General features: G+C 59.9%; 51 protein-coding genes and 2 tRNA genes (2 of these 53 cut by a window edge). 10 read left to right on the top strand and 43 right to left on the bottom strand.

The window, feature by feature from the left end; genetic code table 11:
* Together DWQ09_12525 and hemG are read left to right on the top strand one after the other, a co-directional pair.
* Positions 1–159: the 3' portion of a radical SAM protein gene (locus DWQ09_12525; GenBank protein KAA3627962.1), read on the top strand. The gene continues 1,110 nt to the left of window position 1, outside the view; 159 of the gene's 1,269 nt are visible here — the last part of the coding sequence; its start codon lies beyond the left edge, outside the window; it ends in the stop codon at positions 157–159.
* Positions 160–396: 237 nt separating this feature from the next.
* Complete coding sequence (gene hemG / locus DWQ09_12520) at positions 397–1,818, top strand: protoporphyrinogen oxidase (protein ID KAA3627961.1); 1,422 nt, start codon at positions 397–399, stop codon at positions 1,816–1,818.
* Positions 1,819–2,103: 285 nt separating this feature from the next.
* On the opposite strand, the gene DWQ09_12515 is transcribed toward hemG, so the two are convergent.
* The 6 genes from DWQ09_12515 to recA all read right to left on the bottom strand — a co-directional run bounded on the left by DWQ09_12515 (position 2,104) and on the right by recA (position 8,179).
* Positions 2,104–2,196, bottom strand: a tRNA-Ser gene (locus DWQ09_12515).
* Positions 2,197–2,308: 112 nt separating this feature from the next.
* The gene (gene csrA, locus DWQ09_12510) at positions 2,309–2,506 is read right to left on the bottom strand and encodes a carbon storage regulator (GenBank protein ID KAA3627960.1); all 198 of its coding nucleotides are present in this window, start codon (positions 2,504–2,506) and stop codon (positions 2,309–2,311) included.
* A 209-nt stretch (positions 2,507–2,715) separates the two neighbouring features.
* Entirely contained in the window at positions 2,716–3,945 is a 1,230-nt protein-coding gene (locus tag DWQ09_12505) for an aspartate kinase (protein ID KAA3627959.1), read from the bottom strand.
* A 68-nt stretch (positions 3,946–4,013) separates the two neighbouring features.
* The gene (locus tag DWQ09_12500; protein ID KAA3627958.1) at positions 4,014–6,638 is read right to left on the bottom strand and encodes an alanine--tRNA ligase; all 2,625 of its coding nucleotides are present in this window, start codon (positions 6,636–6,638) and stop codon (positions 4,014–4,016) included.
* Positions 6,639–6,687: 49 nt separating this feature from the next.
* Entirely contained in the window at positions 6,688–7,122 is a 435-nt protein-coding gene (locus DWQ09_12495; GenBank protein KAA3627957.1) for a regulatory protein RecX, read from the bottom strand.
* 28 nt (positions 7,123–7,150) lie between these two features.
* The gene (recA, locus tag DWQ09_12490) at positions 7,151–8,179 is read right to left on the bottom strand and encodes a recombinase RecA (GenBank protein KAA3627956.1); all 1,029 of its coding nucleotides are present in this window, start codon (positions 8,177–8,179) and stop codon (positions 7,151–7,153) included.
* 264 nt (positions 8,180–8,443) lie between these two features.
* Between recA and DWQ09_12485 the strand changes: the two genes are divergently transcribed.
* Positions 8,444–9,142: a glycine zipper 2TM domain-containing protein gene (locus DWQ09_12485; protein ID KAA3627955.1), complete on the top strand. Its 699-nt coding sequence runs from the start codon at positions 8,444–8,446 to the stop codon at positions 9,140–9,142.
* A gap of 65 nt (positions 9,143–9,207) precedes the next feature.
* On the opposite strand, the gene DWQ09_12480 is transcribed toward DWQ09_12485, so the two are convergent.
* From DWQ09_12480 to DWQ09_12430, 11 genes are all read right to left on the bottom strand, one after another.
* Positions 9,208–9,780, bottom strand: coding sequence for a hypothetical protein (locus DWQ09_12480; protein KAA3627954.1), 573 nt, complete (start codon positions 9,778–9,780; stop codon positions 9,208–9,210).
* 63 nt (positions 9,781–9,843) lie between these two features.
* Positions 9,844–11,655, bottom strand: a complete 1,812-nt coding sequence (locus DWQ09_12475; protein ID KAA3627953.1) for a long-chain fatty acid--CoA ligase — start codon at positions 11,653–11,655, stop codon at positions 9,844–9,846.
* A gap of 98 nt (positions 11,656–11,753) precedes the next feature.
* The gene (locus tag DWQ09_12470) at positions 11,754–13,796 is read right to left on the bottom strand and encodes a crotonase (protein KAA3627952.1); all 2,043 of its coding nucleotides are present in this window, start codon (positions 13,794–13,796) and stop codon (positions 11,754–11,756) included.
* Positions 13,789–15,087: an acetyl-CoA C-acetyltransferase gene (locus DWQ09_12465; GenBank protein KAA3628031.1), complete on the bottom strand. Its 1,299-nt coding sequence runs from the start codon at positions 15,085–15,087 to the stop codon at positions 13,789–13,791. Before DWQ09_12465 ends, DWQ09_12470 begins: the two co-directional genes overlap by 8 nt.
* Positions 15,084–17,555: an acyl-CoA dehydrogenase gene (locus tag DWQ09_12460; protein ID KAA3627951.1), complete on the bottom strand. Its 2,472-nt coding sequence runs from the start codon at positions 17,553–17,555 to the stop codon at positions 15,084–15,086. The genes DWQ09_12465 and DWQ09_12460 overlap by 4 nt, the downstream gene beginning before the upstream one ends.
* Before the next feature lie 230 nt (positions 17,556–17,785).
* Positions 17,786–18,454 (bottom strand): TetR/AcrR family transcriptional regulator, encoded by a 669-nt coding sequence (locus DWQ09_12455; protein ID KAA3627950.1) that lies wholly within the window; start codon positions 18,452–18,454, stop codon positions 17,786–17,788.
* 44 nt (positions 18,455–18,498) lie between these two features.
* Positions 18,499–19,041 (bottom strand): RNA 2',3'-cyclic phosphodiesterase, encoded by a 543-nt coding sequence (thpR, locus tag DWQ09_12450; protein ID KAA3627949.1) that lies wholly within the window; start codon positions 19,039–19,041, stop codon positions 18,499–18,501.
* Complete coding sequence (locus tag DWQ09_12445; GenBank protein ID KAA3627948.1) at positions 19,031–19,549, bottom strand: nicotinamide-nucleotide amidase; 519 nt, start codon at positions 19,547–19,549, stop codon at positions 19,031–19,033. The genes thpR and DWQ09_12445 overlap by 11 nt, the downstream gene beginning before the upstream one ends.
* A gap of 48 nt (positions 19,550–19,597) precedes the next feature.
* A complete protein-coding gene (locus DWQ09_12440) occupies positions 19,598–21,055 on the bottom strand; it encodes a stage V sporulation protein R (protein ID KAA3627947.1) in 1,458 nt (485 codons plus the stop codon).
* Positions 21,052–22,251 (bottom strand): DUF444 family protein, encoded by a 1,200-nt coding sequence (locus DWQ09_12435; GenBank protein ID KAA3627946.1) that lies wholly within the window; start codon positions 22,249–22,251, stop codon positions 21,052–21,054. The genes DWQ09_12440 and DWQ09_12435 overlap by 4 nt, the downstream gene beginning before the upstream one ends.
* A 64-nt stretch (positions 22,252–22,315) precedes the next feature.
* Entirely contained in the window at positions 22,316–24,247 is a 1,932-nt protein-coding gene (locus tag DWQ09_12430; GenBank protein KAA3627945.1) for a serine protein kinase, read from the bottom strand.
* Positions 24,248–24,738: 491 nt separating this feature from the next.
* Here DWQ09_12430 and mutS point away from each other — a divergent pair, with 491 nt between their 5' ends.
* From mutS to DWQ09_12415, 3 genes are all read left to right on the top strand, one after another.
* A complete protein-coding gene (mutS, locus tag DWQ09_12425; GenBank protein KAA3628030.1) occupies positions 24,739–27,276 on the top strand; it encodes a DNA mismatch repair protein MutS in 2,538 nt (845 codons plus the stop codon).
* 502 nt (positions 27,277–27,778) lie between these two features.
* The gene (trxA, locus tag DWQ09_12420) at positions 27,779–28,642 is read left to right on the top strand and encodes a thioredoxin (protein ID KAA3627944.1); all 864 of its coding nucleotides are present in this window, start codon (positions 27,779–27,781) and stop codon (positions 28,640–28,642) included.
* Between the two features lie 2 nt (positions 28,643–28,644).
* A complete protein-coding gene (locus tag DWQ09_12415; protein KAA3627943.1) occupies positions 28,645–29,325 on the top strand; it encodes a flagellar brake protein in 681 nt (226 codons plus the stop codon).
* Between the two features lie 15 nt (positions 29,326–29,340).
* Here DWQ09_12415 and xerD read toward each other — a convergent pair whose 3' ends face one another.
* From xerD to DWQ09_12370, 9 genes are all read right to left on the bottom strand, one after another.
* On the bottom strand, positions 29,341–30,264 hold the full coding sequence (gene xerD / locus DWQ09_12410) for a site-specific tyrosine recombinase XerD (GenBank protein ID KAA3627942.1): 924 nt from the start codon (positions 30,262–30,264) through the stop codon (positions 29,341–29,343).
* Positions 30,236–30,757: a methylated-DNA--[protein]-cysteine S-methyltransferase gene (locus DWQ09_12405; GenBank protein ID KAA3627941.1), complete on the bottom strand. Its 522-nt coding sequence runs from the start codon at positions 30,755–30,757 to the stop codon at positions 30,236–30,238. Before DWQ09_12405 ends, xerD begins: the two co-directional genes overlap by 29 nt.
* Complete coding sequence (locus tag DWQ09_12400) at positions 30,754–32,562, bottom strand: hypothetical protein (GenBank protein ID KAA3627940.1); 1,809 nt, start codon at positions 32,560–32,562, stop codon at positions 30,754–30,756. Before DWQ09_12400 ends, DWQ09_12405 begins: the two co-directional genes overlap by 4 nt.
* 105 nt (positions 32,563–32,667) lie before the next feature.
* Complete coding sequence (locus DWQ09_12395) at positions 32,668–33,012, bottom strand: 50S ribosomal protein L19 (GenBank protein ID KAA3627939.1); 345 nt, start codon at positions 33,010–33,012, stop codon at positions 32,668–32,670.
* A 25-nt stretch (positions 33,013–33,037) separates the two neighbouring features.
* The gene (gene trmD, locus DWQ09_12390) at positions 33,038–33,793 is read right to left on the bottom strand and encodes a tRNA (guanosine(37)-N1)-methyltransferase TrmD (protein ID KAA3627938.1); all 756 of its coding nucleotides are present in this window, start codon (positions 33,791–33,793) and stop codon (positions 33,038–33,040) included.
* 32 nt (positions 33,794–33,825) lie between these two features.
* On the bottom strand, positions 33,826–34,338 hold the full coding sequence (locus tag DWQ09_12385; GenBank protein ID KAA3627937.1) for a ribosome maturation factor RimM: 513 nt from the start codon (positions 34,336–34,338) through the stop codon (positions 33,826–33,828).
* Between the two features lie 58 nt (positions 34,339–34,396).
* Positions 34,397–34,639: a 30S ribosomal protein S16 gene (locus tag DWQ09_12380; protein KAA3627936.1), complete on the bottom strand. Its 243-nt coding sequence runs from the start codon at positions 34,637–34,639 to the stop codon at positions 34,397–34,399.
* Between the two features lie 171 nt (positions 34,640–34,810).
* Positions 34,811–36,169 carry a signal recognition particle protein gene (locus tag DWQ09_12375; GenBank protein ID KAA3627935.1) on the bottom strand — a complete coding sequence of 453 codons (1,359 nt, stop codon included), beginning with the start codon at positions 36,167–36,169 and terminating at the stop codon, positions 34,811–34,813.
* A gap of 69 nt (positions 36,170–36,238) precedes the next feature.
* Positions 36,239–37,003, bottom strand: coding sequence for a 3',5'-cyclic-nucleotide phosphodiesterase (locus DWQ09_12370; GenBank protein ID KAA3627934.1), 765 nt, complete (start codon positions 37,001–37,003; stop codon positions 36,239–36,241).
* A 204-nt stretch (positions 37,004–37,207) separates the two neighbouring features.
* Between DWQ09_12370 and DWQ09_12365 the strand changes: the two genes are divergently transcribed.
* The 3 genes from DWQ09_12365 (at position 37,208) to DWQ09_12355 (ending at position 39,843) form a co-directional block, all read left to right on the top strand.
* Positions 37,208–38,023 (top strand): cytochrome C biogenesis protein, encoded by an 816-nt coding sequence (locus DWQ09_12365; protein ID KAA3628029.1) that lies wholly within the window; start codon positions 37,208–37,210, stop codon positions 38,021–38,023.
* An 81-nt stretch (positions 38,024–38,104) separates the two neighbouring features.
* Positions 38,105–39,379, top strand: a complete 1,275-nt coding sequence (locus DWQ09_12360; protein ID KAA3627933.1) for an HlyC/CorC family transporter — start codon at positions 38,105–38,107, stop codon at positions 39,377–39,379.
* Positions 39,380–39,486: 107 nt separating this feature from the next.
* Positions 39,487–39,843, top strand: coding sequence for a PilZ domain-containing protein (locus tag DWQ09_12355; protein KAA3627932.1), 357 nt, complete (start codon positions 39,487–39,489; stop codon positions 39,841–39,843).
* A gap of 15 nt (positions 39,844–39,858) precedes the next feature.
* Here DWQ09_12355 and DWQ09_12350 read toward each other — a convergent pair whose 3' ends face one another.
* From DWQ09_12350 to rnr, 9 genes are all read right to left on the bottom strand, one after another.
* Positions 39,859–41,268 carry a DNA repair protein RadA gene (locus DWQ09_12350; GenBank protein ID KAA3627931.1) on the bottom strand — a complete coding sequence of 470 codons (1,410 nt, stop codon included), beginning with the start codon at positions 41,266–41,268 and terminating at the stop codon, positions 39,859–39,861.
* Between the two features lie 383 nt (positions 41,269–41,651).
* Positions 41,652–42,731: an alanine racemase gene (gene alr, locus DWQ09_12345; GenBank protein KAA3627930.1), complete on the bottom strand. Its 1,080-nt coding sequence runs from the start codon at positions 42,729–42,731 to the stop codon at positions 41,652–41,654.
* 49 nt (positions 42,732–42,780) lie between these two features.
* Positions 42,781–44,169, bottom strand: a complete 1,389-nt coding sequence (locus DWQ09_12340; GenBank protein ID KAA3627929.1) for a replicative DNA helicase — start codon at positions 44,167–44,169, stop codon at positions 42,781–42,783.
* Positions 44,170–44,399: 230 nt separating this feature from the next.
* Complete coding sequence (locus tag DWQ09_12335; protein KAA3627928.1) at positions 44,400–44,852, bottom strand: 50S ribosomal protein L9; 453 nt, start codon at positions 44,850–44,852, stop codon at positions 44,400–44,402.
* 32 nt (positions 44,853–44,884) lie between these two features.
* Entirely contained in the window at positions 44,885–45,778 is an 894-nt protein-coding gene (locus tag DWQ09_12330) for a hypothetical protein (protein ID KAA3627927.1), read from the bottom strand.
* Between the two features lie 86 nt (positions 45,779–45,864).
* Positions 45,865–46,089 carry a 30S ribosomal protein S18 gene (rpsR, locus tag DWQ09_12325; GenBank protein KAA3627926.1) on the bottom strand — a complete coding sequence of 75 codons (225 nt, stop codon included), beginning with the start codon at positions 46,087–46,089 and terminating at the stop codon, positions 45,865–45,867.
* A gap of 54 nt (positions 46,090–46,143) precedes the next feature.
* On the bottom strand, positions 46,144–46,557 hold the full coding sequence (locus DWQ09_12320; protein ID KAA3627925.1) for a 30S ribosomal protein S6: 414 nt from the start codon (positions 46,555–46,557) through the stop codon (positions 46,144–46,146).
* Between the two features lie 135 nt (positions 46,558–46,692).
* Complete coding sequence (locus DWQ09_12315) at positions 46,693–47,436, bottom strand: 23S rRNA (guanosine(2251)-2'-O)-methyltransferase RlmB (protein ID KAA3627924.1); 744 nt, start codon at positions 47,434–47,436, stop codon at positions 46,693–46,695.
* Positions 47,433–49,676 carry a ribonuclease R gene (gene rnr, locus DWQ09_12310; GenBank protein KAA3627923.1) on the bottom strand — a complete coding sequence of 748 codons (2,244 nt, stop codon included), beginning with the start codon at positions 49,674–49,676 and terminating at the stop codon, positions 47,433–47,435. Before rnr ends, DWQ09_12315 begins: the two co-directional genes overlap by 4 nt.
* Before the next feature lie 121 nt (positions 49,677–49,797).
* On the opposite strand from rnr, the gene DWQ09_12305 reads away from it, so the two are divergent.
* Positions 49,798–49,884 (top strand) — tRNA-Leu (locus DWQ09_12305).
* Positions 49,885–49,943: 59 nt separating this feature from the next.
* Here DWQ09_12305 and DWQ09_12300 read toward each other — a convergent pair.
* The 8 genes from DWQ09_12300 to DWQ09_12265 form a co-directional block, all read right to left on the bottom strand.
* Entirely contained in the window at positions 49,944–51,236 is a 1,293-nt protein-coding gene (locus tag DWQ09_12300) for an adenylosuccinate synthase (protein ID KAA3627922.1), read from the bottom strand.
* A 73-nt stretch (positions 51,237–51,309) separates the two neighbouring features.
* The gene (locus DWQ09_12295; protein ID KAA3627921.1) at positions 51,310–52,506 is read right to left on the bottom strand and encodes an ATP phosphoribosyltransferase regulatory subunit; all 1,197 of its coding nucleotides are present in this window, start codon (positions 52,504–52,506) and stop codon (positions 51,310–51,312) included.
* A 22-nt stretch (positions 52,507–52,528) separates the two neighbouring features.
* Complete coding sequence (locus DWQ09_12290) at positions 52,529–52,711, bottom strand: DUF2065 domain-containing protein (protein KAA3627920.1); 183 nt, start codon at positions 52,709–52,711, stop codon at positions 52,529–52,531.
* A 96-nt stretch (positions 52,712–52,807) separates the two neighbouring features.
* Complete coding sequence (hflC, locus tag DWQ09_12285; GenBank protein ID KAA3627919.1) at positions 52,808–53,692, bottom strand: protease modulator HflC; 885 nt, start codon at positions 53,690–53,692, stop codon at positions 52,808–52,810.
* Positions 53,692–54,930, bottom strand: a complete 1,239-nt coding sequence (gene hflK / locus DWQ09_12280; protein KAA3627918.1) for an FtsH protease activity modulator HflK — start codon at positions 54,928–54,930, stop codon at positions 53,692–53,694. The genes hflC and hflK overlap by 1 nt, the downstream gene beginning before the upstream one ends.
* Before the next feature lie 125 nt (positions 54,931–55,055).
* Positions 55,056–56,345 carry a GTPase HflX gene (locus DWQ09_12275; protein KAA3627917.1) on the bottom strand — a complete coding sequence of 430 codons (1,290 nt, stop codon included), beginning with the start codon at positions 56,343–56,345 and terminating at the stop codon, positions 55,056–55,058.
* A gap of 28 nt (positions 56,346–56,373) precedes the next feature.
* The gene (locus tag DWQ09_12270) at positions 56,374–56,619 is read right to left on the bottom strand and encodes an RNA chaperone Hfq (protein ID KAA3627916.1); all 246 of its coding nucleotides are present in this window, start codon (positions 56,617–56,619) and stop codon (positions 56,374–56,376) included.
* A gap of 234 nt (positions 56,620–56,853) precedes the next feature.
* On the bottom strand, positions 56,854–57,671 hold the 3' portion of the coding sequence (locus DWQ09_12265; protein ID KAA3627915.1) for a tRNA (adenosine(37)-N6)-dimethylallyltransferase MiaA. Its footprint extends 94 nt past the window's final position; only the last 818 of its 912 coding nucleotides appear in the window; its start codon lies beyond the right edge, outside the window — the gene reads right to left on this strand; it ends in the stop codon at positions 56,854–56,856.

The raw sequence follows: 57,671 nt of genomic DNA, 5'->3' as shown, positions 1-57,671 counted from the left end.
TTGTCGCGTATCCCAGGCTTCTTGCGCAAGATGGTGAAAAAGCGCGCGGAGGGTTACGTGCGCGAGCGTGGTGGACATGAGGTCACCGCGCAACATCTCACCACCTTGGCTGAGAAACGTTTTGGAAAAGACAGACCGCGAGGAAAGGTCGTTACCTGATTTACTGTTACCTTAATGACTTGTCGATTTCCGTGATCGGCCGGGACACACCGCAGAGAACCATCGGCCGCAGGGATGCGACCGTCGAGCGTACCAGGACGTATTTACAGCAGGTTTTTCCGGTAGATCTCCTCCGGTCGGTCAGGTCAACGAAGGCTGATTTTGGGACAGCACACTGAATGTGACTCATACCTACGATGCAACCCACAGATCGCTATTCTCGACCAATTATGAAACATGCGTGACACTGATGTATTGATTGCAGGTGGTGGTATCTCCGGGCTGTCCCTGGCCTGGTGGTTGGTACAACACGGCTATCGCGTTGCAGTCTGGGAGGCCGACCATCGTGTCGGCGGCAAGATTCAGAGCAATTGTCAGGATGGTTATCAGACCGAACGTTCCGCTGCGCTGCTCATGAACTTCCGTCCCGAGGTCAGCGAACTAATTCGGGGCGCAGCGCTGGAGTCGAAAAAGACCCGCCGCAACATAACTGTCGAGGCGCGCCGCTACTTGCTGGATCAAGGTGAATTAAAGGCCTTACCGATGCGCCTTGGGGGGCTGGTGTGTTCCCCGTTGTGGAGTCTGCGTGGCAAGCTACGTCTGTTGGCTGAACCCTTTATGCCAGCGGGCCACGATGTAGAGGAATCCGTCAGCCAGTTCATTACCCGGCGCCTGGGGTCAGAGGCTCTGGATAAGGCCTTTGAGCCCTTTGTCGCCGGCACCCTGGCAGCTGACGCCAACCACGCCAGTGCTACCGCAACTCTACCCCGGCTGACCGCATTAGAGTATCGCTATGGCAGTATCGCTGGCGGGATTCTAATGAACCGCCTGTTGCGACGAAAAACGGGCTGTGTCACGGACACCTTCTCATTTCAAGGTGGTATGAGCACCTTGGTGAATACCCTGGCTGAGACCCCAGGCATCTTTGTGCGCACCGGGCACCGTGTACGGGGTTTGATCAAGCGACATGACCACTGGCAGGTAACGGCTGCCACCGCCAGTGGTGAACAAACGGTAAACGCACGCCAGGTTGTGCTGGCAACACCAGCCCCCGTCGCAGCGCGCTTACTCGATCCCTTGGATAGCGAACTGGCGGCATTGCTGCAAGGCATTCGATACGCACCATTGGGTGTTGTCCATTTAGGCTTTGATCGTGCCGCAATTGATCATCCATTGGACGGAACTGGATTTCTCACACCTCGGCAGGCGGGGCTATCCATCAGCGGTAACCTATGGATGAGCAGTCTGTTTCCGGACCGGGCACCCCCCGGTAAGGCATTGCTAACGGCTTATGTGGGGGGCGCACGCCTGCCTCAGGCACTGGCGTGGGACAATGAACGCATGATTGACGAAACAATGGGCGCTTTGCAGCCGCTGCTGGGGCTCAAGGGTGATCCTGAAATGGTTCGTATTGAACGCCACCGGCAAGCCTTGCCGCTTTATCATGGTACCTATCGGGCACGGCTACAGGCGATAGCGAGACAGTTGCAACAACTGCCCGGGTTGCATTTAGAGGCAAACTACCAGGGTGGGGTCTCGGTCCGGGATCGCATTGCCCGAGGTTGTGCTCTGGCGGAACGGATCGCCGCAGCAATACCAGCACCAAACTGGAAGCCCGTTCCCGCCACGCTGCCGAGACCCCTCGCATCGTTATCATGAAATGTGAAATTGTCATCTCTGCTCTTTGATCCGCACCTTGAGGGTGTTCATTGTGCGGAAGATTTGCGGGGTCCAGTTATGCATCGTTGTGCATTGTCCTGCAAGAAAAGCAACGGGCGCCTCGTAATTCGAACCTATCTCAAAACCCCTCGCGAGCTGTGCGGCTCATGCTGTGGCGTCTACGCTCCTGATCGAACCCGGCTGATTGAGACGCTCCATCGAGGATTCGAATCCAGTACCGCCAGCTGAATAAAAAAAGGGACCGCTACGGGTCCCATTTTAATTTGGCGGAGAGAGAGGGATTCGAACCCTCGATGGAGCTATAAACCCCATACTCCCTTAGCAGGGGAGCGCCTTCAGCCGCTCGGCCATCTCTCCAAAAAGAAGCCGCCAGCATGGAAGCTGGCGTACAGGCTGCAAAGGATAGCGAGGCAGCTGCAGTTCGTAAAGCCTATTTGATCACTGCTTTCGTGACCTTTGCTACCGATGACTACGCGCCGTAATTGCCTTTTGCGTCGTCGTCCTGTTCCTTACGAATACGTTCGTAGATCTCTTCGCGATGTACCGCTACCTCTTTCGGAGCGTTAACTCCAATGCGTACCTGATTGCCTTTTACTCCAAGTACGGTGACCGTCACTTCATCCCCGATCATGAGGGTTTCACCTACTCTGCGAGTGAGTATCAGCATTGTTCACTCCTTGTCCGGGTCTCCACCCAGGTTTCCCGTTGTCAGCTATGTCAACTTAGCGCCTTGGCGCAACACGCGGGTATTAGTTGGTGTTGTTCCCGCAACCTATTACATCTATCAGTATATCCGCTAATAGCGCATGCGTGGCAAATAAACCCTGCCTGGCGGCTATTCGATAAAACCTACTTATCTTCCGGAAAAATAGGTACTTACGCTCCCACCGGACCCTTGTCCAGTTCAAACGCCTGATGCAGGGTTCGAACCGCCAACTCCAGATACTTCTCATCGACAACCACTGAGATCTTTATCTCCGAGGTGGAGATCATCTGGATATTGATGCCCTCCTTGGCCAGGGCTTGAAACATCTTGCTGGCGATTCCGGCGTGGGAGCGCATTCCCACACCCACCAGCGAGACCTTGACGATACCCGCGTCACCGACGACGTTTTTGGCACCCAGCTCCTTGGCGGTCGCGTTGAGAATCTCAGCGGCTCTCTCGAAATCGTTGCGGTTCACGGTGAAGGTGAAATCGGTGGTGTTCTCCTGCCCCACGTTCTGGACGATCATGTCCACTTCGATGTTGGCCGCGGAAATGGGGCCCAGGATACTGGCGGCGATACCGGGGCGATCCGGCACTCCGATGACGGTGAGCTTGGCTTCGTCTTTATTGTGCGCGATGCCGGAAACGAGTGCCTCTTCCATCTGTTCTTCCTCATAAGTGATCAGCGTCCCTTCCCCCTCATGGAAGGTGGAAAGCACGCGGAGCGGGACATTGTATTTGCCCGCGAATTCGACCGAGCGGATCTGGAGCACTTTCGATCCCAGGCTCGCCATCTCCAGCATCTCTTCAAAGGTGACACGTGCCAGACGCCGTGCCTTGGGTTCGATGCGCGGGTCGGTGGTGTAGACGCCATCCACATCGGTGAATATCTGGCATTCATCGGCTTTGAGGGCGGCGGCAAGCGCCACGGCCGTGGTATCGGAGCCACCGCGTCCCAACGTGGTGATGTTCCCCTCTTCGTCCACCCCCTGGAAACCGGCGACCACCACGACACGCCCTTCTTTCAGATCGCGCTGGATACGCTCGGCCTCGATCTTCTGGATGCGCGCTTTGTTGTGGGCGTTGTCGGTCTGGATATGGACCTGGTACCCGGTGTAGGAGCGGGCCGGGCAGCCGCGCTTCTCCAACGCCATGCTGAGCAGCGCGATAGTGACCTGCTCACCGGTGGAGAGCAGAACATCCAACTCACGCGGCGTGGGGCGTTGCTCGATCTGCCTGGCAAGTCCAATCAGCCTGTCGGTCTCCCCGCTCATGGCGGAGACGACCACGACCACGTCGTTGCCGCGATTGCGGTAGTCGATGACCTTCTCGGCCACGAGCTCGATACGCTCGGTGGTGCCTACCGAGGTACCGCCATATTTCTGTACGATGAGTGCCATGGAATGCGCCGCGCCAAAAAGGGGGGTATTAAACGATAAAACCCATCCGGAATAAAGGGATCACAGACTTAACTTAACTGCTCTCTGGCCCAATCCAGTGCCGCGGCCAACGCGCCATCGAGGGCGGAGGGATCACTGCCACCGCCCTGCGCCATATCGGGGCGTCCGCCGCCGCGACCGCCGATTTTCGTCGCCACCTGGTTGAGAAATTCTCCGGCCTTGATGCGGCCGGTACTGTCGTTGGTGACACCGGCGACCAGATTGACCTTGCCGTCCTCGACACCCGCCAGCAACACGGCCGCGCTGCCGAGTTGCGATTTGAGCTGGTCGACCGTGCTGCGCAAGGCGCGCGCATCGGCGCCATCCATGCGCGCCGCCAGGACCTTGACTCCCTGCATATCGATCGCCTGCGTGGCCAGATCTCCGCCCTGTGAGCTGGCGAGCTTGTCTTTCAGGCGCTCGATCTCTTTCTCCATGGTGCGATTTCGGTCCAGCAACTGGCGTACGCGCTCTTCGATATCCTCGCGCCCGCCCTTCACCAACTCGGCAACCTTCTGCAGCTTGGTGTCGGCCGCCTCGATCCAGCGCAGCGCCGCGGCGCCGGTCACCGCTTCAATACGCCGCACGCCGGCCGCAATACCGGCCTCCGAGACGATCTTGATGATGCCGATATCGCCCGCGCGTTTCACATGGGTGCCGCCACACAGCTCCGTGGAGAAATCACCGATGCGCAGCACACGAACCCGGTCACCATACTTTTCCCCAAACAGTGCCATCGCTCCGGCGCCAACGGCATCGTCGTAACTCATTACCTGGGTATCGACATCGGTGTTGACACGCACCTGATCGTTGACCAGCTGCTCGATCTCCTGCAACTGCTGCATGGTCACGGGTTCGAAATGGGAGAAGTCGAAGCGCAGGCGATCGGGCGATACCAGCGAACCCTTCTGCGTCACGTGGCTGCCCAGCACCTGGCGCAGCGCGGCGTGCAGCAGATGAGTGGCCGAGTGGTTGAGAGCCGTGGCCTGGCGGGCCTGCCCATCCACTGTCGCCGACAGCTGCTGGCCCCGCTTGACCGTTCCCTGTGTCAGGCGCCCGACGTGGACATGGGCGCCTCCCTGTTTGAGGGTATCCGCCACTTCAAATACGGCGCCGTTCGCGGTGAGTTCACCGCGATCCCCGACCTGCCCACCGGATTCCGCATAGAAGGGCGTGCTGTCGAGCACGATCATGCCCTCCTCGCCCGCGGTCAACTGCTCCACCGCCTCGTTGCCGCGAAACAGCGCAACAACCTTGCCTTCCGCGCTCAGGCGATCGTAGCCGTTGAATACCGATGCCACCGACATTTCCGGCATGGCGCCATAGTCGACGCCGAACTGGCTGGCGGCACGCGCACGTTCGCGCTGAGCGCTCATGTTGCGCTCGAAGCCTTCAATATCCAGCGTCAGTTTGCGCTCGCGCGCGATGTCGTTGGTGAGATCGACCGGAAACCCGTACGTGTCGTAGAGCAGGAACACCGTGTCTCCGGGAATCTCAGTGCCTTTCATCCCGGCAATGCTCTCCTCGAGGATACGCATCCCCTGGTCAAGGGTTTCGGCAAACCGTTCAGCCTCCAGGCGCAGCACCTTCTCGACCTGCTCGCGGGCCTTGATCAACTCGGGATAGGCCTGGCCCATTTCCTCGCAGAGGGGGCCCACCAGCTTGTGGAAAAAGGGCTCCTTTAGCCCCAGATTGTGACCATGACGGATGGCGCGCCGGATGATGCGCCGTAATACGTAGCCGCGCCCCTCGTTGGAAGGCAGTACGCCGTCGGTTATCAGAAACGCGCAGGCACGAATATGATCGGCGATCACGCGCAGCGAACTGTTGTTGCGATCCTTCACGCCCGCCAGATCGGCCGTTGCGGCGATCAGGTGCTGAAACAGATCGATCTCGTAATTGCTGTGCACTCCCTGCAGCACTGCCGCGAGACGCTCGAGACCCATCCCGGTATCCACCGATGGCTTGGGCAGCGGATGCATGGTGCCGTCCGCGGTGCGGTTGTACTGCATGAACACCAGATTCCAGATCTCGATGTAGCGGTCGCCATCCTCGTCGGGAGATCCGGGCGGACCGCCGGCGATCTCCGGGCCGTGATCGTAGAAGATCTCGGAGCAGGGACCGCAGGGACCGGTATCACCCATGGCCCAGAAGTTGTCGCTCTCGTGGGGTTTGCCCCCCGGTTTGTCACCGATGCGGGCAAAGCGACTCGGATCGACCCCGATCTCCTGGAGCCAGATGTCTGCCGCTTCATCGTCATCCTGATAGACCGTTACCCAGAGTTTCTCGGCAGGGAGTCCCGCCACCTGCGTGAGAAATTCCCACGAGTAACGAATCGCCTCGCGCTTGAAGTAGTCACCAAAGCTGAAGTTGCCCAGCATCTCGAAGAAGGTGTGGTGACGCGCGGTGTAGCCCACGTTCTCCAGATCGTTGTGCTTGCCGCCGGCACGCACGCAACGCTGCGAGGTGGTGGCGCGCACATAGGAACGCTTGTCCTGACCGAGAAATACATCCTTGAACTGGACCATCCCCGCGTTGGTAAACAGCAAAGTGGGATCGTTCCCAGGCACCAGCGGACTGCTGGAAACGATCTCATGGCCATTCTCTTTGAAGTAATTCAGAAATCCCTGGCGAATCTCAATGCTGCTTTTCATACCCTACCCGTCAGCCACATACGTAATTGCGAATCTGCAATCCTATAGGTCAATCGACATCACGCGTATCCAATGCGTAACGAATCTGTTCGGAAGAAAATCCGCGATGCGCGAGGTAGCGGCCCCGCCTGGCGCGCTCGTCCCAATTGGCGGGCGCCTTATCACCGAAGCGCCGCCGGCACAGCTCCCTGGCCCTGCCTCCCCACTCCGCGTCATCACCTTCGAGCGCCGCTTCGACGAGCGTTGCCTCCACGCCCCGCTCCCTCAGCTCGGCGCGGATGCGGAGCGGGCCATAGCCGCGCTCGCGACGGGACCAGACGAAGACCTCGGTAAAACGCGCATCGCTCAGCAGACGCTCGCCCTCCAATCGGTCAAGGACTGGAATCACCAGCTCGGCCGGCCAGTGCCGCGCCTCGAGCTTCCAGCCCAGCTCCTTGCGGGAATGTTCACGCCTGGCCAGTAAACGCAGTGCCGCCTCCCGCACCTCGTCGGAGGTCGGTGGCTCTTCCGCGCTAGGCTTCGACCTCTTCTTCACGGGTTCTGGGCGGCACCTTGACCAGCAATTTCTCACGGATTTTGCCTTCGATCTCCGCTGCCAGTTCGGGATGCTCCTTCAGATACTGACGGGCATTGTCTTTGCCCTGGCCGATCCGGTCGCTATTGCAGCTGTACCAGGCGCCCGCCTTGTCGACAAAACCGTGTTGCACGCCAAGATCGATGATCTCGCCTTCGCGCGAGATGCCTTCGCCGTAAAGTATCTCGAACTCCGCCTGACGGAACGGCGGGGCCACCTTGTTCTTGACCACCTTGACACGGGTTTCGTTACCGACCACCTCGTCGCCTTTTTTGATGGCGCCGGTGCGGCGGATATCCAACCGCACCGAGGAGTAGAACTTGAGCGCATTTCCGCCCGTCGTCGTCTCCGGATTACCGAACATGACGCCGATCTTCATGCGGATCTGGTTGATGAAGATCACCAGGGTATTGGAGCGCTTGATATTGGCGGTCAGCTTGCGCAGCGCCTGGGACATAAGACGCGCCTGCAGCCCCACGTGCGTATCACCCATCTCGCCTTCGATCTCGGCCTTGGGGGTCAGGGCGGCGACCGAGTCGACCACCACAATATCGACCGCGCCGGAACGTACCAGCATGTCGGCGATCTCCAGCGCCTGCTCGCCGGTATCGGGCTGCGAAACCAGGAGCTCGTCGACGTTGACCCCCAGCTTCTCGGCATATCCCGGATCGAGCGCGTGTTCAGCGTCGACAAAGGCCGCGGTGCCACCCAGTTTCTGGGCTTCGGCAATCACCTGCAGGGTCAAAGTCGTCTTGCCGGAGGACTCCGGTCCGTAGACCTCCACCACACGGCCCCGGGGCAGCCCACCGACACCCAGTGCGATATCCAGGGCCAGTGAACCCGTGGATATCACCTCCACATCCCTTATGGCGCCTACGTCGCCCATGCGCATCACCGACCCCTTGCCGAACTGCCGTTCAATCTGGGTCAGCGCCGCTGAGAGCGCCTTTTTCCGGTTCTCGTCCATTGTGTTGATCCGCTCCTATACTGTGAACTGTGTGCCGTATCGCGTTATCGGCGGCACGAAGGGGGCAATTATTCCATAGATGCCGAGAGGGGGCCTAGTCGCACGGCAAATCCTGGGGAAATATGTCGTATCGAGCACCTCACCGAATGCGTTATCTTTGACCCAAGAGACCATTCACCGACTGTTCAGGGTGTTTACCCCATGCTATTCGGACCATCGGGTATCCACCCGTTGGCACATCAATTCCTCTGGAGGAGTGAATCTATGAATCTATGGAAACAAGCCGCGGTATTCGGCATCGCGGTCAGTCTGGTGGCCTGTGCCGCGGACGATCCCAACAAACGCGCCAAAACCGGGGCAGCTGTAGGTGCATTGGTCGGAGCCGTGCTGGCTAATCAGTCCAGCCACGACAGGAAGAAGCGCCGCATCATAGGCACCGCTATCGGCGCCATGGCCGGCGCCGCCGTCGGCAGCTACATGGACAAGCAGCAGGCGGAGCTGGAGGCCAAACTCCAGGCCGAGCAGGAACGCGAGGAGCTTCGGATCACCCGCTTATCCGACAACAGTCTCAAGGTAGGGGTCGCCAGCGAGGCCACCTTTGACGTCGATCGCTCCGATCTCAAATCCAGCTCGCTCAATACCTTCAACAAGATCGCCGGAGTGCTGAAAAGTTACGACAAGACGGTGATCCACGTCGTCGGCCATACCGACAGTACCGGCTCGGACGCCTACAATCAGGGACTCTCCGAGCGGCGGTCGTCGAGCGTGGCCAGCCACCTCATACAGCAGGGCGTCCCGCGGGACCGTGTATTGATGGAAGGGCGCGGCGAGCGCGAACCGCGTGCCTCCAACAGCAATCCCGAAGGCCGGCGCCTGAATCGACGGGTTGATATCGTGATCAAGCCGATTATCGAAGGCCAGGAAGATCGGGCGTTTGATCCGCCGCCTCCGCTCAATTCGTGACGGTCAATTCGTAGGAGCGGCGGAAGCCGCGAATGCAGTGCCGGTACCCATCGCCGCTCCTACGGCTATTTCCCCAGCATCGCCTCTTTCAAACCTTCGGTGACCGGTTGGCTGCCCAACCACACGCTGATGAGTCCACGACTGAAATCCGCCCCCGGAATGGTGCCCTTCACTTCACTGTTGACCAGCACCCGTGTCCCGACGCCAGGGATATAGTCGAGATGAATCACGTCGCCTTTCACCGCATCGCCAAAATAGCCATTGAACTTCTCCAGCCGCGGTTTCACGCGCTCGAACTCCTCCGCCTTCATGTTGGCTTGAAAGCCCTCTAACCACGCTTCCTGCAATTTGGCGGCTTCCACCTTGTCGTAGAGAAAGTGCATGGCGATACGGCGCGGTTGATCGGCAGCGATAATGGCATCTGCGGATGTGCTTTTCTCCACCAAATACAGCGCACCAATATAGACGCTGACGAAAAACTTCTTGCGTATGCCCGCACCGTTCAGCGACAACACCTGATCCACGGTTTCGATCCTTGCGGTTTCGGGAACCGAAACCCCTTTTATCTCCACGGCGGCGGCCCAACCCGCGCTTTGCGCCAACAGCACCAGAGTGACCGCATGTAGCCAGCGTCTCATGACATCGATCTCCTTTACACCGGTTTGCTCTTTCCACTTCCCTACCGCGGCGGCACTGCTCGATCAGTGCCCCTGGTAGAGTTCTTTCACGGGTTCTGCAAGGCGTTCCATTACTTTATTCCGCTTTAACTTCAGCGTTGGCGTGAGCAACCCGTTGTCGACTGTCCAAGGTTCCAGGCTCAGATAGATACGCCGGATCTGCGCGTAACCCGGGAACATGCGCACCTGCCCTGCGATGCGCTCAAGCACCAGTTTTTCGGTCTTCTCATCCTGCAACACCGAGGGATTGTTAGCATCGAGACCGTTTTCAACGGCAAACTCCCGCCATCTTTCCGCGTCCAGTACACACAGGGCGCTCAGGTAGGGGCGTTGTTCGCCGAGGATCATCACCTGTTCGATCAATGGATCCATCGCAATCGCCATCTCCATATCGGCGGGCGATACCTTTTCACCGTTGCTCAATACCAGAATCTCCTTGATACGGCCGGTGATGTAAATATGGCCCGTTTCATCGATGCGCGCCTTGTCACCGGTTTTCAGCCACCCATCCTCGGTGAGCACCTGCCGGGTCGCCTCTTCATTACCCCAGTAGCCGAGCATGATGTTGGGACCACGCGCCAGCAGTTCATCGTTGTCTCCGATCTTTACCTCCACATCGATGATGACGGTTCCCACGCTTTCGGGCACATTGTCCTCGATACGGTTGCCGGAAATGACCGGTGAACTTTCGGTGAGGCCGTAGCCTTGAAGTATGGGGACGCCGAGGCCAATAAAGGTGCGGGCAATATCGGGCGTCAGCGGTGCTCCACCACTGATCGCCACCCTGAGGCGCCCGCCCAGTTTCTCGGTGATCTTGCCGGCAACCAGCGCCTTGAGTATCGGCCAGGCGAGCAGCGACGGCTTCCAGGGGCCTCTTCCCTGTTCGCGTAGGAACTTGGTCCAACCGACGTTGACGGCGGCAAAAAACAGCTTCTTTGCCAGCCCACCCTTCTCCTCCAGTCCCGCCATTATCTTGGCGTACACCCGCTCGTAGATACGCGGTACGCTGATGAGCACGGTGGGGCGTATCGTCAGCAGATCTTCACCCAGCAACAGGATTGAACGTGCGTAAGCCACCGTGGCACCGACCATCAGGGGGAAATAATAGCCACCCATGCGCTCAAGCGTATGCGAGAGCGGCAGGAACGAGAGCATCAGATCATTTTCATCGACATGGATCAGTTTGGAGGCGGCATACGCGTTGGTGACCATGTTGTTGTGGCTCAGCATCACCCCCTTGGGGAAACCCGTCGTGCCTGACGTATAGACGATGGAGGCCAGATCTCCCGGTTTCGCACTCGATGTGCGGACTTCAGTGGTTTCAGAGGGCAACCACTCGTCCCTGGTCGTCAGACGATCGTCCGGCAAGGGTATGCCCAAACTGCGAACGGCTACTATGCGCCGTACACCCAACATCTCCTGACGTACATCAGCGACACGTTCCCACTCTTCAGCACCCCCTATGACCAGAAGCTTGGCGCCCGAATTGTTGAGTATGTAGGCGACATTCCCGCCACGATCATCAGCGTAGACCGGCACGGTAATCAGCCCCAATGCCATCGCCGCCTGATCGAACATGACCCACTCGCGACAGTTGCGCATCATGATCGCCACGCGGTCACCCGCCACCAGACCCTCGCGCTCCATGGCGATCTGCCAGCGACCCACTTCGGCGGCCATCTGCGCCCAGGTGGTGTCTTTCCATTGGCCGCTGGCTTCGTCGAAGTGCCGATACGCGACCCAGTCGGGTGATCTCGCCACACGCGCACGGAACAGCCCGCCCAGGGTTCCAGCCTCAGCCACTGTTATGACATTCTGCTTGTCGTTATTGCCCATTTCGTTTTCTCCTTCAGCGATTCAACTCACCGCTGGAACCGTTTCGCCCCAAGTTTTTTCGTTCCACTATTGCTGCCCGCATTGAGCAGCGATGCCGCTCAGTCCTCTTTGGTTACCGCCGCGGTCAGCGACCGGTGCGGTGCAAACCGTGATCCTATTCGCCCTGCCAATTGCTCCATCGCCCTGACGATGTCGGTACGACCGCGCCGATTCATATAGTGCATCACGCCGCCGCGAAAAGGCGCGAATCCAGCGCCGAACACCATACCCGCATCGAGCAGATCACCATCATCAATCACCTGCTCCGCAAGACAGGCCTGAGCCTCATTGATGATGCGCAGCACCATGCGGTCCGCCATGGCCAGCAACTCCTGCTCGTCGATGCCTTCGTGTTTACGCTGGGTGCGCCGGCCCTTGGTGTAGGTATAGAAACCCTCACCGGATTTACGCCCCAACCGTCCCTGGGAGACCAGGCTCTCCAGCCGCTGGGGCACTTCACCACCGTAGTGCTGAGTCAACACTCGCGCCACGGAAAGGCAGACATCCAGACCGACGGTGTCGGCCAATTCCACGGGGCCGATAGGCATGCCGAAACGCCGTGCCGCCTCGTCGACCACCTCCGGTGCGACGCCCTGCTCAACCAATTCGACCGCCTCCATCAGATAGGGCATCAACAGGCGGTTGACCAGGAATCCCGGCGCGCTGCGTACCGGCAGGGCGAGACGATCGATGGCGCGGACGAACGCCGCAGCCTGCTCGATCAACTCCGGCGGCGTCTCTGGGGTGCTCACCACCTCGACGAGCTGCATCCTGGCAACGGGATTGAAAAAGTGCAGCCCAACCAAACGCTGCGGATCCTCCAGCGCCTGGGCGATCTCCTGCAACGGAATACTGGAGGTGTTGGTCGCCAGCAGCGCAGTACTCGGGGCACGCGCTTCCACACTGCGGAACAGGTCTCGCTTGGCCTGCAGATCCTCGACGATGGCTTCGATGACCAGATCGGCACGCGCAACGCCATCACCGTGAGGATCCGGCACCAGCCTGTCGAGTGCCGCCTGCACACGATGCGGCTGCTTGAGCCGCTTGCGAAACAGGGTCGCCGCCCGGGCAATGGCCGGGGCGATCTGTGCCGGACCGCGATCCTGCAGTGTTACGCTGAGTCCGCGCAGCGCGCACCATGCCGCGATATCACCGCCCATGGTTCCAGCGCCGACGACGTGCACATGGCGCACTTGCAGCGGACTCGCTTTGCCGAGCTCGCGCAGGCGCTCGCGCAGCAGGAACACGCGGATCAGGTTGCGCGCCGTCTCGCCCATCGCCAGGCGCGCGGCGGATTCCGCCTCGCGCTCCATCATCCTTGACCAATCGCCACCATGACCGCGCCACAGCTCGATGACGGCGTAAGGGGCCGGGTAGTGTTCTTCCCGGGCACGTTCTGCCACCTGGCGCTTGACCCAATATGCGAGCAACTCGCGCCCGGGCTTGAGCTCGAGGGCTTTCAACCACCACGGCAAGCGATGCGCGGGCAACTCCCGCAGCAGGCCAAGCGCTGCGCGCTGCAGATGGCGCCGCGGCACGGCGTAATCGATCATGCCCATCTTCTGCGCGCGGCGCGCGTCGACGGTGCGACCGCTCAGCATTAAATCGAGCGCCGCAGGGGCTCCGATCAACCGGGTGAGTCGCACGGTCCCGCCCCAGCCGGGATGAAAGCCCAGCATCACCTCGGGCAGTCCAAGACGGGTGGCAGGCGCATCGTCGGCAACGCGGTAACGGCAGGCGAGGGCCAATTCGAGACCACCGCCCAGGCAGAAGCCATTGATGGCGGCGACCGTGGGAAAAGGCAGCTGCTCGATACGATCGAACAGCGCCTGCACCCGCTTCACCATCAGCAGCGCGGCATCGAACTCGGTCACCGTCGCAATCTCGTGGACATCGGCCCCGGCGATGAATCCGTGTTCTTTGCCGGAGGCGATCACCAGACCCGCGGGCGGTTCGGCGAGCAAGCGATCCAGCATCGAGGCGAGCTGCTCCAGCACTTCGCTGGAAAGCACGTTGGTGGCACTGTTCGCCTGATCCAGGTAGAGCCAGGCGACGCCACCCGCGTCGCGTTCGAGACGCCAATGTTGTGGTGCTTTAGCCATGGGACGACCCCAGGGCCTCGATCAGCGTGGCGCCGCCCTGGCCGCCGCCGATACACAGCGAAGCCACCGCGTAACGCCCACCCTCGCGCTGCAACACCTTGAGCGCATGCAGCACGATGCGCGCGCCGCTGGCGCCGATCGGATGCCCGAGGGCGATGGCGCCACCGTCGGCGTTCAATCGATCCCGATCGATAGTGCCAAACGTGCCGGACAATCCGAGCACATCACGGCAGTAGGCTTTGTCTTCCCAGGCGGCGAGCACCGCCAGGACCTGCGCGGCGAAGGCTTCATTGATCTCCCAGTAATCGATACGTTCCTGACGGATGCGCTGGCGTTTGAGCAGCATCGGCACGGCATGCGCGGGCCCCAGACCCATCTCCGCAGGATCGAGGCCGGCCCAGGCGACATCGACGATGCGCCCGATGACCGGCAACTGGTGGCGCTTGACCGCCGCCTCGGAAGCGAGCAGCAGACAGGCCGCGCCATCGGTGATCTGTGCGCTGTTGCCGGCCGTGACATTGCCGAACTTGCGATCGAAGACCGGCTTCAATTTGGCGAGTTTGTCCAGCGATGAATCGGGCCGCACCCCGTCGTCGGTTTCGTACAGACCACCCTTCTCGTCGAATAGCGGCGTGATCTCGTCGAGGCTCCCGGTGGCCTGGGCTGCAGACAGGCGCTGATGGCTGGTCACGGCGAAGGCGTCCATCGCATCACGATCGATAGCGAAGCGCTGGGCGACAATCTCCGCCGTCTGGCCCATGGAAAGATTCACGGTGGGGTCGGTCAATCCGCGCAAGAGGCTGATCACCGGCACCAGATGACGCGGACGCAGGCGGCCGATCGCCTTGAGCCGCGTGGGCAGATCACGCGCGGTCTGCCAAGCGACCAGCCACTCGACCATCGCCCGCCCCCACAGCACCGGCGCATGACTCATGGAATCGGTGCCGCCGGCCAGCACCAGATCGGCACGGCCGGAGGCGATATTGTGCAGCGCGCTGTCGATGGCCTGCATGCCCGAAGCGCAGTTGCGCTGCACCGTCCATCCGGGCACCCGGTGACCGCAACCCATGCGTAGTGACACAACACGCCCGATGTTGGCCTCATCCGGACTGGGGATCATGCACCCCAGAATCACTTCATCGATTGCATCGGGCGCGAACGGTTGTCGCATCAGCAACGCACGCCCGGCGGCGACGGCCAGATCGCTGCCGCTGAACGCGCCCGGCCCATTGCGTGCCTTGAGGAACGGGGTACGCGTCCCATCGACCACGTAGACGGATTGCGGCCTCACGCCTGTTCGCGCTGCGCACATGGCGCCTCCTGGTTCTCGCGACCAAAATCGGGCGGGAAGTCATCGACCTGGATGATCTCCCAGACCAAGGCCCAATACTCCCGTAGCGACTTCGCCTGCGCTTCGCTCACCACACCCGCTGCAAGCGCCCGCACGAGGAGTTCCTCTTCATCCGCTCCCGCGATGATGCCATCACGCTGGGCGTGGCGCAGCTGACGTTCCGTCTCCTCGGTGCCATCGGCCAGATGCAGCGCCTGCTCCAAGCGCCGCAGCGGATGGTCGGCTTCCGCGGGGATATACAACCCGGCGGTAAGCCGATCACGACTGCCGGAATCCCGCAGCAACAGCTCCGCCACCTGCGTTTCGAGCCGATCGTCAGGCGGGAAGTAGGTACGCCCGGCGGGGAAGATCCAGCCACGCAGAATGCGCGCCAGTCCCCTCGAGGGTAGATTGATCAGCGCCTCGATCATCCGTTTCTCGGCCAGGTAGAGCGCTTGCTGACACCCCCAGTGCACAAAGGGCAGATCCTTGACCATGCGCCCTTCGTGATCGAAGCGCTTGAGAATGGCGGAACCCAGGTAGAGGCAGCTCAGCACATCGCCCAAGCGAGCGGACAGGCGTTCACGTCGCTTCAGTTCGCCGCCCAGGGTCATCATCGACATCTCCGTCAACAGCGAGAAAGCGCAGCTCACCCGGGTGAAATGCTTATAGTAGTGCCGCACGGGGCCGCCTTCGGGAACGCGCACCAAACGCCAGCCGCCCAATCCGTAGAACAGGGTTCGTGCCCCGCTTGCCACGGCGTGGCGAATGTGCCCGAAGAAGGCCTGATCGAAGTCGGTCAGCGCCTGCTTTCCGTCCGCGGCGTGGGCCGCGCGCATTTCGCGCAACAGGTAGGGATGGCAACGAATCGCGCCCTGCCCGAAGATGATCAGGCTGCGCGTCAGGATGTTGGCCCCCTCCACGGTGATGCTGATCGGCACCGCCTGATACGCCCGTCCCAGATAGTTGCGCGGTCCCAGGCAGATACCCGAGCCGCCCTGGATATCCATGGCATCGTTGACGATCTGGCGCATCATCTCGGTCAGGTGGTACTTGAGAATGGCCGAGATCACCGAGGGTTTTTCGCCCAGATCGAGCGCACCGCAGGTCATGACCCGCGCGGCATCCATCATGTAGGTCATACCGCCGATACGGGCGAGGGGTTCCTGAATCCCCTCGAAGCGGCCGATGGGGGTCTTGAACTGCTTGCGCACACGGCTGTAGGCGCCGGTGGCGCGGCTCGCCACTTTGGCGGCACCCACGCTGAGCGCGGGCAAGGAGATGGAACGCCCCGCGGCCAGCGATTCCATCAGCATGCGCCAGCCATTGCCCGCCTGTTCGAGCCCGCCGATGATCCACTCCAGGGGGATGAAGACATCGTGGCCCTGGGTGGGGCCGTTCTGAAACACGGCATTCAGCGGCAGGTGGCGCCGCCCGATGACCACACCGCGAGTGTCCGCCGGGATCAGCGCGCAGGTAATGCCCAGATCGTCCTCCTCGCCCAGCAGATGATCGGGATCGAGGAGTCGGAACGCCAACCCGATCACCGTGGCGACCGGTCCCAGGGTGATGTAGCGTTTGTTCCAGTTGAGGCGGATGCCGAGAACGTTGCTCTTGCCAGCGTATTCACCGTGACAAACCACGCCGGTATCTGGGATCGCTGCTGCGTCGCTGCCGGCGGTCGGCCCGGTCAGGGCAAAGCAGGGGATCTCTTCACCCCTGGCGAGACGCGGCAGATAGTGTGCCTTCTGTTGGTCGGTGCCGTAATGCAGCAGCAATTCGGCGGGGCCCAGCGAGTTGGGCACCATGACTGTCACCGCGGCTGTGAGGCTGCGGCTGGCAAGCTTGACGACCACGGCGGAATGCGCCAGCGCGGAGAACTCCAGGCCCCCGTAGCGCCTGGGAATTATCATCCCGAAGAATCCCTTGTCCTGCAGAAACTCCCAGACGTTGGGCGGAAGATCCTGCCACTCGTGGGTCACCTTCCAGTCATCGATCAACGCGCAAAGCTCTTCGACCGGACCGTCGAGGAAGGCCTGTTCTTCGGCCGTCAATGCCGGCAAACGCAGATCCAGCAGTTTGTTCCAGTCGGGATTGCCGCTGAACAGATCGCCGTCCCACCAGACGGTTCCCGCGTCGAGCGCCTCCTGCTCGGTACGGGAGACCTCCGGTAGCACTTTGCGAAAGGCGGCCAGAACATGACGGCTGATCAGAAGACGGCGCAACGGCGCGACCACGAGCGGCACAACCAACAGCAGGGAGACGGCCAGCAGGACAAGGGCAGTGGTATCGCCGATCCCGCCCACCAGGCGCGCGCAGGCGATCAGAACAGCGAAGGCAGCCCACCAGCCCCACCCCGGGGCGCGCAGCATCGCCAGCGTCCAAACCGACGCCAACGCCACCAGTAGCCAAATCAAACCGCTGGCCATTGCCTCCTCCTGCCTCCAAAGTACCCAAGGCGCCGCCGGAGTGACTCTTGCGTTCGCCCCGCGCCGCTCAACCCCTCGACCGGGGTGACCGGCTACCGCCACAGCATACCTTCATACGGTGGATTAATTCAAACGTTCGTTTCAATTCAGCATCCGGACCCAGACTGTCGCCGCGCTATTTCAATCGGCGGCTGCCCTTCCCGCGCTCGGCAACCTCCGAACCTCGCAAACTATGCGGGTTTCTCGGCTTTCATACCCGCCGAGAGAAATTCGACCAGCCGCTCGGTCATGCCATCCACATCGTCCGGATCACAGTAGGGGCAGGCCGCGAGCAGGTGTAGTGCATCGGTTCCCGCCATGGCGTAGGCAATGGTGCCGATCACGAAATGCATCCGCCAATAGAGATCTTCGGCACCCAGCTGCGGCAGTGCCGCGCCCAGCGCCTCACCGTACCGCAGCTTGATGTCCTGATAGAGACCCGGCATGAAACGTCGGAGATGCTCGTTGGGTTCCACGTAGGAGCGTCCCAGGAGACGCATGAACACCATACCGCCGCGCGCGGGATCCTGGCTCACCTGGAGAGCGGGTTCGATAAAGGTACGCAAAATGGCGGCGACAGACGCAGCCCCCGAACCCGCGGCTTCATCCAGCATGTCGAGCTGCCGCAGTCGCTCCGCATTCAGCGGTTCGACACGGCGCCGAAAGACCTCCTCCAGCAACCCTATTTTGGAGCCAAAATGGTAATTGACCGCCGCCAGGTTGACCGCAGCGGCGGCGGTGATCGTGCGCAGCGAAGTGGCGTCAAAACCCTTGTCCGCAAACAGCCTTTCGGCAGCGTCGAGAATACGCGCCTTGGTCGCAACGTTGTCCCCCAATTCGTTTCGAGCGCGCACGTTCATCACAATCGAGTATAGACGAGTTCAAACGTTCGTTTAAAGTTGCGTCAGTGTTCCGCCGGGCTCCGCAGCGGCCAACTGCGCAGGGTCTCGTACAACGCACCGCTCGGGAGGGTTTGCGAGCGCACGAGTGAAAAGGACGTCACCGGCCAGGGTGGAATCGCCGCAGAAGATCCTGTCTCTACACGATCGGCCTTGCGCAGCAACGTGAGGTGCGGTGTGAATACCCTGCTCTCGGCGCTCAGCCCGCACCCCGGCAGCAGGGCGCGCAGTTGATCGACCAGCCTGATGAGCGCGGGAGGGATCTGTTGGGTGCTGGCCCAAACGATCCTGTTGCGCGACCGGTAGTCCAGCCTCTCGAACGCCAGTGTGAAGGCCTCGGCAGCGATCTGATCGGCCGCCCTTTCCAGACAGATCCGCTGCGTGCCGCTCACCGCACCCAGGAAGGCCAGCGTGACATGGAGGTTTTGTTGCGGTATCCAGCGGCCGGTTGCGCGCGGCAACCGCTTTGTTGCCTGTGCCTGGCAGGCTTCCTGCCAAGCATCGCTTGGCCAGAGCGCGAAGAACAGCCTCTCGTGGTCAACCTTCATCCGTGAACAGTTGGATCACGCCCTGCAATGCATGGGCTGCCGCGTGTCGTCGAACGGCATCCCGGTTTCCCGTGAACTCCCTGCGCTCGGTCAGCACTTCGCCGGCCTCGGTTCCCCATCCAAACCACACCGTCCCCACCGGTTTTTCGGCCGTACCCCCCTCCGGCCCTGCGATACCACTCACTGCCACCGCCACCTGCGCGGTGCTGTTGCGTAGTGCGCCGGTCACCATGGCCGTGACCGCTGCTGCGCTCACCGCACCCTGCCTCGCGAGCACCTCTTCAGGCACATCGAGCATCGAACATTTGGCGTTGTTGGAATAGGTGACAAAACCCCGGTCGAACCACGCCGAACTCCCCGCCCGATCGGTGATCAGTTTGGCGATCCAGCCACCGGTGCAGGACTCGGCTGTCGCCAGTTGCCATCCACGATCCCGGAGCCTGTCGCCAACCTCGCAGGCCAGATCATGGAGCCTGCGCTCTGAGGGCGGCGCGGGGGTTTGCTTCATGGCTCGTTGAGAAGAGTGACGACGTCCTGTGCGATTGGCGCATCACGGTCAGTGGAACAGATCGTCGGGGTCACGCTTGTGTTCCTTGCTGTCGAAACCATCTTCATCGAAGCATAACAACACGCCACGGTCGTGAACAGTCGTTTCCAGAACGACACGCCGCCCCCACAGACGATAGAGATGCTCCAGAGTTTTCTCGGCAAAATCGAGTTTGAGTTCGCGCCCATCGTGATAGTGCTTGAGATAAAGCGAGCGGTCGCGATCGTAGTCGGCGTCCTCGACCTTGATCACCGGCACGGCGCCCATGCCTACATTGCTGATGAGCGTCTGTCGAATCGCATCGCAACCCTCGTCGTTAGCCACGTGGGTGACGACCTGCTCTTTGCCGCGCGCCTGGTGGCGGAAAAGATCCAACTCTTCGATCAGCTCATTGCTCAGAAACCGGCGTAAGAACGACGCATCTCGATCCACTTCCCGGACCTCGAACAGTTTCGCCAACGCCTGTCCGTCCGGCGGTACATCGGGCGACGGCAGTACGCCGCCGGTATCCCCGAATCGTCGCCATATGTCATCCCAGATCTTCAAACCCAGATGGTAGGGATTGAGATCGCCGGTGATGGGTCGCACTACCTGATTATGATGAACCAGGAACTCCAAGTGCATCGATTGGGGAAGCTCGAGGTTATTCATGATGGTGCGATGCCAAAAGCTGGCCCAGCCCTCATTCATGATCTTGGTTTCTATTTGCGGCAGGAAATACTCGGCTTCTTCGTGAACGATGGTCAGTAAATCGCGCTGCCATTCCGTCAATTGCCGGTTGTTGTCCCGAATGAAGAGCAGTAGATCCGCTTCCGGTTCCAGAGGAATCCTGTCCAGATCGACGGCGCTGGCCTCCTGTCCCTTGTGAATCGTTTGGTAGGCATCTCGCGCCGGATAGGAGCGCTCCGCAGCCGCGGCGATCTGCTCCTGCGGGGAACGTTTGCGCAGCGCGCGGTTGCGGTTGAGTTGCAACGAAAGCGCATGCGCGGCGTCCAGGGTCAGTTCAACCTCCTTGCGCCCGATCGAGGGATCCTCCACATAGCGGCGCACCCGTTCAGCGTGCAGCTTGAAGTTGCTCACCGTCAATTCGGCCCGGGTATGGGCGAAGGTGAAGTTGTTTTTGAAGAAATCGTTGTGGCCGTAGACATGTGCCATGGTGAGCACGGTCAGCGCGAGGGAGTTCTCCCGCATCAGGTAGGCAATGCACGGATTGGAGTTGATCACCATCTCATAGGGCAAACCCGACACACCATGGTCATAGGTCGTCTTCAATTTTTCATAGGATTTCCCGTAGGACCAATGCGGATAGTGCGCGGGCATACCCGAGTAGGCCATGTAGCTCAACATCTGAAGATGATCGCTGACCTCGTACTCTTGCGGATAACACTCGAGCCCGAAAGCATCCACTTTCTCTCTGATCCGCTCATCCCATCGTTTCAGTTCCTCAATATCCAATTCGCCGCTCATGCGGGCGTCTCCCCGTCTCCTGTCTCCGGGAGGCGCTCACGTTTCAACAACGCCTTGAAACTCGGCCAGACATCATCCTTACGTTTTATAAGAACGGCCTGATAGTTTTCGGCATCAATCTTCTCAAACGCCTCTATCAGAGAACTCTCATAATGGAGCGAATAGGGTTTTATCTCACCGTAGCCAAACAGATTGCATACCTCACACAGCTGTTTGGCCGCGCGCAACGTCTGCTCATTATCACTGGCAAAGTTGTCGCCGTCCGAACAATGAAATGCATAGATGTTCCAATGTTCAGGATGATAGCGATCGCGTATCACCTCCAGCGCCTTGTTATAACCCGATGAGATCATCGTGCCACCCGATTCGCCCTTGTGAAAGAACTCCTCCTCGGTAACTTCACGTGCCTGGGTATGGTGGGCGATGAAGACCAGTTCGACATGTTGATAGCGGGTGCAGACGAAACGATGCAACAAGAAGAAGAAGCTGCGTGCCAGATATTTCTTCATCATGTCCATCGAACCCGATGTATCCATGATGCAGATCACCACCGCATTGGAAGAAGGCTTCATATCCGGCACGCGATGGCGGAACTTCAAATCGTCCTGATGAAACGGGAAACGCCCATCGTCGCGCGCTCGTCCGGCTCGGGTTGTAGCCAGTTTGCGCCGCACGCGAGCGCGTGCCGAACGCTTTTTGTCCAGATGCACATGCACTCCGACCTGACGATAACCGCGCCTTTTGGAGGTGCGCTCCGACATCACCTGACGCAAACGTTTCTGTTCCATATCGGGAAGTGCCAGATCCTCAAACATGATAGAGATGAGTTCATCCAGCGTTACATCGGTTTCGTAATAGTCAAAGCCCGGCTGATTGCCGGCCGGCCCCGGGCCGGGTTCGCCGCCCTTTGCGCGACCCACGACCTGTCCTTCCTCGGTATCGCCATCACCGGTACCCACACCCGGCGTGTTTTCACCGTAGACAAAGCGATACTCGCGTATGGAACGAATGGGTATTTTTACGACGCGATCACTGGATTGACCAATAATCGCTTCCTCGGCAATAAGATCGGCGATGTTGTCACGGATCGATTCCAGCACTTTGCCACGGTGTCTCTGGCGATCACCGGCGCTGCGATCGGAGCGTAACGACTCAGAAGGAGAGTAGGGCCTGAAAATGGTTTCGCTGTTGCTCACCTTTCACTCCATTTGATGGGGTTTCACCGCGGAATCCCAAAATCGTCATAAAAGATCCGTATCGCTAGTCCTTCCACAAATTGTTGGCCGCGTACTTGAGAATTACATCAACGCAGTGTTCGCAGTAACCGTTGTCCATCAGATTCTGCACCATGCCGTCGTATTTTTGTTTCTGTTCTTCGTCGCGGGTGCGGGATTTGGTTATGATGCGGCTGATCTCACGAACCGAACTCATCAACTTCTTTTCGATCGCCGACTTCAAAGGCTCGTAGCTTTGGTAGTTGATCGTCTCGCCGCGGCGCTGACTGGCCCACAGGAAGGCGATCACTTCCTGGCGGAAACCCTCTGCGGCACTGCCGATAATGGCGATGTGTTCCTCAATGGACTTGAGAAACTCCTCGTCCGGTTCCAACTCTTCGTTGGTGTTGCGGTCTTTCACCTTGCTCTTGTTGACAAAAGCCTCGGCGTGGTCGAGATAGTTCTGGAACAACGATTCCGCCTGTTCCTGGTAGGAGTATACGAACGCCTTGGTAATCTCCTTCTCGAGCATCTCCAGGTACTCCTTGTGGATCATGTCCTGAAGAAACTCGAGATAGCGTTTGCGCACATCATCGGAGTAATCCGACGCTTTGACCATATTGACCAACGCCTCGCGCACATTGATCGGATTGATGCATTCGGGATTGTTGGACAACGCATTGTCGATCGCCTTCATGATGAACCGCGTCGAGATGCCGTTCATGCCCTCCGATTTTGCATCCTCGCGCAATTCGCGAACGCTAAGTCGCTTGGTCCTGCCCTTCTCTACCACCTCCTCACCGTCGTAGAGCCGCACTTTGGTCATCAAATCCACCTTCGGACTCTGCTCGAGGCGCGACAGAATGGCGAACAGCGAAGCGATTTCTATCGTGTAGGGCGCTATGTGGGCGTCGAAATCGGATTTGCCGAGTATTTTCTTGTAGATCTTGACCTCTTCGGTGACCCGCAGGTTGTACGGCACCTTGACGACAACGATACGATCGAGAATGGCTTCGTTGGTATTGTCGGCGCGGAACCGCTGCCATTCGGCTTCGTTGGAGTGTGCAACGATGACCGAATCGACATACACTGTGCCGTGGCGTCCCGGTGCGGGCACGAATTTCTCCTGCGTTGCGGTAATCATGGCATGCAGGTATTCCGTCTCATTCTTGAAAACCTCTATGAACTCGACCATGCCGCGGTTGCCGACGTTGAACGCCCCGTTGAGATCGAGCACGCGCGGATCGCCTTCTGAATAGATATCCAGCTTGGAGATATCCTCCGATCCGATCAGCACCGATGTATCCTGGTTGTTGGGATCGACCGGGGGTACGACGCCGATGCCGCGCCGGTCCCGTTTGGAGAACTCGATGGTCTCCACCATCATGGTTTCGTACTTGCCGTTGAATTCGTTCTTCAGGCGGTAGCGGCAAACCGGGCAGAGGTCACCCTCGATATGAACGCCCAGCATCTTCTCGAACTCGATACGCAGATGCCGCGGAATGAGGTGCAGGGGCTCCTCGTGGATCGGGCAACCGGCAATGGCGTAAATGGGATCGACCTGCTCCAAGCCGCCCTGCAACTTTTCCACCAGCGAGCTTTTGCCGGCGCCTACGGGCCCCATCAGGTAGAGCACCTGACGGCTCTCCTCGCCGTGCAGCGCAGCCGATTGGAAATAGCGCACGATCTGCGCCAATGTCGTCTCAACACCGAAAAACTCGTGTTCGAAGAACCCGTATACCTTCACCGGATCATCGGCAAAGAGGCGTTTGACTTTGGGATTCTCCGACTCTGCGATATCGCGTACGCCCGCGCCACGGATCAGCTCGTACATGCGTGCGTGCGCCAATTTGGTGATCGAAGGATCTTTTTTGACCACATCCAGGTAGTCGATCAATGTACCGCTCCACTTTTTAGTGGTGCGTTCCATCCGATCGCGTTCTATCAGTTCAGCAAACTCGCTCTTATCCTGCCCCATGGCTGTTACCTCCAGCTTGGATTTCGGAACTTATCCCCGGGCTGAACCATCATTGAACGTTCCCCATGAGAGAACCGCTGCCCGCAAGACTCTAGACAGCAAGCGCGGACACAGAGTTCAACCCGCTGCCAAGGTTTCCCTAAACCACTCATGCACTATCAATGCTGCCGCGCCTCTCCTGCAGACGATCGCTTTTCGTGTTGATTTTATTGGTGTTTTTTAGCAATCAGGTCCAAGCCGCGGGTAACTGCAAGCGGGCTGGCCGTTCGGGGGGCGGGCCTTGCTATAATCCTAGCCCACGTACTACAAAGCGTAACGGCGGCGTCGAAAAAGTTGTGCCGCTGCCGGTACCGAATCCACGTTTTCAAAGATTTACGCTGAAAACCGCAGCGGCGTCCCGTCGTCGAACGCCGCCGGTGGGCGTTGCAGCAGGATGCAGGAATCGATCGCGCATGGCCGTAGTCCAAGAAACCCTGGCTGCTCATACACCGATGATGCGGCAATACCTGCGCATCAAGAGCGAGCATCCCACGGTCCTGGTCTTCTATCGCATGGGCGATTTCTACGAGCTTTTCTATGACGACGCGATCAGAGGTTCGAAGCTGCTCGACATAACCTTGACCAGTCGCGGTCAATCGGCGGGCAAACCCATTCCCATGGCCGGTGTACCGGTTCATGCGGTGGATAACTACCTGGTGCGCCTGGTACGTCTTGGCGAATCCGTGGCCATCTGCGAGCAGACCGGCGATCCGGCCAAATCCAAAGGCCCCGTGGATCGTGAGGTTGTGCGGATAGTCACACCCGGCACGCTTACCGATGAGGCGCTGTTGGACGAACGGCGGGACACACTCCTGGTGGCGGTTCATTGTCGCCACGACCACTTTGGTATCGCGATACTGGATCTGGCCGGTGGCCGCTTCAGCCTCGAGCAGATCAGTGGCGAGGAATCCTTCCTGGCGGAGATGGAACGCCTCAAACCCGCTGAGCTTTTATGCGCAGAAGACGCCCTATTGCCGGCAGCCGCCGGTCGCCGTTCCGGCCTTACCACGCGCCCCCCGTGGCATTTCGCCCCGCAAACCGCCGAGCGCCGGCTCTGCGACCACCTGGGCACCCGTGATCTGAGTGGGTTCGGTTGCGAAGGTATGCCCCTGGCCATTGCGGCGGCCGGTGCACTGCTTCAGTACGTTGGAGATACACAGCGCAGTTCGCTGCCGCACATCCGCAGCCTGCGCATCGAGCATCCCGGCGACGCGATCCAGATAGACGCCAATAGCCGTCGCAATCTCGAAATCGATACCAATCTCGCGGGGGTCCAGCAGCATACGCTCCTGGGAATACTCGACCACACGGCCACCGCAATGGGCAGCCGCGCTCTGCGGCGCTGGGTGAACCGGCCGCTGCGCGACCAGGAACGGCTCCGCAAGCGGCTTCAAGCGGTTGAAACGCTGATTGACAATCGCGCCTATGAGGGCTTGCACACGCATCTGAAGGGGATTGGAGATATCGAACGCATCCTCACCCGAATCGGGCTGAGATCCGCGCGGCCCAGAGATCTCTCCGCGCTGCGCGACAGCTTGCAACTGCTTCCTGAATTGCGGTGTTCGCTCGCGACCCTCGATTCCCCCCAGTTGGCGGAATTCCACAACCGAATCGACGAATCCCCCGAGGCCCTGACACGGTTGCGTGCGGCTGTGATCGAGGTCCCTCCAGTCCTGATTCGAGATGGCGGCGTCATCGCTCCCGGTTACGACAGCGAACTCGACGAACTGCGCGCCTTGAGCGAGAACGCCGACCAATTCCTCCTCGATCTCGAATCACGAGAGCGCCAGCGCACCGGTATCGCGGCTCTGAAAGTGAGCTACAACCGGGTCCATGGTTACTACATCGAATTAGGTCGCAGTCATGCCGAGCGCATCCCGGACGATTACATCCGCCGCCAGACACTCAAATCGGCGGAACGCTACATCACACCGGAACTCAAGGGTTTTGAAGACCAGGTACTCAGCGCCCGCGAGCGCGCGCTGACCAGGGAGAAGGTGCTCTACGAAGAACTGTTGGACCTACTGGCCGAATGGATCCCTGCCTTGCAGGAGAGCGCCGATGCGCTCGCCGAGCTCGACGTTCTGGTGACCTTTGCCCACTGCGCCGCCACGCTTGAATGGAATTCACCCCGGTTTTCTCCCGAAACGGGGCTGCATATTGAAGCGGGCCGCCATCCGGTAGTGGAACAGGTTACCGATCAGGCCTTCATCCCCAATGATCTGCATCTGGGTCCGGACCGCCGCATGCTGATCATCACCGGACCCAATATGGGTGGTAAATCGACCTACATGCGCCAGGTTGCACTCATCGTGGTACTGGCTCATATCGGGAGCTACGTGCCCGCTCGAACCGCCGTCCTCGGACCGATAGATCGCATCTTTACCCGCATCGGGGCGGCCGACGATCTCGCCGGCGGCCGTTCGACCTTCATGGTGGAAATGACTGAGACCGCCAACATCCTGCACAACGCCAGCACGCAGAGTCTGGTGCTGATGGACGAGATCGGTCGTGGCACAAGCACCTTTGACGGCCTGGCCCTCGCCTGGGCCTGCGCTCGCCATCTGGCCGAACATATTGGTGCCTACACCCTGTTCGCCACCCACTATTTCGAGCTCACCCGACTACCCGAAGAGGTTGCGGTAGTCGCGAATGTCCACCTCAACGCAGTGGAGCATGACCAGCGCATCGTGTTTCTTCACAGTGTCGAGGAGGGTCCGGCCGATCGCAGTTACGGTCTGCACGTCGCCGCGCTGGCCGGCGTTCCCCCCGCCGTGATCGAACCGGCGCGTGCCTACCTTCTGGAGCTCGAACAGGGGAGGTCTGCAAACGCCGGCGCAACACCCGGTGCTACTCAACTGCCGCTGTTTTCCGCCAAAACCCCCAGCCAGGTGGAGACTGCGTTGGCCGATCTCGACATCGATGATCTCTCGCCGCGCCGGGCGCTGGAATGGATCTACCGATTGCGGGAGATGTTGGCGCAGGATTGAAAAGACGACAGGCGGCTCATCGCCGCCTGTCGCCTGGGCATCCCGCCCCGTTTCACTCTCCCTGTGACTGCGTCCTTGCTGCGGCGTCCTGCCGTCGATCACATCCTGTAGAGATCCCTGACTGGTTACCCCCATGCCTTGATGGCGTGTCATCCTGAACGATTGGGAGGCAGGTCGGCGTCCTTTCCAACCAGGGGTACAAGATGCCCGCACTGATTGTGAAACGGTAGTGCCCGACGACCGCCCTTCGCGGGCAACAGACCCTGCATGAACGCTGCTGCAATCGAGTATTCGGTTAATTTATCAACCACTTGAATCCTTCAGTCGCGTCATCTGTCGGTAGATCTCCTACACCGATTTCCGTGCCTTGCCACATCGACTTCGGTTGCTCCCTACACCGAGAGGCGTCACCGCCGGAATCCATCGGTCTGGTTGTGGCCCCCCGCGCTCTTCGGTAGAGTGACAAAGCTCAATTACATGGCTCTGGTCGCTGTCGAGAACAATGAAAAATAGCCCCCATATCGTCGAAGTCACCGATGACAACTTCGAGCACACCGTCATTGCCGCTTCTCATATCGCACCAGTGCTGGTCGATTTCTGGGCGGAGTGGTGCCAGCCCTGCAAACAGATGCTGCCCACCCTGCTCAAGCTGGTCGACGAGTTCGCCGGCGATTTTATTCTCGCCAAACTCAATATCGATGAGCAGAGCAATCTTGCCGCAGAGGCCGGAGTTCGCAGCGTTCCCACCGTCATGGTGTTCCGAAAAGGGATGGTGGTGGATCAGTTCCTCGGCGTACAGCCTGAGACCGTGATCCGCGAAATAATCGAACGCAATCGGTTCAGTGAAGCAGACCGATTGATGTCACAGGCCGCAGAGAAGGCCGCTCTGGGGCTCTGGCCGGCGGCGACCGCCCTGGCACACCAGGCTGCCGTCCTGGAACCCGGCAACGGAGTACTGCAATTCGAGGTGGCAGGCTTCCTGGTCAGTGCCGGCGATCTCGATGGGGCCGAGACAACATTGGCGGGCTTGCCCCGTGAAATCCGTGAAAGCCCGGAAGCGGACACCCTGCGCGCGCGTATTGATCTGTCACGCGCCCTTATTGCGGCACCCGACCGCAGCGCGCTGGAAGAGACCGTCGAGCAACAGCCGCTTGAACCCCTGCCGCGCTACCAGCTCGCTGCCCGTTATCTGGAAGACGGCGAAGCCGAATCGGCATTGCAACAACTGCTTGCCATCGTGCAGATGGACCGGGGTTTTCGCGAAGACGGTGCGCGCAAGGCGATGCTCGCGGTATTCGCCCAACTCGGCCCCGATGATCCGTTGATCGCGCGCTATCGCACGCAAATGCTTAACATCCTGCACTAACGATGCCGCTTGCCATGAATCAGCCTGTGCGCAAACCACATCTCAGGGAGTTTGAACAGGTGACACCCGCCATCGGGATTGGCACCGTCGTGCAACTCACGCTCACTACACGACATGAACGCCTCAGCAGCCATTTCATCGGGATGGAGACCGGCAACTACTGGATCGTGGCCGATCCCCTCAAGCACGCAGGCGTCCCCTACCCTATCTCGTCCGGCAATCCGATCAGTGTCCGCTACCGATTCCGGGGTGCGGTGTACGGTTTTGTTGCCGAACTGGTGGAACGCATCGAATCTCCCGCCAAACTGCTTTTTTTGCGCTGCCCCGAGCTGGTTGCAAGGCATGTACTGCGCAATACCCGGCGTATTGACTGCCAGCTCCCCTGTACGGTGGTGGCAGGCGACAGCGAGTTGCCGGGCAAGTTGCTCGACATCAGCTCCGAGGGGTGCAGGTGCGCGGTGCGCCTGTCCGCGAACCACCCGGAATTCCTGTTCAAGAGCGGTGACGAGGTGGTGCTCAATCTCAAGCTGCCCGGCATCGCCTATGAACAGATCGTGTGGGGTGAGGTGAAGAATCTCAAGGCAGATGCCGAACGCGCGCGCTTTGGCCTCCGTTTCGATCAGCTCGACATCGATGTACAAGGCCGCCTGGCCGAGTTTATGAAGGCCGTTGAGGATCTCTAAACAACATCGCACGTACTACCCTCGCGGGTGATGGTCGGTGTGGAGTTGCTTGAGCCGCTCGCGCGCTACATGCGTATAAATCTGGGTCGTTGACAGATCGCTGTGCCCGAGCAGCAGCTGCACCACCCGTAGATCCGCTCCGTGATTGAGCAAATGGGTGGCAAACGCATGGCGTAACGTGTGAGGAGATAGATGTTTGGTGATGTTCGCCTGGCGGCTGTAGCGCCTGATGATATGCCAGAAGGTTTGTCGCGTCATGGGCTTTGCCCGACGTGAAAGAAACAAGCCCGCGTTATCGTTGCCCCGCACAAGTTCCGGGCGCGCTTCATCCAGATAGCGGGCCAGCCATTCCAACGCATCCTCCCCCAGGGGTATCAGGCGTTCTTTGTTCCCTTTACCGGTCACTCGGACCACCCCGAGGCGTTGATTGCACTGATCGATGCGCAGCGTAACCAGTTCCGATACCCTGAGCCCCGTTGCGTAGAGCACCTCCAGCATGGTGCGGTCGCGCAGCCCCAGCGGGGTACTCTCATCGGGCGCGGCGAGAAGTCGACTCACCTCCTCCTCGGTGAGTGAATCGGGCAGCCTGCGTCCGATGCGCGGCGCATCGATTCGAGCACTTGGATCCTCCTGGAGTCTGCCCTCGCGTACCTGGTAGCGGTAGAAGCGTCGCAGCGTCGAGAGCAGACGCGCGCTGCTGCGCGGCTGAGCACCCCCACCAGCCCGTTCCGCCAGGTAGGCAAGCAGATCGGATCGTCCGGCCTGGAGCAGCAGGCGTCCCCCCTGTTGGCCGAGCCAGCCAGCGAATCCCAGCAGGTCCGCTCGATAGGCTGCAAGCGTATTCCTGCTCAGTCCTCGTTCCATCCAGAGTACATCAAGGAACTCTTCGATCTGCTCGCGCGAGGCCATGTCACGCGCCAAGCCCTGGCACCCCTTCATGATTGAGCAGCCAACGTTTAACCTCGAGCCAATGGCCGTCGGTTGCACCAGAAAATCCCCCCAGCCCGTGCGCCGACACGACCCGGTGGCACGGAATAACCACGACAACAGGATTGGCACCACAGGCACCGCCCACGGCCCGCGCAGAAGACCCCAGTTCACGCGCCAACTCGCCATAGGCGCGCGTCTGTCCCCGCGGTATCCGCACCATCGTCTGCCAGACCCGCCGCTGGAAAAGTGTTCCCTGAGGCGCTACGGGCAGGTTCAAAGGAACCCGGGCATCGCGCAGGTACGCGGCCAGCACGCCTGCCGCTCGCTCGGCAAATTCGGAGTTGGCGCAGAGCCGCGGTGATTCCCCGGGCAGGAAATCCACGCCCACAAGGGCACTCTCGGACACCGTCACACCCAGGGCTCCGAAGGGGGCGGGAACGATGGCATCGTAGGGTGGCGCCCTACCGGTTCGGCGTCGCGATTCTGCCCGACTGCGTTTCATGGCCTGGCGGCTGTTACAGCCCCAACACCTTTGGCCTCCAACGCCTGTTCCTTGAGCTGCAATTGCTGGATCTCACGCTGCAGGACTGCGCGCCGGCTGGGGTCGCGAGTGGCGTTGAGCAAGCCGTGAAACAGGCGCCTCGCATCGACGTAGAGATGTGCACTCGCCAACTCACGGGCCGCCTGATAGCGCGCGGTCTGCGCCCACCGATCCATACTGAAAAGATCTACGAGAGTGGCCGATTGCAGATAGTGATGCGCGGCGAGTTCGTGCTGTCCCCGCTCGCGATGCGAATCGGCCATCCAGAACAGCAGCTCCCGTCGGCGCTGGTCATCGAGGGATTTGCGCGCCAGATCGCTGAATAACTGCAAGGCGTCGGCGTGACGGCCAATCGTCTGCAGATCGAAAATGACCTGCAGCAAACGATCGAGCACCGCCGTCTCAAACTGCGGTGTCTCACGGAGCAGGGTTGCCAGCAACTCGACGCCCTCGTCAGGCTCACCGGCGAGGATCAGCACCCGCGCCCGACGCATCTGCCACTCGACACGCTCCAATCCCGCGGGGGGCGTTGCCAGTCCCCGCATTAACCGCGATGCCAGCCCCACCTCGGAGGATGCCAGCGCCAAATCCACCATTCGATGACGGATGGGTTCGGGTACGCCATCGAGGCGAGCGAAACGCTTCGATTCCAGATAGAGTCGGCGCAGCAGCAGATCCCCTCCCTCGATCGCGGTCAGCGACTGCGCCAATTGCAGATGGGCCAGCGCGCGGGTTTCGGCATCGAGGCCGTTGAGTGCAACCACGACATACATCGAACGGGCGCGCAATGGATAGCGCTTGGCAAATTCGCCCGCCTTGGCGAACCAGGCCTGATCCTGTCCCACCAGCAACTGTTCCTGATTGCCCGCAGCCTGACCATAGGCAAGATAGGCATCCCACAAGGCATCGGCATCGACGCGCAATACGCCCGCCAATTGGGCGACGGCCCCCGGTTGGAGCAGCGCGTGTTCCAGTGCCTGAGCACGTCCCACGGCGTCGCTGGCGGTCTCGGCGGCCTCTGCGGCCAGCGCCCAAACCTGGATGCGCTGGGAGGGGGTGAGTTTGGCGTCTTCGCTGAGTTTGCGGGCCTCGTGCGCAACCGCCGCCGGCCTTTGGTCTCCGCTGCGCAACTGCGCCAGCAGTACCAGGGTGCGCGCTTCGATACCACCCACCTTGTCCAGCAAGCCCGGCACTTCACTGGTCGCGCCTGCGCGCAACATGACCTGCGCCTGCAAAAGACGCCACTCATCACTGCCATCGCCATAGTCCTGGCGATAGCGCAGCATCGCTATCTGAGCATCTTCGATACTGCCGTCAACGAGATAACTGCGGATCACCAGGCGACGCCAATCGGTCAACTGATCCGGTGTGGGTGCAGGGTTGCCGTTACCCCAAATCAGCTCCCGCAGAAGTTCCCGAGCCTCCTCGCCCTTCTCCTGCTCAAGAAACGCTTCGACCTGCAGCCGCTTTGCCCACAATCGAAACGGAGCTGGAACATCGGCGGGGAGCCTGACAACCCGTTCCGTCAGCAACGCCCAGGCGCGCCGGGCACGATAGAGTTCGAGTCGGGCACGCTCCCAGCGCAACCACTCGACCGGGTTTTCCGCGAGCGACGGCTGTTCGCGCTCCACCAGGTGGCTTGCCAGCTCCACCGCCCCGGTTTGGGCCAGGACAGCCACCTCCTCCAGTGTTGCCGCGCCGGCAGTTTGAGGCATGAGCAGCGTGACGGCGAGCGTCGCAGCGGCAATCGAGCGTTGACCAGACATGGACGACAGGATAGGCGATCCACCCCGTCGACGCCAAAACGAAAAACGGGTGCCTTGCCGCTCGGCAAGCACCCGTTCCCGGTGCATCGCGGAGAACTCTGACGCTTAGAGCTTTTCCTTGATGCGCGCCGCCTTACCGCGCAGGTCGCGCAGGTAGTAAAGCTTGGCGCGGCGCACGTCACCACGGCGCTTGACCTTCACTTCCTGAACGTTCGGACTGTAGGTGGGGAAGACGCGTTCAACACCTTCACCATGGCTGATTTTGCGCACGGTGAACGAGGAGTTGAGGCCGCGATTGCGTTTGGCGATGACCACACCTTCAAAGTCCTGCAAACGTTCGTTGCTGCCCTCTTTCACCTTAACACGCACCACTACAGTGTCTCCCGGTCCGAACTCCGGGAATTCCTTGTTCATCTGTTCGGCATTGATCTGGTCGATGATGTTGCTCATGGCTCGTTCCCCAGGTAATTCAGTGTCAATCTGATATCCCACGATCTGCGTTCTCCTGCCGGAATTGTTCCAACAGAGCCCGCTGTTCTTCCGTTAGCTGCAACCGCTCGAGAAGATCCGGTCGTCGCAACTCCGTCCGCCCCAGCGCCTGCATCTTGCGCCAGCTGGAAATGGCGGCGTGATCGCCGGAAAGTAGCACCTCGGGCACATGTTGCCCGGCGATCTGTTCCGGACGGGTGTAATGCGGATAATCGAGCAACCCGTCCATGTACGAATCCTGCATGGCGGAATCGGCGTCGCCCAGCGCCCCCGGCTGCAGGCGGGTAACTGCATCGATCAGCGCCATCGCGGCGAGTTCGCCACCGCTCAAAACATAATCGCCGATCGACCACTCCGCATCGACATCGTTCTCGACGATGCGCTCATCGACCCCTTCGTAGCGTCCCGCCAGAAGAATCACCCCTGGCAAGCCTGCCAATTCCTGTACTCCGGCCTGATCGAGCCGGCGCCCCTGTGGTGTCAGGTAGATCACCGGACTGCCCGCTGGTGCCGCGGCGCGCGCGGCGCTGATCGCCTGCCGCAGCGGCTCGACCTTCATCACCATCCCCGGACCGCCGCCGTATGGCCGATCGTCCACGGTTCGGTGCCGATCCGTTGTGTAATCGCGCGGATTCCAGCACACCAAATCAACCAGGCCACGCTCGAGCGCCCGCGCTGTGATGCCACCCAGCCGCAGAGCTTCAATCATCTCCGGAAACAGCGTGATGACGCCAATCCGCATGCGCCGTTCCCCGGTCGGCTCGCCGTTAGGGATCAAAACTCCGGATCCCAATCGACCTCGATCCATCCCTCGTGGAGGTGAACCGCCTTTACCACCTGATCAAGTACAAACGGAATCAGATGCTCGTGATCCCCTTTCACCACCAAAACATCATTGGCGCCTGTGGCAAGCAGATGATCCACCGTGCCCAGCGCTACGCCTTCGCTGTTACGAACCTGCAAACCTTCCAGGTCAGCCCAGTAGTAATCGTCCGTATCCAGTTCCGGCAATTGATTGCGATCTATCGCAATCTCTTTGCCGAGCAATGCAGCCGCCGTATCCCGGTCGTCGCACCCGGCGATCCGCGCCACCACGCCTTTGCCCTGCCTGCGACCGTCTAGCGCGTGCTCGACGCTCCATTGATCCCCCCGACCTACAAACCAGCGATCGAACGATAGAATGTTCTCACGCGGTTCGGTATAGGAGCGGATCTTCACCCATCCCCGGACACCGTAGATGCCTGTGATGCGTCCGACGATGAGCCGTTTGATCTGTTCAACCACCATCCGGCTCCACACGAGTCCGGCTCTGCGGATCCCTGACCGCGGAACACCGCCGAATCGACTATGCCGCCTGCTCCTTGAGCAATTTAGCAACACGCTCGGAGGTCTGGGCACCTTGTCCCAACCAATACTGCACGCGGTCCGTATCGACGCTCAAACGCTGCTCCTGACCGCGGGCGACAGGATTGAAATAGCCGACACGCTCGATGTAGCGGCCATCGCGTCGATTGCGCGAATCGGTAACGACGATGCTATAGAAGGGTCGCTTCTTGGCGCCGCCGCGGGCGAGACGAATCGTAACCATTGGGTTCGTAATCCCTTGATAATAAACAGGTTCTATAATGCGATCGACCGGCGCAGCCGAGCCGGTCGAAGTAAACGGCGCATTTTACGCGAATGTCCCGAAAAATGAAACGCCAATTGGCGAGAAAGCGCCAGGTCGACGGGCTCCTGGCTTGCGTCGCAGCACGCTCGACTAAAAAGGCATGCCGGTAGGCATACGCCCCTTCAACCCTCGCATCATCTTGGCCATACCGCCCTTGGACATCTTCTTCATCATCTTCTGCATCTGCTTGAACTGTTTCAGCAGCCGGTTGATCTCCTGAACCTGGGTTCCCGACCCGCCCGCAATACGCCGCTTACGCGAGCCCTTGATGATATCGGGGAACTTCCTCTCGTGGGGTGTCATCGAGTTGATAATGGCGATGAGCCGCCCCGTCTCCTTGTCGTTGACCCGATTGCGCACTGCCTCGGGCAGATCGCCGACCCCGGGCAGCTTGTCGAGCATCGCCGCCATTCCCCCCATCTGGTTCATCTGCTGGAGTTGTGCGCGGAAATCCTCCAGATCGAAGCCCTTGCCCTTGGTCAGCTTCTTGGCGAGCTTTTCGGCCGTGTCGCGGTCGATCTTCTGGTGGGCTTCTTCCACCAGTGAAAGCACGTCGCCCATGCCCAGAATACGCGAGGCAACGCGATCGGGATGGAATGGTTCAAGCGCTGTGGTCTTCTCGCCGACACCCAGAAACTTGATCGGCTTGCCGGTGATGTGCCGAATCGAGAGTGCCGCGCCGCCGCGTGCGTCACCATCGGTCTTGGTTAACACAACACCGGAGAGCGGCAGCGCATCATGGAAAGCCTTGGCGGTGTTGGCCGCATCCTGCCCGGTCATGGCGTCGACGACAAAGAGCGTTTCGACCGGTGCCAAAACCGCATGCAGACGCTGAATCTCTTCCATCATCTCCGCATCGACATGGAGTCGACCGGCAGTATCGACGATCAGCACATCGACAAACTGCTTGCGCGCCTGTTCCAGCGCCGCCCGTGCTATGGCGACCGGTTCCTGGGACACATCGCTCGGGAAAAAAACTGCCCCAACCTCGCCTGCCAATGTCTTGAGTTGCTCGATGGCGGCGGGACGGTACACATCACAGCTCACCACCATGACTGATTTCTTATGGCGCTCTTTGAGGAAACCCGCCAGTTTTGCCGAACTCGTGGTCTTGCCCGAACCTTGCAGTCCAGCCATGAGCACCACCACGGGTGGACGTGCATTGAGATCCAACTCATCGCACGCCTCTCCCATCAACGCGACCAATTCATCGTTGACGATTTTGATCAGCGCCTGCCCGGGGGTCAGGCTTTGCAACACATCCTGACCGAGCGCACGCTCGCGCATCTGATCGATAAAGGCACGCACTACCGGCAAAGCCACATCCGCCTCCAGAAGCGCCATGCGTACTTCGCGTAGCGTCTCCTTGATGTTGTCCTCGCTGATGCGCCCTTGACCGCGCAGGTTTTTGACCACGCGACTCAGTCGCTGGCTCAGATTGTCAAACATTGGATTGGAACCTCACTGCGTAGAACCTGCTACCGATAGCGGGTACCGGCAGACGATCTGAATGGCGGATTATAGTTGGAAAATCTGCCCGTGACTCAGCAGTTCTATTGCTCGCGTTGTTATGGCGGCGCGGCATTCGGCAATAATCAGGGCCTCGGCACCCGGTTTGGCATGGGTGACGTAGATCTGCGGCTGATGATTCAGCTTTTCCAGATCGGCTCCCAACAGCGTAGGCGTGTAGTGGCGCGCCTGGACACTCAAAGCCTGATCGCGGTTTGGAAATGCCGCCTCGACGATAAGGAGATCCAGGGACTCATGGGCATTGAGCGCCGCCCATAGCGTATCGTTGGTCGTGGTATCGCCGCTGAAGGCAACGGTCCGCTCCCCGCACGCCACCCGGTAAGCCACCCCTGGTACGGTGTGATTGACCGGTATCATCTCAATTCGCCGCCCCCCCAACTCCAGCACCTCTCCAGGCCGCATCTCTACCATGCGCAGCACACCGTTCTGCTCCGATGGCAAAACGGTGAAATCGGGCCACAGGACCCAGTTGAATATATGGTCACGCAACGCCTGCAGGGTTTCAGGTTGCCCATGGAGCGTGATGGGGACCTTGATGCGATCAAAAATGCTGTCGAGCAGCAAAGGCAGGCCAGCGATGTGGTCGAGATGCGAATGGGTGATAAAGATGTGCCGCAGCGCAGCCATCTCTTCGAGGCGCAGGTCACCCACTCCGGTGCCCGCGTCAATCAATATGTCTTCATCCAGGAGCATCGATGTAGAGCGCAACCCAACGCCGATTCCACCGCTGCATCCCAGCACACGCAATCTCATGGGCACCAATATCCTTCGTGTTTCCCTGCGGGCACATTCTTGCACAGCGGCAAAAAACCATAAAGGGATTTGAGTCGCAGAATCAATAGCATCAATCAGATCCCCCGGTCAGTGCTCCCCCTTTGCCTCCCCGATGCACTCTTCAACGACACAGTCGAATATGCCATTATGCCGCAACCTGTTGCGATCAATCTGTTGAATTTTATGAGCACTTCGTTTTTAGCCATAGCTGCGGTCATCCTCTATCTAGCTTCGAGCCTGCTGCTCGGCTTGCGATTGGCGCGAGGTGGCAGCGCAGCGGAGCTGGCCAAGCGCGGGCCACTGAGCGTCGGTTTATGCGCTCTGATACTGCACGGATTGGTGATCTATCAGTTCGTTGTCTCCAACAACGGAGTCAATCTGGGTGTTTTCAATGCACTGACTCTGGTCGCCTGGTTGATCGCACTATTGCTGCTGATATCGGCTTTCTCTCAACCGATCGAAAACCTTGGCATCGTGATCCTGCCGGTCGCCGCAGCGACCATCTTCTTTGCCCTGGTCTTCCCGGCGGAACGACTGGTGACCGGAGAGGAGCCACTGGGAATCGAGGCGCATATACTCACCTCGATTCTTGCCTACAGCATCCTCAGCATTGCAGCGGTGCAGGCGATGTTGCTCGCCGTTCAGGATCACCATCTGCGCAACCGTCACCCCGGGGGTTTTATCCGCGCATTGCCACCGTTACAGGTAATGGAGGCACTGTTGTTTCAGATGATCTGGCTCGGTTTCATAGTGCTCAGCGTAGCGTTGCTCACGGGCCTGCTGTTTCTTGAAGACCTGTTTGCCCAACATCTGGCGCACAAGACGGTGCTGTCGCTGGCATCGTGGTGCGTATTTGGCGTGCTGCTCTGGGGGCGACATCGTTTCGGCTGGCGTGGGCGCATCGCCATTCGCTGGACACTCGCCGGGCTTATTGTTCTGGCGATCGCCTATTTCGGCAGCAAACTGGTGCTCGAAGTGATGCTCTCCGGCACGCGATAGCACCGTTTCCACCCGCTTGACACGCCCATACCAACTCCGTAGAACATAGAACACGCGCGCAACTCGAGGCCTTTCCCTACTTTGGACGACCTACCGATAGGGGTGCTATTCGGCGCTCTGGTTTTTCTCATCATCCTGTCAGCGTTTTTCTCGGGATCGGAAACCGGTTTGATGACGCTCAACCGCTACCGGTTGCGCCATCTCGCGCGCGCCGGTCATGGCGGTGCACGGCGCGCCAGCGAACTCCTCAAAAGACCGGATCGACTGATCGGTCTGATCCTCCTGGGTAACAACTTTGTCAACATCCTCGCCAGCGCTCTGGCCACGGTACTCAGCATTCAGCTGCTGGGTGAAGCCGGGCCCTGGGTCGCGACCGCGGTTCTCACCGTGGTAATTCTTTTGTTCGCCGAGGTGGCCCCCAAGACGCTTGCCGCCTTGAACCCGGAACGCATCGCTTTTCCCGCCGCGTTTGTCTACAAACCCCTGCTCAAAGTGCTCTACCCGCTGGTGTGGCTGGTCAATGCCATGGCGAACGGGCTCTTGCATCTCATTGGGGTGCGCACCGAGCAGAACGACAACGAGAACCTGAGCCGGGAAGAATTGCGCATTGTCGTCGCGGAAGCTGGCGCACTGATCCCGAAGCGACACCAAAAAATGCTGCTCGGCATCCTCGACCTGGAAAAGGCGAGGGTCGAGGACATCATGATTCCGCGCAACGAAATCGTCGGTATCGATCTGGAGGATGATACCGAGGTGATACTGGATCAGCTCACTACCAGCCAGTACACCCGGCTTCCGGTATATCGTGAGCATATCGACAACGTGGTGGGGTTTCTCCACCTGCGGGACGTGCTCAATCTGCTCGACCAGGACCGTTTCGATAAAGAGCAACTCGCCGCCGCGTGCACCGAGCCTCTGTTTATCCCGGAAAACACCCCGTTGAACAAACAATTACTGAATTTCCAGCGGAAAAAGGACCGTATCGGACTGGTCGTCGACGAATATGGCGACATCCAGGGATTGGTGGCATTGGACGACGTACTGGAAGAGATCGTCGGCGAATTCACCACCGATCCCTCGACGACGTTGCTGAATGTCTATCCTCAGGAAGACGGGAGCGTGATGGTCGACGGCAGCATGACAGTGCGTGAACTCAATCGCACCATGAACTGGAAGCTCCCGGTGGGCGGGCCCAAGACCCTCAACGGGTTGATCCTCGAATTCCTGGAGTCCATACCCGAATCGGGAACGAGTTTGCGCCTCGGCGGGTATCCGATGGAAATCGTGCAAGTCAAAGGCAACGCGGTGAAAAAGGCCAAGGTCTATCCGCACCTCTGGCGTGCTGAAGCACCCTAGAGGCGTGTCGCAACCCGTCGCAGCCGGCACAAAGCGGGTTGCGCCGAACTATAATTGCGGCGTAGCCTGGCCGCCACCAGCGAGCACAACCGGAAAGCCCATCAGTCATGACCGATAACCGACGCCGCTTTCACCGCATTCAATTCGATTGCACGGCCACAATCGAGTTTGACGGCAGAACCTGCGATACGCAGCTATTGGATATTTCCTTGAACGGGGTGCTGCTCACCCGGACACCGGAGTGGAACGCTCGGTGCGGAACCCGTTGCCGTGTCAGGATTCGCCTCGGTGACGATGCGACCCAGATCTGTATGGAAGGCTCGGTGGTGCACATTGAAGAGGAGCGGCTCGGAGTTCGCTGCGAACACATCGATGTTGAGAGTGCCGGACATCTGCGCCGCATTGTAGAGCTTAATCTGGGTGATGCGGAGCTGCTGAATCGCGAGCTTTCCGTACTCGTCTAACGACAAACCACCCTTTTACAGCGCTTCCAACGCATCGGCCAAACGACGTACGGGCACGATTTCCATCCCCTCGACTCCACCCTTGGGCTGGTTGGCTGCCGGAACAATTGCGCGTCGGAAGCCGTGTTTCACCGCGGCGATCAATCGCTCCGGGCCATTTTGAACCGGACGTATCTCACCGGCCAACCCCACCTCGCCAAAAACCACCAGCTCCTGAGGCAAAGGCCGGTTACGCAGACTGGAGAGTACGGCCATCAGTACCGGCAGATCCGCACCCGTTTCCGAGACGCGTATACCACCCACAACGTTGACGTAGACATCCTGATCGTAGGTAACCACGCCCCCGTGCCGATGCAGCACCGCCAACAGCATACTGAGGCGATTCTGCTCCAAGCCAAGGGTCACGCGTCTTGGATTGCCGATACGGCTCTCCTCGACCAGGGCTTGCACCTCCACCAGCAGCGGACGGGTACCTTCCCTCGTTACCATGATGACGCTCCCGGCGACTGGCTCCTCATGCCGTGACAAAAAGATCGCGGAGGGGTTGTTCACTTCGCGCAATCCCCTATCGGTCATGGCAAACACGCCGAGTTCGTTGACCGCCCCAAAACGGTTTTTGATGGCGCGAATCACCCGGAAGCGATTTCCGGGATCGCCTTCAAAATAGAGCACCGTGTCGACCATGTGTTCCAGCACTCTCGGCCCGGCCAGCTGTCCCTCTTTGGTGACATGCCCGACCAGAAACAGAGCGGTCCCGCTTTGTTTCGCAAAGCGGATCAACTGTGCCGTGGATTCGCGGAGCTGACCCACCGACCCGGGAGCGGACTGCAGCTGATCCGTATAGACGGTTTGAATGGAATCGATGACCATGATCCGCGGACGGTGCTCGAGCGCGCTTGCAATAATCGTCTCCACCTGCGTCGCCGCCAACAACCGGAAACCCTGAGTAGGCAACTCAAGACGCCGTGCCCTCAGACTCACCTGTTGCGGAGACTCCTCGCCGGTCACGTATAACGTCGCCTCGCGCTTCGACAACACCGCGAGCGCCTGCACGAGCAGCGTCGACTTTCCGATCCCCGGGTCGCCACCCAATAGCACGACAGACCCGGATACCAATCCTCCCCCCAGTACACGATCCAGCTCCACGAGGCCGGTGCTTATCCGTTGCCCCTCGTTGGCGGGCGCGATCTCGGCCAGCGACACCACTTCCGACTGATGCCCGGCATACCCACCCGCACGGGCGGCGATGCCGCGCCCCAGTGCTGTAACAGGCGCCTCCTCCACCAACGTATTCCAGGCTTCGCAATCAGGGCATTGCCCGACCCATTTCGGACTCTGAGCACCACAGGCGGCGCAGGCATAGACCGGACGGTTCTTAGCCAAGATGTACTCCAACGTGGAATAAACGAGGGGAAATACTAGCATGTGCCGCGACGCCTGCCGCCGACAAAGATCTGACCAAAGGCTCGGAAACGACAAAGGCGGCATCCTGCCGCCTTTGCTTTTCCTTACACAGGCATCCAGTGCCCGATCAAATCCTATGATCTCCGTGTCTCCGTTTGGAACAGCTCCCTCGTTCCGATGTGACTAGTTTGCCCACGCCAGAGGAAATGACAACCGCTTCGAATGCCGAGCAAGGCGTCGATACGTTGCAGGGGGCACTGAACAAATTTTATTAATCCCTTATCAATCAATCGGATAACACCAAGGGATGGTGCATCCCTGCTATATCGACGCACATGAATCTCGGCATTTTCTTACAAGAGTGTCGGATATTTCCTACAAAACCGTCCTCGTGGTGAAGCGGGTTAAGACCCTAGCTCACGAAAATGCACCCGCGGCGTGATTTGACAGAAGAGCTCATAAGGGATGGTCTCGGCGGCCAGAGCAATCTCTTCCACCGGTAATCCTTCTCCCCAGAGCACCACGGGATCACCGATGCGCGCGTTGGGCACAGCCGTCAAATCCAGCGTGATCATATCCATCGATACACGTCCCGCGAGTACCGCCCGCTTTCCATCGACCAGCACCGGCGTTCCACTCGGCGCGTGACGCGGATACCCGTCACCATAGCCTATAGCCGCGACGCCGATCCGGCTTTTGCGGGCGGCGCGCCAGGAGGCGCCGTAGCCTACCGAATCACCCGAGTTGACGTCGCGGATCGCAATCAGCCGAGTTCGCAGAGTCATGACCGAGCGCAGCCCTTCATCGGTGGCGCTGGTGACCGCGAAGGGCGAGGCGCCATAGAGCATGATGCCGGGGCGTATCCAATCGCTGACTGCCGCCGGCCAAGCCAGGATGCCTGCGGAATTGACAATACTGCGCTCACCCTGCAGTCGTCCGACCGCACCGGCGAAGACCTTCAGTTGGTGCTCGGTCATGGGGTCGCTGCGATCGTCAGCGTTAGCCAGGTGAGTCATCAGACCAATCGCACCCACCGAACGGCAGGCTCGTAAACGCGCCCAGCACTCCGCCGCAGTCTCGGGGGCGACCCCCAATCGGTGCATCCCGCTGTCGATCTTGAGCCATACGCGCAGGGGGTGATCCAGACGTGCGCGCCCAAGCATCTCAATCTGCTCCGGCTGATGCACCGTGGCGTCGATATGATGCCGGCCGAACTGGACCAGCTCCTCGGTGTTGTAAAAACCTTCCAACACATTGATCGGATGAGCAAATCCAGCTTCGCGCAGCGGTAGGGCCTCGTCCAGGCAGGCCACAGCGAAAGCATCAGCCGTACGCAGTGCGCCGGCAACACGTTCGACACCATGACCATAGCCGTTGGCCTTGACGACGGCCATCGTTCGACTACCGGGCGCCGCCTGGCGGGCCCGCGCCAAATTGTGAGCCAATGCAGCAAGATCGATCAGCGCTTCAGCGGCACGCGTCATGATCCGGATCCTTCGCTTATGGTGCGCCTGCCTCGCCCGCGTCGCACATTCAATCTTGGTCGAAATCGTGAATGTAATTCTCGAAGCGGGTGTATTGGCCGAGAAAGGTCAGCCTCAGTGTGCCGATAGGCCCGTTCCGCTGCTTGCCGATAATGATTTCGGCCGTACCTTTATCGGGACTTTCCGGATTGTAGACCTCATCGCGGTAGATGAAGGCAATGAGATCGGCATCCTGCTCGATACTGCCCGATTCGCGCAAATCCGACATGACCGGGCGCTTGTTGGGACGCTGCTCGAGATTGCGATTGAGTTGCGAGAGGGCAATGACAGGTACGTTCAGCTCTTTGGCCAAGGCCTTGAGCGAACGCGAGATCTCGGAAATCTCGGCGGTCCGGTTGTCACCGGCACCCGGTGCCTGCATGAGCTGCAAATAGTCGATGACCACCAGGGCCAGATCGCCCTGTTCGCGCTTTAGTCGCCGGGCACGTGCCCTCAGCTCGGTCGGGTTCAGCGCGGGCGAATCGTCGATGAACATCGGTGCGTCGGCCAGCATGGTGACCGCCGAGGTGATGCGCGGCCAATCCTCATCGGAAAGCTTACCGGTACGGACTTTCTGCTGGTCGATACGCCCCAGCGACGACATCATGCGCAGCGCCAGCTGCTCGCCCGGCATCTCCATGCTGAACACCGCCACCGGTCGCGCTGTCTTGATGGCGATGTGCTCGGCCATATTGAGAGCGAAGGTGGTTTTACCCATGGAGGGGCGCCCGGCTACGATGACCAGATCCGAGGGCTGCAGACCGGAGGTCATTTCATCAAAATCGTGATAGCCGCTGGATAGTCCGGTAATGGGCTCCTCGCGTTGAAAAAGTTCGTCGATCCGGTCCACCGCCTTGGTCAACAGCGACTTGATTGCAACAAAGCCCTGCTGGCTGCGGCTGCCCCGTTCGGCAATCTCGAACACCAGTTGCTCGGCATGATCCAGGAGATCCCTGGCGCGGCGCCCCTCAGGATTGAACCCGGCATTGGCCACTTCGGTACCGACGTGAATCAGCTGACGCATGATCGAGCGCTCGCGCACAATATCCGCGTAGGCACAGATATTCGCCGCGCTCGGCGTGTTGTTGGCCAATGCGCTCAAATAGCTCAGCCCCCCGGCATCGCTCAATGTACCGAGGCTTTCCAGTCGTTCGGAGATGGTGACGACATCAAACGGTTCGCTGCGTTCTACCAGGGCGAGGATGGTGTCAAAGATCAGCCGGTGATCGCGGCGGTAGAAATCCCCGCCGTTCACCCGGTCGGCGATCTGGTCCCAGGTGGCGTTGTCGAGCATCAACCCGCCGAGCACCGACTGCTCGGCTTCCAGGGAATGGGGGGCGACTTTCAGCGCTGCGGTTGCGCTATCGGCGTAGCCCAGTGATTGCGCGGTATCTGGCATGCTTGCTCCGTGATTCTTCATTGGCTGCGCCGCGGGATACTGGCCTGTGCAAGCGAAGGGCAGCGTGGGCGAATAGCATAAGCCATCCCGTAAAGCGTCACCAGCGAAGCGGGGCGCAAACGTCCCCTGTTATTGGCAGGATAAAAAAGAGCCCATGATCCTCGGGATCACAGGCTCCGGTACGATGTTGATGCGCGCAAGCCAACGGCGCTGCGGGATCGCCGCCCGCATCACTCCTCGCCGACGACCACCACTTTGATGGTGGCGGAGACCTCGGAGTGCAGGTGAATCTCGATATCGTACTCACCCACCTGGCGAATCGGACCGTTCGGCAGCCGGACCTCGCTCTTCTCTACTTCCACACCGGCTGTCGAGGAGATAACTTCTGCGATCTCATGGGTTCCGACCGAACCGAACAGCTTGCCTTCGGTTCCAGCCTTGGCCGTTATGATCACCGATTTCCCGTCAACGGCACTGCAGCGAGCATCCGCCCCAGCCCTCTTCTCCTGCGCGGCCTTTTCCAGCTCGGCACGGCGTTCCTCAAATTTTGCGACGTTCTCCGGAGTGACGGGCGCCGCCTTGCCGCTCGGGATCAGGTAGTTGCGGCCGTACCCCGATTTCACCTTGACCTGATCACCCAGACCACCCAGATTCTCAACCTTCTCCAGCAATATCACTTCCATCGTCAGATCCCCATTTCGGTCTGAAAACTCGTTTACTCGGCCCCACCTGACGCCTTGCGCCGCGCAAGCCGGGCCCGCACATCCACCCAGGTATCCACCAAGCCCATCACCGCCAGCAGGATGGTCAGCTGCGGCAGGGCAAACAGCATCAAAAAATAGACGCCTACCAACCAAGCGATGTTAGCCCGCAGCAGGCCGGCTATCCCATGCACTATGGCCAAGCCCTGGAACAGGTACACCACCAGCACGACCGTTCCCAGGTCGCGAAGCGCCGAACCAAACCCGCCCGCCAGCAACCACGCACCGATCAGCACGCTCATGGACACGATCGCCATGGTCGATCCCAGGCGCAGCTGATGATATTCCTGCCGAAACCCGCCCGGATTGTAGAGTGCTGCCTGCCACCACCGTGCGATCAGCACACTGACGAGGTAGCTGATGACCATCGTGGCCGCAACCACACCGGTCATGATTCGGGCCAGGACCTGCAACTTCGCGCCCGGCTCCGGCACGCCCGCCTGCTGCAGCAAGGTGCCGAAAAAGGCCTCCAACGCCTGCTGCCAGGTTGCTACCGGATCGGTTAGAAACAGATGCAACCCGATCACCAGCAGGGCGCCCGTCACGGCGGCCACCTGAAACACCAGCGCCAGGGAAACCGTAGCTCTGAGCACGACGCTGAGCAGCCATACGGGAAGCCACAAACCCAACGCCATACTCAGGGCAAACCAGGGCTGACCGGTACTGATGAACAGCAGCAGGCCAACGGCAATACTCGCCGCCGCCAGAATCAGTGCGCCTTCCCGGGTACCCTTGCGCAGGGTTACCAGCGACACCGTGGCCGCGCTCAGATAACTGAGTGGCGGCAAAATCAACGATAGCGCAGCGCAACTGGCGGCCACCAGGACCGCCTGAGCAGGGCCACGCATTGCAAAGGATGCCAAGGCTCGCACGACAACGGGACTACGGCTGATCCGAATTCACACCGCCACCCCTGCGGGGCGGCCATGTGCGATCAGTGGCTATCGCTGTACGGCAGCAAGGCCAAGAAGCGTGCCCGCTTGATGGCGGTCGCCAGTTGGCGCTGATACCGAGCCTTGGTACCGGTAATACGGCTCGGTACGATCTTGCCCGTCTCGGTAACGTAGTTCTTGAGGACAGCGATGTCCTTGTAATCGATCTCCTTCACGCCTTCGGCGGTAAAGCGACAAAACTTTCTGCGGCGGAAAAAACGCGACATGGTAACTCTCTCTCTGGTCTAAAGTGAGGCGATCACGATGGGAGGCGGTGCCAGCTAGGCAGCATTCTCTTCATCGGCATCGTCGTCAGCGACGGAGTTGTCTGAATCATCATCGTCACCTGAGGAACGACGATCTTCGTCGCGACCATCACGGCTCTTGGCCAGCAGCGACTGCTCGGTAACCGCCTCGGATCGGGCAATAACCAGATTGCGCAGCACCGCATCATTAAAGCGGAAGGCGCTGGCGAGTTCGTCCAGGGCAGCCTGATCGCACTCGATGTTCATCAGCACATAGTGCGCCTTATGGACCTTCTGAATGGGATAGGCGAGCTGACGACGTCCCCAGTCTTCCAGGCGATGGATGGAACCGCCATTGCCTTCGATGGTGGCGCGATAGCGCTCTACCATAGCCGGGACCTGCTCGCTCTGGTCCGGGTGGACCAGGAACACGATTTCGTAGTGCCGCATTTAAAGCTCCTTACGGGTTACAAGCCACCCACGTAATCGTGGTGCGGCAAGGAGAAAACCGGCGCTTGGCCGGTCGAGGTACAAACAAGGCGACGGATTATAGGCAAAGCGCCCCGTCACCGCAAATGGTTGATCTCAAACCGGTTGGCGCTGGCGCACGGCTTCGAACAGAAAGATCCCGGTCGCCACCGAGACATTCAGGCTCTGCACGCTGCCCGCCATCGGAATTTTACCCAATTGATCGCAACGCTCGCGCGTCAATCGCCTCAATCCCTTGCCCTCGCTGCCCATCACCAAGGCCAGGGGACCGCGCAGATCCAGCTCATACACCGGGCATTCGGCCTCGCCGGCGGCACCCGTTATCCAAACCCCCCGTTTCTGCAATGCCTCCAGGGTGCGCGCCAGATTGGTGACCTGAATGAGCGGTACGGTCTCCGCTGCCCCGCACGCCACTTTGCGCACCACCGGTGTCAGTGTGGCGGCGCGATCACGCGGCACGATGACGGCGTGGACCCCTGCAGCATCGGCGGAACGTAGACAGGCACCGAGATTGTGCGGGTCCTGCACCCCGTCCAGGACCAGCAGAAACGCCGCCTCCTCGAGAGCATCCAGCAGACTCCAGAGCTCGCGCTCTCCCTGCGGGGTCGTGGCCGCGCCACGGGCGATCACCCCTTGGTGCTGGACATCGCCGGCAAGCTCGTCCAAATCCTCGCGTTTGACGAACTCAATGGTGATCCGGGCGGATTTTGCCGCGGCGACCACGCTGCGCATGCGTTCGTCCCGACGCCCGCAGTCGACCCACAGCTGTTCGATCGACGTATGATCGCGCTCCAGTGCGCCCATCACCGCATGCAGGCCGAAGATCAGCCTTTCACTCATCCGTCGCGTTCCTGGCGTGCGCGGCGCCTGCGCTGCTTTAGCGTCGCGGCTCCAGCCTCGATAAGTTCAAAATCGATTTTGCGTTCGTCGAGATCGACCCGCGTTACTTTTACCCGTACGGGATCGGCAAGCCGGTAGATGTTCCCCGAACGCTCTCCGATCAGACGGTGCTTGGGCGCATCAAAACGATAGTAGTCATTGACCAGGCAGCTGACATGTACCAACCCCTGCGCGTAGATTGATTTCAATTCTACGAAGAAGCCGAAGCTGGTCACGCCTGTGATCAACCCGTCGAATTCCTGGCCCACCTTATCGAGCATAAACTCGCATTTCAGCCAGTCCAGTGCATCTCGTACCGCCTCATCGGCCCGCCGCTCGGTCATCGAGCAGTGCTCACCGAGATTGGCCATACGGTGATGATCATAATCAAAGTTGTCGCTCGCCCCACCCGCGATCACATGGCGAATCGCGCGATGCACCAACAAGTCCGGATAGCGTCGAATGGGCGAGGTGAAATGCGCGTAGGCTGCGTGGGCCAGACCGAAGTGGCCGTTGTTATCGGGGCTGTATTGCGCCTGTTTCAGTGAGCGCAAAAGCACGGTTTCTATAAGATGCCGATCGGGACGATCCTGAATCTTGCGCAATAACTTGGCGTAGTGTTCCGCCTGCGGCCGCTCGCCGCCCCCAAGCTGCAGCCCCAACTCCGCTAGGAAAGCGCGCACGTCGGTAACCTTTTCGCTGGTTGGCTCTTCGTGGACGCGGTAGAGAAAGGGCATTTTGTGGCGTTGCAGATAGCGTGCTGCCGCCACGTTCGCGGCGATCATGCACTCCTCGATGATGCGGTGCGCGTCGTTACGTTCCAGCGCTACAATCCGATCTATCTTGCCGTCGGCATCGAAGACAATTTTGGTTTCGGTGGTTTCGAAATCGATCGCGCCGCGCCGCTTGCGATTGACCGCCAGCACCTTATAAAGCGCATGGAGTTCGTCAAGATGTGACAGCAGCGTCTCATGCGCGGCACGCGCGCTGCGGTCACCTTCGACGACCATCGCCGCCACTTCGTCGTAGGTGAGTCGGGCCGCGGATCGCATCACTCCTTGATAGAAACGCGAACGCGTGGTGTGTCCCGATCCATCGATAGACATGTCACAGACCATGCACAAGCGATCCACCTGCGGATTCAGCGAACAGAGCCCATTGGACAACACCTCCGGCAGCATCGGGACCACGCGCCCGGGAAAATAGACCGATGTACCCCGCTGCTCGGCCTCGCCATCCAATGCCGATCCCACATCGACGTACGAGGAGACATCGGCGATCGCGACAATCAACCGCCAACCGTTCTGACGCCGCTCGCAATACACCGCATCGTCAAAATCCTTCGCATCGGCGCCGTCGATTGTGACCAGAGGCAGATCGCGCAGATCGCGCCGCCCGACCTTAGACCCTTCCGATACCTCGTCGCCGAAACGTTCGCTCTCGGCCAACGCCTTGGTGGACCATTCCGTGGGCAGTTCGTAGACCCTCGCGGCGACATCAATTTCCATTCCCGGCGCCAGGTGATCCCCCAGGATCTCCACGATTCCCGCCAGCGGTTGATGCACTCCCGATGGGTATTGCGAGATCTCCGCCACGACGATCTGGCCATGTTGCGCCGCACCGGCGGCCTCGGCGGGTACCAGCAGCTTGTGGGTCAGACGCCGATTGTCCGGTGCTACAAATGCCACACCGCCCTCCACCAGAAAGCGCCCCACAACGCGATGATTGGCCCGCTCCAGCACCTCCACCAACGCTCCCTCCGGCCGGCCCTGGCGATCAAACCCGGCGATCCGGACCACGGCGCGATCACCGTGCATCAGGGTGCGCATCTGCTTGGGCGCGAGAAACAGGTCATCGCCGCTTTCATCGGGCACCAGAAATCCAAAACCGTCGGGATGGGCGATGACCCGTCCACTCACCAGTCCCATGCGGTGGGCCACACCGTAAGCCCCGCGCCGATTGCGCACCAATTGCCCCTTGCGTTCCATTGCCTGCAGACGGCGTTGCAGCGCATCGCGGTCTTCCGCACCGCGCAGGCCGATCGCGCGTGCAATCGCCGTATCGGCCATCGGTTCTCCGACAGACTCGAGGAAACCCAGCAGAGCTTCTCGGCTCGGAATAGGACGTTCGTAGCGGGCCGCTTCACGTTCGGCGAATGGGTCATCAATGGTAAATCGGCTGCTCTTTTTTCGTTTGGTCATGGTGTTCTTTCAGTGCAAATCAGGGGGGTTGTTCGACCCGGTGCATGGCGTTGACAACAGGTAACGCTGCCGGTAAAGTGCCGGCTTCTCGCAGCCCCGAGGATTGCCCGTGGGCCAAGAGGCCGAGGTGGCGGAATTGGTAGACGCGCTAGCTTCAGGTGCTAGTGGGGGTTTCCTCGTGGAGGTTCAAGTCCTCTCCTCGGCACCAACTTCTTGAAAACGGCCGGTGAAATCACCGGCCGTTTTTCTGTCTCTGTAATTCCACTTCTAGTCACAAGGATGGCGCAAGACCATCGTTTCCTGTCGATCCGGGCCCGTTGAGATGATGTCGATCGGCGTCTCGACCAACTCCTCAACTCGCTTGAGGTAGGTGCGGGCGGCCTGCGGCAGGTCGTCATAGCGTGTAACTTTGGCAGTGACTCCCTCCCAGCCTGGCATATCCTCGTAGACAGGCTCGCAGCGCTCGAATCCTTCGGCACCGAATGGCGTCACTCGTGTCACTTCGCCATCGATGCGATAACCGGTGCAGATGCGGATGGTTTCCAGACCATCGAGCACATCGAGCTTGGTAATACAGAGGCCAGAGACGCTGTTCAACTGAATCGCGCGGGCAAGGGCCACGGCGTCGAGCCAACCGCAGCGGCGCGGGCGTCCGGTGGTGGCGCCAAACTCATGGCCCTTTTCCGCGAGATGCCGCCCCACCTCATCGAACAGTTCGGTCGGGAATGGTCCACCGCCCACCCGTGTGGTGTAGGCCTTGGTGATACCCAGTACATAGCCAAACCGGCGCGGACCGACGCCACTGCCGGTTGCGGCGCCACCCGCCGTGGTGTTGGAGGAGGTCACATACGGGTAAGTACCCATATCGATGTCCAACAGCGTACCCTGTGCACCTTCGAAGAGCACGCTCTTGCCCGCCTTGTGCAGCTGATGCAGCAGATGCGGCACATCGGCAATCATCGGAGTGAGCTCCTCGCCCATCTGCAGCGTTGCCTCCAGCACTGAGGAGACGTCCAGGGGCTTCACCTTGTGGTAATGCTCCAGTACGAAATTATGGTACTCCATCACCTGCGTGAGTTTATCGCTGAAGCCCGCAGGATCGAGCAGATCCCCCAGGCGCAACCCCCGTCGCGCCACCTTGTCCTCGTAAGCCGGCCCGATGCCGCGCCCTGTGGTACCGATGGCGCTTTTGCCACGCGCAGTCTCACGCGCCTTATCCAGCGCCATATGATAGGGCAGAATCAGCGGGCAAGCGGCACTCACCTTGAGGCGATCACGCGCCGGTACACCGCGTGCCTCGAGATCGCCCAACTCTTCCAGCAGTGCGGCGGGCGAAAGCACCACCCCGTTGCCGATCAAGCACTGCACTCCTTCGCGCAGCACACCCGAGGGAATCAGATGCAGAACGGTCTTCGCGCCTTCGATTACCAGGGTATGTCCGGCGTTATGGCCACCCTGGAAGCGCACCACCGCACTGACGCGATCCGTTAACAGGTCAACGACCTTGCCTTTACCCTCGTCACCCCATTGGGTGCCAACCACGACAACATTCTTCCCCATGCCCCGATGCTCTCTTAACTCACTACGTGTTAGTTGCCGTCAACTGCCCAACGGACATTGACTCCTCTGCATATCAATGGTCTTTCTCCAGCACGACCGGCTGCCAGGCTGCTCCTTGCCGCTGCAGTTCGCGGTCGCAGCCCATGGCGGCTGCGTCCCCCTTCTGGCCCGGTAAAGCCTGAATGACCCGCTCGCCGGCAGCTCGAAGCTCGCCAATCCGCGCGCGCAGTCCCGCATCGCTCCCCGCGGGTGCGAAAATACCGCCCGCAGCATCGGCCGCCGGCTTGGAACCCAACTTCATCAGCAATTTGAGATCGGTACTGAAACCGGTGGCGGGTCGCGCCCGGCCAAAGACCGCGCCGATATCATCGTAGCGCCCGCCGCGCGCCACTTCCTGCCCACAACCCGGAACGAAAGCGGCGAACACCACCCCGGTTTTGTAGTGATAGCCACGCAATTCGGCAAGATCGTAGTAAAGCGGCACCCGGGGCAAATGTTCTGCGGCTGCACTGGCGATGGCCTGCAAATTACTTAGGGCATCTAACACGTCGTCGCCTGCATCGTGCAATACCTCAGCGGCGGTACCCAGTACTTCGATTCCACCGTTCAGGATGGGTAGCCTGGCGATCATGGTGCGGAGTTCGGCAGCAATGGCCAGGTCAGATAGATAGCTGTCGATTTCCGTGCGCGCTTTGCGTTGCAAAAGATCAAAGAGCTCTGTCTCTTGTGCAGGGTTCAAACCCGCACGCCGAGCCAATCCCCTGAAGATGCCCACGTGCCCGACATCCAAATGCACATCGCGCAGCCCGGCTGCAGCCAACGTCTCCAGCATCAAGCAAAGTGCTTCGATATCGGCTTCGATACCCTGGTGGCCGTAAAGCTCTGCGCCCAGCTGCAGGGGGCTGCGCGAGCTGGCAAATCCGTCGGATACGGTGCGCAGCACTGTGCCCAGGTAGCAAAGACGCACCGGTTCCTCACGCTGCAGCCGATGCGCTTCGATGCGCGCCACCTGTGGTGTCATATCGGCGCGCACCCCCATCAGACGGCCGCTCAATTGATCGGTCAGCTTGAAGGTCTGCAATCCCAGGTCATTGCCAGCCCCGGTTAGCAACGACTCCAAATATTCGATGAAGGGGGGCACCACCAAGTCGTAACCCCAGCGACGAAATAGATCCAACAGGCGACGGCGCAACTGTTCCAGGTGTTGTGCCTGGTGTGGCAATACCTCATCTATGCCTTCCGGCAGCAGCCAGCGATCGCGCTCAATCATCGGGAAATCGAGTCAGAGGGGGTCAGAGGAGGTATAAAAGCCCCAGCCCGAGCAACATGCTGGTAAGGCCGGCGAAACGTAACGATCGGTCGTCCATGCGAACCATCTGCAGCATGACACGACGCATGATTTCGGGATTGACGAAGGGCAGGATCCCTTCGATCACCAACAGCAGCGCGATGGCGTCGGCGAGATTCTGCCACATTGTTTCCCCCATAAAAAACCGGGCGACGGAGGGATCGGCGTCCGGCGTGCGCCGTCTGACCGATCCCCGGCCCGGGTTGAATCCTGGACTTACGCGCTACTTGCTCTTGAGCGGGCTGCCCATTATATCGCGGAAATAGCGGAAAAAGTCAGAATCGGGCTCGAGCACCAGCATGTCACCCTGCTGACTGAAGACTGCGCGATAGGAGTTGAGGCTGCGATAGAAAGCGTAGAATTCGGCATCTTTACCGTACGCCTTAGCGTAGATTTCCGCCGCCTTGGCATCCCCCTCACCACGGGTTGTTTCCGCATCACGGTACGCCTCGGCAAGCAAGACGGTACGTTGGCGATCTGCATCGGCACGGATGCGTTCGGCTGCCTCTGCACCGCGGGAGCGGAAGTCACGCGCGACACGGGAACGCTCGGCCTCCATGCGGCGGTAGACCGAACTGCTGACCTCAGCCGGCAGATCGATACGTTTCACGCGTACATCGATTACCGAAATACCAATGCGCTGCGCTTCCTGATGGGCATTATTGGTGAGGATGCTCATTATCTGGGCGCGCTCGCCTGAGACCACCTCGTTGATCGTGCGCTTGCTGAACTCGCCGCGCAGACCATCCTTGATGATCTGTTCCAAACGCAAGCCCGCCTGAACCGTATCACCGGCCACCGCAGTATAAAAACGCGACACATCCTCAATTTTCCACTTCACAAAGCTGTCAACGATGACGTTTTTCTTCTCAGCGGTCAGGAAGCGTTCGGGCTGCACATCGAGGGTCTGGATGCGGCCATCGAATTTACGGACCTGGTTGATTATCGGGATTTTGAAGTGCAAACCCGGTGGATAGTCGGTACGTACGATTTCACCCAAGCGGAAAAGTACAGCGCGTTCACGCTCGTCGACGAAGAAAGTGGCGAAGTACGCCCCACCAAAAATCAGTAGTAGCAGGATGATACCCGCCGAACGTCCCTTACCCATTAGCGTGTCCTCCGGCTGCGCTGCGAATCGCGAAACCGCGATTCATCCAACGGTGCGGCCTCCTGACTGGTATCGCCGCTGCCGCCCGTACCAGATGTGCCGCTGCTGCGCGTTGCGCCACCTCTATCGATGATCTTGTCCAGCGGAAGATAGGTCAGGTTGTTTGTCCCTTTGGTATCGAGGATGACCTTGCTGGAGCGTGATAGCACCGCCTCGATAGAGTCGAGGTAGAGACGCTCGCGGGTCACCTTGGGCGCCTTTTGATACTCCACCAACAATTGATCGAAGCGTGAAGCTTCACCCAGGGCTTCAGCGATCACTTGTTCCTTGTAGGCGTTAGACTCCTCAAGTTGCCGCGCGGCAGCACCACGCGCCTTGGGAATCACTTCATTGGAGTATGCTTCCGCCTCGTTTTTCAATCGTTGCTCGTCCTCGCGCGCCTTGATCGCATCCGCGAAGGAGGCCTGCACCTCTTCGGGTGGTTGTGCATCCTGCAGATTCACATTGATCACCTGCAGACCCGTCTTGTACTGATCCAGGATGCCCTGCAGCAGCTTTTGGATACTCGCCACGATGGCGCTGCGCCCCTCGGTCAGCACGAAATCCATCTTGCTCTTGCCGATGATTTCGCGGATTGCACTCTCGGAGGCCTCTTTTAGGGTCTCATCGGGGGCACGTACATTGAACAGGTAGGCCTTGGGATCGGCGATTTGGTATTGAACCGCAATGCGAATGTCGACGATGTTTTCATCCTCCGTCAGCATCAATGCTTCACGTGGTACCGGCGCCCCGGCGCGGCCAGCTACTGAGGAGCGATAACCAAGCTCGACGAACCGGCGCTTCTCTACATCTACTATCTCCACGGCTTCGATCGGATAGGGGATATGCCAATGCGGGCCCGGTCCGGTGGTTTCAGTGTACTGGCCAAAGCGCAGTACGACACCACGCCGCCCCTCATCGACGATATAGATGCCAGAGAGCACCCAGCCAATGACGGCAACGGTGATGAGAACGCCGAAACCGCCCTTGGTGAGAGCACTTAGGGGTCCGCCGCCCGACGATGATCCACCGCCGCCGCCAGAACCCCCACCACGGCCACCGCGTCGACCACCACCGAACAAACCACCGAGTTTGTTCTGCAGGTTACGTACGACCTCTTCCAGGTCCGGCGGACCCTTCTCACCCCCACCGCCTCCCCAGGGGTCTTTACCACCGTTACCGGGTTCGTTCCACGCCATGCAAGACTCCAATCTGGTTCACGATCTGGCCATTCATACGAGAGGCCCGATTGTATTGGGCTCCCCTTGCCACGGCAAGGAAAGCACACCTGTTCCGAATTCCTGTTGCGCTGCTTGCAAGCGGATCAAGCAGCCCCTTCCAACCAGGTCTGCTGCAATCCTTCGCGCCGGCAGAGCTGCTCAAAATTACCTTTTCCCATTTGAAACTCGATCCGCAAATCACCATTCTCGCTGATCGCCTCGTCGACCACCGTGCCCAGTGCGAACAACCGCGCGCGCAATCGCGCGGCAGAAGGAGGCAGGCGCACGGTGCGATGCACCTGATCCTCGCCTAGGACTTCGGCAATGGCACTCAACAGGAGTTCCATCCCCTCACCGGTTCGCGCAGAGACCCAAACCCGTACCGGGCGGCCGTTTTCCGCGCGATCGACATGCGCTGACAGGCCGGGGACCAAGTCGATCTTGTTGTAGACCTGCAGCTGCGGAACTTCGTCCGCACCGATTTCGGCGAGGACCTGATTCACTTCACTGATCTGTTCGCGACGCTCCTCATCGGCAGCATCGATCACCTGCAACAACACCGCAGCCTGAACCGTCTCTTCGAGCGTCGAACGGAAGGCGGCTACCAGATCGTGAGGCAGGTCGCGAATAAACCCCACGGTATCCGCCAGCACTGCCCGCGTGCGCCCGGGCAACTCGATCCTGCGCAACGTCGAATCGAGCGTGGCGAAAAGCTGATCGGCCGCGTAAATCGCCGCGCCTGTCAACCGATTGAACAGCGTCGATTTGCCGGCATTGGTGTAGCCGACAAGTGACACTGTCGGCAATTCCGCCTTGCGCCGCGCACGGCGCCCCTGATCACGCTGACGGCGCACCTTCTCCAGCCGCTCGTTGAGCAATTTGATTCGCTTACCGATCAGGCGACGGTCGGTCTCGAGCTGGGTTTCACCTGGTCCACGCAGACCGATACCGCCCTTCTGACGTTCGAGGTGTGTCCAGCCCCGTATCAGGCGAGTCGACGTATGACGTAGCTGGGCCAGCTCTACCTGCAGTTTGCCCTCGAACGATTGGGCGCGCTGCGCAAAAATGTCGAGTATCAGCCCGGTGCGATCCAGCACGCGGCACTTGAGCAGGCGCTCGAGATTGCGTTCCTGGGCAGGCGAGAGCGTGTGATTGAACAGCACCACTTCCGCTTCGAGCACTGCGACGCTTTCGCGAATTTCCGCGGCTTTGCCGCTGCCGACGAAGTATTTCGCATCCGGCGAAACGGACGACCCGGTAATTACCGCCACCTCCAGCGCACCCGCTGAGCGCGCCAGTTCTCGGAATTCCTCGAGTTGCTCGGGATGCGCGCTGCCCCCCACATTGACATGGACCAGAACTGCGCGTTCTCCGCTACGGGGGCGTTCGAACAATCAAACGCCCCGGTAATCAGTATCAGGATCAGGCATTACCGAGTTCAGTATCCTCAGTCCCCTGCACCTTGATATTTCGGGCTGGAACAACAGTCGAAATGGCATGCTTGTAGACCATCTGGCTAACACTATTCTTCAGTAGGACCACAAACTGGTCGAAGGATTCGATCTGACCCTGCAATTTTATGCCGTTGACCAGGTAGATCGAAACGGGTACGCGCTCTTTGCGCAAAGTGTTCAAAAAAGGGTCTTGTAGCGACTGCCCCTTGGACATTGTCATCTCCTTGAATTGTTGTTGTTGCCCGATACGGCGTTGGTCCCTAGTTTAGTTTCCGGGGGGCTGACCAGGACAACCCACTCTGCCAGGCAAGCACGGCGACGCCATTGTATCATAGCAACCACCCCGCCCCCTGAGCGCCGCCCGCCCCTTGCGTTTTCGCGGACACACGAGCCACTCTCAGTATTTTGCACTGGTGGACGACCCCCACCGCCTCCGGTTATGGTCCGCTCACCCAAGTGTGAGCCCGGATTCAAGCCATTTCAATACCTTATAGGCGAGGCGGGGATCGACGCATTCAAATCGTTCGCCCCTTTTGAGCCCTCGAATCCAGGTCATCTGCCGTTTGGCGAGCTGGCGGGTGGCTATGACACCCCTTTGTCGCAGCTCTGCCAGCGACAATGCACCTTCCAGGTATTCCCACACCTGGCGATAGCCCACCGCCCGCAGTGCCGGCTTGTCAAGACCCAGATCACCGCGCTCCCTAAGGGCCGCGACCTCATCGATGAATCCCCGATTCAGCATGTTTTCAAAACGTTGTTCGATGCGCTGATGGAGGCGCGCGCGCGATTCGGTTTCCAAAACCACTTGCCTGATGGGGCAGGTCAGAGGCGTGTCAGGCGTGTCCTGATGCCAATCAGAGAGGGCTCTGCCCGTCACTTCGTAGACCTCCAATGCGCGCTGGATGCGTTGTGGATCGTTGGGATGGATGCGCCGAGCGGACGGAGCGTCAACTCTTGCGAGACGCTGATGCAAAGCGGCCCAGCCCAATCGGGCGGCCTCGTCTTCCAGGTGGCGGCGTATCTGCGGATCGGCGGGCGGCATCTCAGCCAATCCATTACTCAGCGCCCTGAAATAGAGCATCGTTCCGCCAACGAGCAAAGGAATGGCTCCAGCGGAATGGATGTCTGCAATTTCGCGCAGCGCATCGGCCCGGAACTCCGCTGCCGAGTAAGTCTCGGCGGGGTCGCGAATATCAATCAGGCGATGCGGAGCTTCCGCCAGCACCTCGGCTTCCGGTTTGGCCGTGCCTATGTTCATGCCGCGGT

It is taken from the genome of Pseudomonadota bacterium, from assembly GCA_008501635.1.
Lineage (GTDB): Bacteria > Pseudomonadota > Gammaproteobacteria > QQUJ01 > QQUJ01 > QQUJ01.
The sequence above is the reverse complement of the archived record's forward strand: the minus strand, read 5'-3'. Positions and strand labels throughout refer to the sequence as shown.

Bases quoted from the DNA above. Each gene is read 5' to 3' on its own strand.
- hemG (KAA3627961.1), top strand. From the start codon at position 397: ATGCGTGACACTGATGTATTGATTGCAGGTGGTGGTATCTCCGGGCTG.
- csrA (KAA3627960.1), bottom strand. From the start codon at position 2,506: ATGCTGATACTCACTCGCAGAGTAGGTGAAACCCTCATGATCGGGGAT.
- DWQ09_12505 (KAA3627959.1), bottom strand. From the start codon at position 3,945: ATGGCACTCATCGTACAGAAATATGGCGGTACCTCGGTAGGCACCACC.
- DWQ09_12500 (KAA3627958.1), bottom strand. From the start codon at position 6,638: ATGAAAAGCAGCATTGAGATTCGCCAGGGATTTCTGAATTACTTCAAA.
- recA (KAA3627956.1), bottom strand. From the start codon at position 8,179: ATGGACGAGAACCGGAAAAAGGCGCTCTCAGCGGCGCTGACCCAGATT.
- DWQ09_12485 (KAA3627955.1), top strand. From the start codon at position 8,444: ATGAATCTATGGAAACAAGCCGCGGTATTCGGCATCGCGGTCAGTCTG.
- DWQ09_12480 (KAA3627954.1), bottom strand. From the start codon at position 9,780: ATGAGACGCTGGCTACATGCGGTCACTCTGGTGCTGTTGGCGCAAAGC.
- DWQ09_12475 (KAA3627953.1), bottom strand. From the start codon at position 11,655: ATGGGCAATAACGACAAGCAGAATGTCATAACAGTGGCTGAGGCTGGA.
- DWQ09_12470 (KAA3627952.1), bottom strand. From the start codon at position 13,796: ATGGCTAAAGCACCACAACATTGGCGTCTCGAACGCGACGCGGGTGGC.
- DWQ09_12460 (KAA3627951.1), bottom strand. From the start codon at position 17,555: ATGGCCAGCGGTTTGATTTGGCTACTGGTGGCGTTGGCGTCGGTTTGG.
- DWQ09_12455 (KAA3627950.1), bottom strand. From the start codon at position 18,454: ATGAACGTGCGCGCTCGAAACGAATTGGGGGACAACGTTGCGACCAAG.
- thpR (KAA3627949.1), bottom strand. From the start codon at position 19,041: ATGAAGGTTGACCACGAGAGGCTGTTCTTCGCGCTCTGGCCAAGCGAT.
- DWQ09_12445 (KAA3627948.1), bottom strand. From the start codon at position 19,549: ATGAAGCAAACCCCCGCGCCGCCCTCAGAGCGCAGGCTCCATGATCTG.
- DWQ09_12440 (KAA3627947.1), bottom strand. From the start codon at position 21,055: ATGAGCGGCGAATTGGATATTGAGGAACTGAAACGATGGGATGAGCGG.
- DWQ09_12430 (KAA3627945.1), bottom strand. From the start codon at position 24,247: ATGGGGCAGGATAAGAGCGAGTTTGCTGAACTGATAGAACGCGATCGG.
- mutS (KAA3628030.1), top strand. From the start codon at position 24,739: ATGATGCGGCAATACCTGCGCATCAAGAGCGAGCATCCCACGGTCCTG.
- trxA (KAA3627944.1), top strand. From the start codon at position 27,779: ATGAAAAATAGCCCCCATATCGTCGAAGTCACCGATGACAACTTCGAG.
- DWQ09_12415 (KAA3627943.1), top strand. From the start codon at position 28,645: ATGCCGCTTGCCATGAATCAGCCTGTGCGCAAACCACATCTCAGGGAG.
- xerD (KAA3627942.1), bottom strand. From the start codon at position 30,264: ATGAAGGGGTGCCAGGGCTTGGCGCGTGACATGGCCTCGCGCGAGCAG.
- DWQ09_12405 (KAA3627941.1), bottom strand. From the start codon at position 30,757: ATGAAACGCAGTCGGGCAGAATCGCGACGCCGAACCGGTAGGGCGCCA.
- DWQ09_12400 (KAA3627940.1), bottom strand. From the start codon at position 32,562: ATGTCTGGTCAACGCTCGATTGCCGCTGCGACGCTCGCCGTCACGCTG.
- DWQ09_12395 (KAA3627939.1), bottom strand. From the start codon at position 33,012: ATGAGCAACATCATCGACCAGATCAATGCCGAACAGATGAACAAGGAA.
- trmD (KAA3627938.1), bottom strand. From the start codon at position 33,793: ATGCGGATTGGCGTCATCACGCTGTTTCCGGAGATGATTGAAGCTCTG.
- DWQ09_12385 (KAA3627937.1), bottom strand. From the start codon at position 34,338: ATGGTGGTTGAACAGATCAAACGGCTCATCGTCGGACGCATCACAGGC.
- DWQ09_12380 (KAA3627936.1), bottom strand. From the start codon at position 34,639: ATGGTTACGATTCGTCTCGCCCGCGGCGGCGCCAAGAAGCGACCCTTC.
- DWQ09_12375 (KAA3627935.1), bottom strand. From the start codon at position 36,169: ATGTTTGACAATCTGAGCCAGCGACTGAGTCGCGTGGTCAAAAACCTG.
- DWQ09_12370 (KAA3627934.1), bottom strand. From the start codon at position 37,003: ATGAGATTGCGTGTGCTGGGATGCAGCGGTGGAATCGGCGTTGGGTTG.
- DWQ09_12365 (KAA3628029.1), top strand. From the start codon at position 37,208: ATGAGCACTTCGTTTTTAGCCATAGCTGCGGTCATCCTCTATCTAGCT.
- DWQ09_12355 (KAA3627932.1), top strand. From the start codon at position 39,487: ATGACCGATAACCGACGCCGCTTTCACCGCATTCAATTCGATTGCACG.
- DWQ09_12350 (KAA3627931.1), bottom strand. From the start codon at position 41,268: ATGCTAGTATTTCCCCTCGTTTATTCCACGTTGGAGTACATCTTGGCT.
- alr (KAA3627930.1), bottom strand. From the start codon at position 42,731: ATGACGCGTGCCGCTGAAGCGCTGATCGATCTTGCTGCATTGGCTCAC.
- DWQ09_12340 (KAA3627929.1), bottom strand. From the start codon at position 44,169: ATGCCAGATACCGCGCAATCACTGGGCTACGCCGATAGCGCAACCGCA.
- DWQ09_12335 (KAA3627928.1), bottom strand. From the start codon at position 44,852: ATGGAAGTGATATTGCTGGAGAAGGTTGAGAATCTGGGTGGTCTGGGT.
- DWQ09_12330 (KAA3627927.1), bottom strand. From the start codon at position 45,778: ATGCGTGGCCCTGCTCAGGCGGTCCTGGTGGCCGCCAGTTGCGCTGCG.
- rpsR (KAA3627926.1), bottom strand. From the start codon at position 46,089: ATGTCGCGTTTTTTCCGCCGCAGAAAGTTTTGTCGCTTTACCGCCGAA.
- DWQ09_12320 (KAA3627925.1), bottom strand. From the start codon at position 46,557: ATGCGGCACTACGAAATCGTGTTCCTGGTCCACCCGGACCAGAGCGAG.
- DWQ09_12315 (KAA3627924.1), bottom strand. From the start codon at position 47,436: ATGAGTGAAAGGCTGATCTTCGGCCTGCATGCGGTGATGGGCGCACTG.
- rnr (KAA3627923.1), bottom strand. From the start codon at position 49,676: ATGACCAAACGAAAAAAGAGCAGCCGATTTACCATTGATGACCCATTC.
- DWQ09_12300 (KAA3627922.1), bottom strand. From the start codon at position 51,236: ATGGGGAAGAATGTTGTCGTGGTTGGCACCCAATGGGGTGACGAGGGT.
- DWQ09_12295 (KAA3627921.1), bottom strand. From the start codon at position 52,506: ATGATTGAGCGCGATCGCTGGCTGCTGCCGGAAGGCATAGATGAGGTA.
- DWQ09_12290 (KAA3627920.1), bottom strand. From the start codon at position 52,711: ATGTGGCAGAATCTCGCCGACGCCATCGCGCTGCTGTTGGTGATCGAA.
- hflC (KAA3627919.1), bottom strand. From the start codon at position 53,692: ATGGGTAAGGGACGTTCGGCGGGTATCATCCTGCTACTACTGATTTTT.
- hflK (KAA3627918.1), bottom strand. From the start codon at position 54,930: ATGGCGTGGAACGAACCCGGTAACGGTGGTAAAGACCCCTGGGGAGGC.
- DWQ09_12270 (KAA3627916.1), bottom strand. From the start codon at position 56,619: ATGTCCAAGGGGCAGTCGCTACAAGACCCTTTTTTGAACACTTTGCGC.